The sequence below is a fragment of the Escherichia sp. E4736 genome, assembly GCF_005781225.1.
Lineage (GTDB): Bacteria > Pseudomonadota > Gammaproteobacteria > Enterobacterales > Enterobacteriaceae > Escherichia.
In genome coordinates this window covers 1-57671 of the sequence record NZ_VATT01000011.1, presented here as the reverse complement: position 1 = coordinate 57671, position 57671 = coordinate 1, and the positions used below count along the sequence as shown (strand labels likewise).

54 protein-coding genes and 1 tRNA gene (1 of these 55 running past the window's edge) are annotated in these 57671 nt (G+C 50.3%); 27 read left to right on the top strand and 28 right to left on the bottom strand.

Annotation, left to right across the window (positions count from 1 at the left end; all coding sequences use genetic code 11):
• Both FEK46_RS08200 and FEK46_RS08195 read left to right on the top strand, forming a co-directional pair.
• Positions 1 to 1935, top strand: the 3' portion of a protein-coding gene (locus FEK46_RS08200) for an EAL domain-containing protein (RefSeq protein WP_135559709.1). The gene continues 414 nt to the left of window position 1, outside the view; 1935 of the gene's 2349 nt are visible here — the last part of the coding sequence; its start codon lies off the left edge, out of view; the stop codon is at positions 1933 to 1935.
• Between the two features lie 7 nt (positions 1936 to 1942).
• The gene (locus tag FEK46_RS08195) at positions 1943 to 3271 is read left to right on the top strand and encodes a GGDEF domain-containing protein (RefSeq protein WP_130205173.1); all 1329 of its coding nucleotides are present in this window, start codon (positions 1943 to 1945) and stop codon (positions 3269 to 3271) included.
• Positions 3272 to 3318: 47 nt separating this feature from the next.
• Here FEK46_RS08195 and rimO read toward each other — a convergent pair whose 3' ends face one another.
• The 3 genes from rimO to FEK46_RS08180 all read right to left on the bottom strand — a co-directional run bounded on the left by rimO (position 3319) and on the right by FEK46_RS08180 (position 7343).
• Positions 3319 to 4644 carry a 30S ribosomal protein S12 methylthiotransferase RimO gene (gene rimO / locus FEK46_RS08190; protein WP_130205175.1) on the bottom strand — a complete coding sequence of 442 codons (1326 nt, stop codon included), beginning with the start codon at positions 4642 to 4644 and terminating at the stop codon, positions 3319 to 3321.
• Between the two features lie 127 nt (positions 4645 to 4771).
• Positions 4772 to 6007, bottom strand: a complete 1236-nt coding sequence (locus FEK46_RS08185; RefSeq protein ID WP_130259824.1) for an oligosaccharide MFS transporter — start codon at positions 6005 to 6007, stop codon at positions 4772 to 4774.
• Between the two features lie 253 nt (positions 6008 to 6260).
• Entirely contained in the window at positions 6261 to 7343 is a 1083-nt protein-coding gene (locus FEK46_RS08180; protein WP_135559708.1) for a LacI family DNA-binding transcriptional regulator, read from the bottom strand.
• 233 nt (positions 7344 to 7576) lie between these two features.
• On the opposite strand from FEK46_RS08180, the gene FEK46_RS08175 reads away from it, so the two are divergent.
• The 3 genes from FEK46_RS08175 to FEK46_RS08165 all read left to right on the top strand — a co-directional run bounded on the left by FEK46_RS08175 (position 7577) and on the right by FEK46_RS08165 (position 11348).
• Positions 7577 to 9631: a beta-galactosidase gene (locus FEK46_RS08175; protein ID WP_135559707.1), complete on the top strand. Its 2055-nt coding sequence runs from the start codon at positions 7577 to 7579 to the stop codon at positions 9629 to 9631.
• Between the two features lie 104 nt (positions 9632 to 9735).
• Complete coding sequence (gene bssR / locus FEK46_RS08170) at positions 9736 to 10119, top strand: biofilm formation regulator BssR (RefSeq protein WP_130259751.1); 384 nt, start codon at positions 9736 to 9738, stop codon at positions 10117 to 10119.
• Positions 10120 to 10229: 110 nt separating this feature from the next.
• A complete protein-coding gene (locus tag FEK46_RS08165; RefSeq protein WP_135559706.1) occupies positions 10230 to 11348 on the top strand; it encodes a PQQ-dependent sugar dehydrogenase in 1119 nt (372 codons plus the stop codon).
• On the opposite strand, the gene gstB is transcribed toward FEK46_RS08165, so the two are convergent.
• Entirely contained in the window at positions 11345 to 11971 is a 627-nt protein-coding gene (gene gstB, locus FEK46_RS08160) for a glutathione S-transferase GstB (RefSeq protein WP_130222154.1), read from the bottom strand. The genes FEK46_RS08165 and gstB overlap by 4 nt on opposite strands.
• Positions 11972 to 12217: 246 nt before the next feature.
• Between gstB and dacC the strand changes: the two genes are divergently transcribed.
• Positions 12218 to 13420, top strand: coding sequence for a serine-type D-Ala-D-Ala carboxypeptidase (dacC, locus tag FEK46_RS08155; RefSeq protein WP_135559705.1), 1203 nt, complete (start codon positions 12218 to 12220; stop codon positions 13418 to 13420).
• Between the two features lie 47 nt (positions 13421 to 13467).
• Here dacC and deoR read toward each other — a convergent pair whose 3' ends face one another.
• Positions 13468 to 14226, bottom strand: coding sequence for a DNA-binding transcriptional repressor DeoR (deoR, locus tag FEK46_RS08150; protein ID WP_130259747.1), 759 nt, complete (start codon positions 14224 to 14226; stop codon positions 13468 to 13470).
• Between the two features lie 57 nt (positions 14227 to 14283).
• Positions 14284 to 14880: an undecaprenyl-diphosphate phosphatase gene (gene ybjG / locus FEK46_RS08145; protein ID WP_135559893.1), complete on the bottom strand. Its 597-nt coding sequence runs from the start codon at positions 14878 to 14880 to the stop codon at positions 14284 to 14286.
• A gap of 274 nt (positions 14881 to 15154) precedes the next feature.
• On the opposite strand from ybjG, the gene mdfA reads away from it, so the two are divergent.
• Complete coding sequence (mdfA, locus tag FEK46_RS08140; protein WP_135406260.1) at positions 15155 to 16387, top strand: multidrug efflux MFS transporter MdfA; 1233 nt, start codon at positions 15155 to 15157, stop codon at positions 16385 to 16387.
• 41 nt (positions 16388 to 16428) lie between these two features.
• Here the strand turns inward: mdfA and ybjH are convergent, their stop codons facing one another.
• The 3 genes from ybjH to FEK46_RS08125 all read right to left on the bottom strand — a co-directional run bounded on the left by ybjH (position 16429) and on the right by FEK46_RS08125 (position 18815).
• Complete coding sequence (gene ybjH / locus FEK46_RS08135) at positions 16429 to 16707, bottom strand: protein YbjH (protein WP_130205193.1); 279 nt, start codon at positions 16705 to 16707, stop codon at positions 16429 to 16431.
• Between the two features lie 84 nt (positions 16708 to 16791).
• Positions 16792 to 17607 carry a 5-amino-6-(5-phospho-D-ribitylamino)uracil phosphatase gene (ybjI, locus tag FEK46_RS08130; protein ID WP_138194665.1) on the bottom strand — a complete coding sequence of 272 codons (816 nt, stop codon included), beginning with the start codon at positions 17605 to 17607 and terminating at the stop codon, positions 16792 to 16794.
• Entirely contained in the window at positions 17607 to 18815 is a 1209-nt protein-coding gene (locus FEK46_RS08125) for an MFS transporter (RefSeq protein WP_131162165.1), read from the bottom strand. The genes ybjI and FEK46_RS08125 overlap by 1 nt, the downstream gene beginning before the upstream one ends.
• Before the next feature lie 83 nt (positions 18816 to 18898).
• Here FEK46_RS08125 and rcdA point away from each other — a divergent pair, with 83 nt between their 5' ends.
• Positions 18899 to 19474 (top strand): DNA-binding transcriptional regulator RcdA, encoded by a 576-nt coding sequence (gene rcdA, locus FEK46_RS08120; RefSeq protein WP_135559704.1) that lies wholly within the window; start codon positions 18899 to 18901, stop codon positions 19472 to 19474.
• Positions 19475 to 19609: 135 nt separating this feature from the next.
• On the opposite strand, the gene FEK46_RS08115 is transcribed toward rcdA, so the two are convergent.
• Complete coding sequence (locus FEK46_RS08115; RefSeq protein WP_131162166.1) at positions 19610 to 21295, bottom strand: aspartate:alanine antiporter; 1686 nt, start codon at positions 21293 to 21295, stop codon at positions 19610 to 19612.
• Positions 21296 to 21562: 267 nt separating this feature from the next.
• Here FEK46_RS08115 and FEK46_RS08110 point away from each other — a divergent pair, with 267 nt between their 5' ends.
• Positions 21563 to 21940 (top strand): inner membrane protein YbjM, encoded by a 378-nt coding sequence (locus FEK46_RS08110; RefSeq protein WP_130205203.1) that lies wholly within the window; start codon positions 21563 to 21565, stop codon positions 21938 to 21940.
• Between the two features lie 31 nt (positions 21941 to 21971).
• Here FEK46_RS08110 and FEK46_RS08105 read toward each other — a convergent pair whose 3' ends face one another.
• Positions 21972 to 22229 (bottom strand): GrxA family glutaredoxin, encoded by a 258-nt coding sequence (locus tag FEK46_RS08105; RefSeq protein ID WP_130205205.1) that lies wholly within the window; start codon positions 22227 to 22229, stop codon positions 21972 to 21974.
• A 159-nt stretch (positions 22230 to 22388) separates the two neighbouring features.
• Between FEK46_RS08105 and FEK46_RS08100 the strand changes: the two genes are divergently transcribed.
• From FEK46_RS08100 to rlmC, 10 genes are all read left to right on the top strand, one after another.
• Positions 22389 to 22676, top strand: a complete 288-nt coding sequence (locus FEK46_RS08100) for a DUF1418 family protein (protein ID WP_130205207.1) — start codon at positions 22389 to 22391, stop codon at positions 22674 to 22676.
• The gene (nfsA, locus tag FEK46_RS08095; RefSeq protein WP_135559703.1) at positions 22660 to 23382 is read left to right on the top strand and encodes a nitroreductase NfsA; all 723 of its coding nucleotides are present in this window, start codon (positions 22660 to 22662) and stop codon (positions 23380 to 23382) included. The genes FEK46_RS08100 and nfsA overlap by 17 nt, the downstream gene beginning before the upstream one ends.
• 60 nt (positions 23383 to 23442) lie before the next feature.
• Positions 23443 to 24345 carry a 30S ribosomal protein S6--L-glutamate ligase gene (rimK, locus tag FEK46_RS08090; RefSeq protein WP_135559702.1) on the top strand — a complete coding sequence of 301 codons (903 nt, stop codon included), beginning with the start codon at positions 23443 to 23445 and terminating at the stop codon, positions 24343 to 24345.
• Between the two features lie 87 nt (positions 24346 to 24432).
• On the top strand, positions 24433 to 24909 hold the full coding sequence (locus FEK46_RS08085) for a YbjN domain-containing protein (protein WP_000203025.1): 477 nt from the start codon (positions 24433 to 24435) through the stop codon (positions 24907 to 24909).
• A 350-nt stretch (positions 24910 to 25259) separates the two neighbouring features.
• Positions 25260 to 26372: a spermidine/putrescine ABC transporter substrate-binding protein PotF gene (gene potF / locus FEK46_RS08080; RefSeq protein WP_130205213.1), complete on the top strand. Its 1113-nt coding sequence runs from the start codon at positions 25260 to 25262 to the stop codon at positions 26370 to 26372.
• Positions 26373 to 26466: 94 nt separating this feature from the next.
• A complete protein-coding gene (gene potG / locus FEK46_RS08075) occupies positions 26467 to 27600 on the top strand; it encodes a putrescine ABC transporter ATP-binding subunit PotG (protein WP_130214734.1) in 1134 nt (377 codons plus the stop codon).
• A 9-nt stretch (positions 27601 to 27609) separates the two neighbouring features.
• On the top strand, positions 27610 to 28554 hold the full coding sequence (gene potH / locus FEK46_RS08070; protein WP_135559701.1) for a putrescine ABC transporter permease PotH: 945 nt from the start codon (positions 27610 to 27612) through the stop codon (positions 28552 to 28554).
• The gene (gene potI, locus FEK46_RS08065) at positions 28551 to 29396 is read left to right on the top strand and encodes a putrescine ABC transporter permease PotI (protein ID WP_130258187.1); all 846 of its coding nucleotides are present in this window, start codon (positions 28551 to 28553) and stop codon (positions 29394 to 29396) included. The genes potH and potI overlap by 4 nt, the downstream gene beginning before the upstream one ends.
• Positions 29397 to 29455: 59 nt before the next feature.
• Positions 29456 to 29944 (top strand): YbjO family protein, encoded by a 489-nt coding sequence (locus FEK46_RS08060; RefSeq protein ID WP_130205221.1) that lies wholly within the window; start codon positions 29456 to 29458, stop codon positions 29942 to 29944.
• Positions 29945 to 29984: 40 nt separating this feature from the next.
• A complete protein-coding gene (gene rlmC / locus FEK46_RS08055) occupies positions 29985 to 31112 on the top strand; it encodes a 23S rRNA (uracil(747)-C(5))-methyltransferase RlmC (protein WP_130205223.1) in 1128 nt (375 codons plus the stop codon).
• A 174-nt stretch (positions 31113 to 31286) separates the two neighbouring features.
• Here the strand turns inward: rlmC and artJ are convergent, their stop codons facing one another.
• The 6 genes from artJ to FEK46_RS08025 all read right to left on the bottom strand — a co-directional run bounded on the left by artJ (position 31287) and on the right by FEK46_RS08025 (position 35914).
• Positions 31287 to 32018 carry an arginine ABC transporter substrate-binding protein ArtJ gene (artJ, locus tag FEK46_RS08050; RefSeq protein WP_130205225.1) on the bottom strand — a complete coding sequence of 244 codons (732 nt, stop codon included), beginning with the start codon at positions 32016 to 32018 and terminating at the stop codon, positions 31287 to 31289.
• Positions 32019 to 32312: 294 nt separating this feature from the next.
• Positions 32313 to 32981 carry an arginine ABC transporter permease ArtM gene (gene artM / locus FEK46_RS08045; protein WP_000464489.1) on the bottom strand — a complete coding sequence of 223 codons (669 nt, stop codon included), beginning with the start codon at positions 32979 to 32981 and terminating at the stop codon, positions 32313 to 32315.
• Positions 32981 to 33697, bottom strand: coding sequence for an arginine ABC transporter permease ArtQ (artQ, locus tag FEK46_RS08040; protein ID WP_135559700.1), 717 nt, complete (start codon positions 33695 to 33697; stop codon positions 32981 to 32983). Before artQ ends, artM begins: the two co-directional genes overlap by 1 nt.
• A 6-nt stretch (positions 33698 to 33703) precedes the next feature.
• Positions 33704 to 34435, bottom strand: coding sequence for an arginine ABC transporter substrate-binding protein ArtI (artI, locus tag FEK46_RS08035; RefSeq protein WP_135559699.1), 732 nt, complete (start codon positions 34433 to 34435; stop codon positions 33704 to 33706).
• A 17-nt stretch (positions 34436 to 34452) separates the two neighbouring features.
• Entirely contained in the window at positions 34453 to 35181 is a 729-nt protein-coding gene (gene artP / locus FEK46_RS08030) for an arginine ABC transporter ATP-binding protein ArtP (RefSeq protein ID WP_000027211.1), read from the bottom strand.
• Between the two features lie 217 nt (positions 35182 to 35398).
• Positions 35399 to 35914: a lipoprotein gene (locus FEK46_RS08025; RefSeq protein WP_130205231.1), complete on the bottom strand. Its 516-nt coding sequence runs from the start codon at positions 35912 to 35914 to the stop codon at positions 35399 to 35401.
• A gap of 125 nt (positions 35915 to 36039) precedes the next feature.
• On the opposite strand from FEK46_RS08025, the gene FEK46_RS08020 reads away from it, so the two are divergent.
• Positions 36040 to 36363: a heavy metal-binding domain-containing protein gene (locus tag FEK46_RS08020; protein WP_001160732.1), complete on the top strand. Its 324-nt coding sequence runs from the start codon at positions 36040 to 36042 to the stop codon at positions 36361 to 36363.
• Positions 36360 to 37190, top strand: coding sequence for an N-acetylmuramoyl-L-alanine amidase (locus tag FEK46_RS08015; RefSeq protein WP_135409773.1), 831 nt, complete (start codon positions 36360 to 36362; stop codon positions 37188 to 37190). The genes FEK46_RS08020 and FEK46_RS08015 overlap by 4 nt, the downstream gene beginning before the upstream one ends.
• On the opposite strand, the gene FEK46_RS08010 is transcribed toward FEK46_RS08015, so the two are convergent.
• From FEK46_RS08010 to aqpZ, 8 genes are all read right to left on the bottom strand, one after another.
• On the bottom strand, positions 37187 to 38200 hold the full coding sequence (locus FEK46_RS08010) for an NAD(P)-dependent oxidoreductase (protein WP_130260063.1): 1014 nt from the start codon (positions 38198 to 38200) through the stop codon (positions 37187 to 37189). The two genes, FEK46_RS08015 and FEK46_RS08010, sit on opposite strands and share 4 nt — an antisense overlap.
• A 99-nt stretch (positions 38201 to 38299) precedes the next feature.
• The gene (locus FEK46_RS08005; protein ID WP_135406290.1) at positions 38300 to 39730 is read right to left on the bottom strand and encodes an SDR family oxidoreductase; all 1431 of its coding nucleotides are present in this window, start codon (positions 39728 to 39730) and stop codon (positions 38300 to 38302) included.
• Positions 39731 to 39740: 10 nt separating this feature from the next.
• A complete protein-coding gene (ltaE, locus tag FEK46_RS08000) occupies positions 39741 to 40742 on the bottom strand; it encodes a low-specificity L-threonine aldolase (RefSeq protein ID WP_135559698.1) in 1002 nt (333 codons plus the stop codon).
• 36 nt (positions 40743 to 40778) lie between these two features.
• Positions 40779 to 42497, bottom strand: a complete 1719-nt coding sequence (gene poxB / locus FEK46_RS07995; RefSeq protein ID WP_135559697.1) for a ubiquinone-dependent pyruvate dehydrogenase — start codon at positions 42495 to 42497, stop codon at positions 40779 to 40781.
• Positions 42498 to 42629: 132 nt separating this feature from the next.
• Entirely contained in the window at positions 42630 to 43598 is a 969-nt protein-coding gene (gene hcr, locus FEK46_RS07990; RefSeq protein WP_130205241.1) for an NADH oxidoreductase, read from the bottom strand.
• Positions 43599 to 43609: 11 nt separating this feature from the next.
• Entirely contained in the window at positions 43610 to 45262 is a 1653-nt protein-coding gene (gene hcp, locus FEK46_RS07985) for a hydroxylamine reductase (protein ID WP_130205243.1), read from the bottom strand.
• A gap of 143 nt (positions 45263 to 45405) precedes the next feature.
• Positions 45406 to 46305, bottom strand: coding sequence for an L-lysine exporter LysO (lysO, locus tag FEK46_RS07980; RefSeq protein WP_135559696.1), 900 nt, complete (start codon positions 46303 to 46305; stop codon positions 45406 to 45408).
• Between the two features lie 457 nt (positions 46306 to 46762).
• The gene (gene aqpZ / locus FEK46_RS07970) at positions 46763 to 47458 is read right to left on the bottom strand and encodes an aquaporin Z (RefSeq protein ID WP_130205247.1); all 696 of its coding nucleotides are present in this window, start codon (positions 47456 to 47458) and stop codon (positions 46763 to 46765) included.
• Between the two features lie 425 nt (positions 47459 to 47883).
• On the opposite strand from aqpZ, the gene FEK46_RS07965 reads away from it, so the two are divergent.
• Entirely contained in the window at positions 47884 to 49542 is a 1659-nt protein-coding gene (locus FEK46_RS07965; RefSeq protein WP_130205249.1) for an ATP-dependent endonuclease, read from the top strand.
• On the opposite strand, the gene FEK46_RS07960 is transcribed toward FEK46_RS07965, so the two are convergent.
• The gene (locus FEK46_RS07960) at positions 49539 to 50495 is read right to left on the bottom strand and encodes a VirK/YbjX family protein (protein WP_130205721.1); all 957 of its coding nucleotides are present in this window, start codon (positions 50493 to 50495) and stop codon (positions 49539 to 49541) included. The genes FEK46_RS07965 and FEK46_RS07960 overlap by 4 nt on opposite strands.
• Before the next feature lie 151 nt (positions 50496 to 50646).
• Here FEK46_RS07960 and macA point away from each other — a divergent pair, with 151 nt between their 5' ends.
• Entirely contained in the window at positions 50647 to 51762 is a 1116-nt protein-coding gene (gene macA / locus FEK46_RS07955; protein WP_130205251.1) for a macrolide transporter subunit MacA, read from the top strand.
• Positions 51759 to 53705 (top strand): macrolide ABC transporter ATP-binding protein/permease MacB, encoded by a 1947-nt coding sequence (macB, locus tag FEK46_RS07950; RefSeq protein ID WP_135559695.1) that lies wholly within the window; start codon positions 51759 to 51761, stop codon positions 53703 to 53705. Before macA ends, macB begins: the two co-directional genes overlap by 4 nt.
• 72 nt (positions 53706 to 53777) lie before the next feature.
• On the opposite strand, the gene cspD is transcribed toward macB, so the two are convergent.
• A complete protein-coding gene (gene cspD, locus FEK46_RS07945) occupies positions 53778 to 54002 on the bottom strand; it encodes a cold shock-like protein CspD (RefSeq protein WP_064530179.1) in 225 nt (74 codons plus the stop codon).
• A gap of 149 nt (positions 54003 to 54151) precedes the next feature.
• Between cspD and FEK46_RS23650 the strand changes: the two genes are divergently transcribed.
• The 3 genes from FEK46_RS23650 (at position 54152) to clpA (ending at position 56952) form a co-directional block, all read left to right on the top strand.
• The gene (locus tag FEK46_RS23650; protein WP_214251107.1) at positions 54152 to 54226 is read left to right on the top strand and encodes a hypothetical protein; all 75 of its coding nucleotides are present in this window, start codon (positions 54152 to 54154) and stop codon (positions 54224 to 54226) included.
• A 98-nt stretch (positions 54227 to 54324) separates the two neighbouring features.
• Complete coding sequence (gene clpS, locus FEK46_RS07940; RefSeq protein WP_000520781.1) at positions 54325 to 54645, top strand: ATP-dependent Clp protease adapter ClpS; 321 nt, start codon at positions 54325 to 54327, stop codon at positions 54643 to 54645.
• Positions 54646 to 54675: 30 nt separating this feature from the next.
• The gene (gene clpA / locus FEK46_RS07935; RefSeq protein ID WP_130205255.1) at positions 54676 to 56952 is read left to right on the top strand and encodes an ATP-dependent Clp protease ATP-binding subunit ClpA; all 2277 of its coding nucleotides are present in this window, start codon (positions 54676 to 54678) and stop codon (positions 56950 to 56952) included.
• 403 nt (positions 56953 to 57355) lie between these two features.
• Here the strand turns inward: clpA and FEK46_RS07930 are convergent.
• Positions 57356 to 57443 (bottom strand) — tRNA-Ser (locus tag FEK46_RS07930).
• Positions 57444 to 57671 lie beyond the last annotated feature (228 nt).

Below are 57671 nucleotides of genomic sequence, written 5' to 3'. Positions count from 1 at the left end.
TTTGCCGACTTTAACCCGTCGCAGCGGCCCTGGTCGGTGGCATCAGACAACTCGGTCAGTAGTTGGAATCCGGCCTACAATTGCTTTGATCGACCAGGGAAAAAGTGTATCTCTTTTACCCTACGAATTAATGGAAAAGACCGTGACTTACTGGCGGTTGACAAAATTCATGTTGACTTAAACTGGCGCTATCTGAATGAATATCTTGATCAAATCAGTTCGACTGATGAAGTGCTGTTTTTGAAACAAGGCCATGAGATCATCGCCAAAAACCAACTCGCCCGTGAAAAACTGATTATTTATAATAGCGAAGGAAATTATAACATTATTGATTCTTTCGACACGGAATATATCGCAAGAACATCAGAAGTTCCAAATAACTCGTTGTTCGAAATATATTTTTATTATCCAACAGGTAATTTATTTAACGCATCAGATAAACTCTTTTATCTACCATTTGTATTTATTATTATCGTACTGCTGTTGGTTTACTTAATGACCACGCGTGTGTTTCGTCGACAATTTTCCGAAATGACAGAACTGGTCAATACGCTGGAGTTTTTGCCCGATTCTACTGAACAAATGCAGGCGCTGAAAATCCGTGAAGGCGATGCGAAAGAGATTATCAGCATCAAAAATTCCATAGCGGAAATGAAAGATGCCGAAATTGAACGTTCGAATAAACTGCTCTCGCTAATCTCCTACGATCAGGAGAGTGGTTTTATCAAAAACATGGCGATTATTGAATCTAATAATAGCCAATATCTGGCCGTCGGGATCATCAAACTGTGCGGACTGGAAGCCGTCGAAGCTGTGTTTGGCGTCGAGGAACGCAATAAAATCGTCAGGAAACTGTGTCAGCGAATTGCCGAGAAATATGCGCAATGCTGCGATATAGTGACATTCAATGCCGATCTCTATTTATTATTGTGCCGGGAAAATGTACAGACGTTTACCCGCAAGATAGCGATGGTAAATGATTTTGACAGCAGCTTTGGTTATCGTAATCTGCGTATACACAAATCTGCCATTTGTGAACCTTTGAAAGGTGAAAATGCCTGGAGTTATGTCGAAAAACTGAAACTGGCGATTTCCAGTATCCGTGACCATATGTTCTCTGAGTTTATTTTCTGTGATGACGCGAAACTCAACGAAATTGAAGAGAATATCTGGATTGCGCGTAATATTCGCCATGCAATGGAAATAGGCGAATTGTTTTTAGTCTATCAACCGATTGTTGATATGAAAACCAGAGACATTATCGGCGCAGAAGCATTATGCCGCTGGATCTCTGCGGAACGAGGAATAATCTCACCGCTGAAGTTTGTTACGATTGCTGAAGATATTGGGTTTATCAATGAGCTTGGCTATCAAATTATTAAAACCGCAATGCGTGAATTCAGGCATTTTAGCCAGTGTGCGACCCTGAAGGACGGTTTCTTACTGCATATTAATGTGTCACCCTGGCAGCTAAACGAACCACACTTTCATGAGCATTTTACAACTATCATGAAAGAACATGGTCTGCAGGCGAATAGTATCTGTATTGAGATCACTGAAACAGTGATCGAACGAATTAATGAACATTTTTATCTCAATATTGCACAACTGCGTAAACAAGGGGTAGGGATATCGATTGATGACTTTGGCACAGGGCTGTCAAACCTGAAACGTTTTTATGAAATTAACCCTGACAGCATAAAAGTAGATTCGCAATTTACCGGCGATATTTTCGGCACCGCGGGAAAAATTGTACGCATTATCTTCGACCTGGCACGCTATAACCAGATTCCGGTGATTGCAGAAGGTGTTGAGAGCGAAGATGTTGCGCGTGAATTAATCAAATTAGGCTGTGTTCAGGCCCAAGGGTATCTGTACCAGAAGCCTATGCCATTCTCTGCCTGGGATAAAAGTGGAAAGTTAGTAAAAGAGTAGTTTAGGTATGTCCAGAATCAATAAATTCGTACTTACAGTCAGTCTGCTGATTTTTATTATGATTTCGGCAGTTGCCTGCGGGATCTACACTCAAATGGTGAAAGAACGGGTGTATGGCCTGAAACAGTCCGTTATTGATACTGCTTTTGCGGTGGCGAATATTGCTGAATATCGGCGTAGTGTGGCAATTGATCTCATCAATACGCTAAACCCTACGGAAGAACAATTACTGGTTGGCTTACGCACAGCCTATGCCGATTCGGTTTCTCCTTCTTATTTGTATGATGTTGGACCTTATCTGATTTCCAGTGATGAGTGTATTCAGGTAAAGGAGTACGAGAATAACTATTGTACAAATATCATGCAGGTGGTTAAGTATTTGCATGTTAAGAATACGGGGTTTATCTCTTTTGACGGTAAAACCTTCGTCTATTATCTCTACCCGGTTAGCCATAATCGTAGTCTGATATTTTTGCTTGGGCTGGAGCGCTTTTCTTTACTGTCAAAATCACTGGCAATGGACAGCGATAACCTGATGTTCTCACTTTTTAAGAATGGCAAATCGGTTACTGGTGATGAATATAACGCCAAAAACGCCATCTTCACTGTTTCGGAAGCGATGGAGCACTTCTCCTATTTGCCGACAGGATTGTATGTGTTTGCCTATAAAAAAGACGTTTATTTTCAGGTATGTACGTTGATCATCTTCTTTGCCGCATTGGTGGCGGTTATATCAGGGGCCAGCTGCCTCTATCTGGTACGCAGAGTGATCAATCAGGGCATTGTTGAAAAAGAAGCCATTATTAATAACCATTTTGACCGTGTGCTGGACGGTGGGCTTTTCTTCTCGGCGGCGGATGTCAAAAAACTCTACAGTATGTATAACTCAGCGTTTCTTGACGACCTGACCAAAGCGATGGGCAGAAAATCCTTTGACGAAGACTTAAAAGCCTTGCCGGAAAAAGGCGGATATTTGTGCCTGTTTGACGTCGATAAATTCAAGAACATTAACGACACCTTCGGTCATTTGCTGGGCGATGAAGTGTTGATTAAGGTTGTGAAAATCCTTAAATCACAAATTCCGGTGGATAAAGGCAAAGTCTATCGTTTTGGCGGCGACGAATTTGCGGTGATTTATACAGGTGGAACGCTGGAAGAGTTGCTATCGATATTAAAAGAAATCGTTCATTTCCAGGTGGGAAGCATTAATTTAAGCACCAGTATCGGCGTAGCGCATTCAAATGAATGTACCACCGTTGAACGGCTGAAAATGCTGGCAGATGAGCGACTGTATAAGAGTAAGAAAAACGGCAGGGCGCAGATTAGCTGGCAATAATGTTTATTAGCCGGCCGGGAAAATAAATTTGCCCGGCCTGGCATTAATTAAACTCGGCTACCCCACAAATCGTACTCATCGGCATGCTCGACTTTCACACGCAGGATGTCGCCCGGCTTAACCTTGGTTTCACCGTTGAGATAGACCGCGCCGTCGATTTCCGGCGCATCAGCCATACTGCGGCCAATCGCGCCTTCTTCATCCACTTCGTCGATGATCACCAGAATTTCACGGCCAACTTTCTCCTGCAGGCGCTCGGCGGAAATCTGTTGTTGCAGTTGCATGAAGCGATTCCAGCGTTCTTCTTTCACTTCTTCCGGGACCTGGTCCGGCAGAGCATTGGCATCAGCGCCTTCAACCGGGCTGTATTTAAAGCAGCCAACGCGATCCAGACGTGCTTCTTTCAGGAAGTCGAGCAGCATCTGGAAATCTTCTTCCGTCTCGCCAGGGAAGCCGACAATAAAGGTTGAACGCAGGGTCAGTTCCGGGCAGATTTCACGCCATTTTTTGATACGTGCCAGTTGGCGATCCACCGAACCTGGGCGCTTCATCAGTTTGAGAATGCGCGGGCTGGCATGCTGCAGCGGAATATCCAGATATGGCAGGATTTTGCCTTCAGCCATCAGCGGGATGACGTCGTCCACGTGCGGATAAGGGTAAACGTAGTGCAGACGTGTCCAGATCCCCAGTTTCGATAACTGTTCGCACAGGCTGACCATGCTGGTTTTTACCGGCTCGCCGTTGTGGAAGCCAGTACGGTGTTTAACATCTACGCCATAGGCGGAAGTATCCTGTGAGATCACCAGAATCTCTTTAACGCCCGCATCCACCAGACGTTTCGCTTCGCTTAATACTTCGCCAATCGGGCGGCTCACCAGATCGCCGCGCATTGAAGGAATAATGCAGAAGGTGCAGCGGTGGTTACAACCTTCGGAAATCTTCAGATAGGCGTAATGACGCGGGGTCAACTTAACACCCTGTTCCGGCACCAGGCTCAGGAACGGATTGTGTTTCGGTTTTGGCACGTAGTGATGAACGTGCTCCAGAACTTGCTCGTAGCTATGAGGCCCGGTGATTTCCAGCACTTTCGGGTGAACTTCGCGGATCTGATCTTCTTTTGCTCCCAGACAACCAGTCACAATCACCTTGCCGTTTTCATTCAACGCTTCGCCAATGGCTTCCAGAGATTCTTGCACCGCGCTGTCAATAAAGCCGCAGGTGTTGACGATCACCATATCTGCGTCGTCATAGCTCGGTACTACGTCATAACCTTCAGTACGCAGTTCGGTAAGAATGCGCTCTGAATCGACGAGGTTTTTCGGACAGCCGAGGGAAACAAAGCCGATTTTCGGCTGGGGAGTTACTTTGCTCATAGCTTAAAAAATATTCAGTTACAGGAAAGGTCAGGGCAGGGATTCTACAGAGTTCTGGATAAAATTTGTATCGTAATCTGGTCAACAGGCGAGGAAAACGCCCCAAATATCGGGGCGCAAATGATTGTCATGCTACTGGGTTTTCAGTTAGCGCCTCCGCAGGCTGGCTACTGGATTTGTCCCGCAGCGTAAAGACCGAAATAAGTGTGAAGCAACCGGCAATCGCCCCCAGGATTAGATAGGTTTCAGCAAAGCCAATGGTGTCATACAGATAGCCGGCAATGGGTGAATAGATTGCCGTGGCGATGGATGCCACAAAAAGCACCAGCAGGTATACCGTCGAAGAGAGTTTATGATCAAAGTTAGCCGCGATAAATTTAAACACAGACACCAGGATCAGTGGTTTTTCGATGGCGTGCATCATTTTAACGGCCGCAATCCACACTGGCCCCAGTTGGATAGCAGAACCGGCAATGCGTAGCGACATAATGGTTCCGGCAATCACTAATGCCCATTTGGCGCCAGTGCGGTTAACAAACCACGGCATCAGACAGAGAAATAAGGTTTCTCCACAGACCTGGACAGAAGCCAGAATCCCGTACCAGCGATTGCCTTCTTCTGGCGTCGGGAATTGCAGCGAAAAATATTGTGCGAATTGTTGATCGTAGGTGTCATAAATTTGTGTTACGAACAGAGTGAACATCAATAAAAACCAGAACTGACTATTTTTCGCCAGTTCAAGCGCATGGATAGCTTTCAGCGAATTGGTTTTTTCAATTTCCGCCTCGGTCAGTTCAATTTTGGTAAACATAAAGCAGATTGCGGCGATCACAATGGCACAGCTTGCCAGCCAGAAAGAGAGATTAGGGCTGGTATCAATGTATTTACCCACAATCCACGCGGCAGCGGCCCATCCCAGAGAGCCCCACATTCTTACGCGACCATATTCAAAATGATAACGGCGCGAAACTTTATCTATCCAGGAATCCAGAACGCCACAGCCAGAATTAAAAATGATCCCCAGGTAAACGCCACCCAAAACAGCGCCCAGCCAGAAGTTATGAACCAGAAGCGGGGCATACACATAAATAAAGAATGGGCCTACGGGAAGTAATAATGCGACGAGGAGCCAGATGAGTTGTTTCTTAAGACCAAATTTATCGGAGATGAAACCGAAGAACGGCTGCATTAATAACGCAATGAAAGCATTAACGGAATAAAGCAATCCTGTGCGTGTGGCGGTAATTTCCAGATGCTGTGTCGTCCATATGACAAAAAATGCCATCGTTGCCGACCAGGCGAAGAGGTACAGAAAATCGAAAATACTGAGCAAAATATAATTACGTTTACCGGGCAATAACATAGCCATATCCTCAATCACTGGCGTTGGGTCATTTACCGTTGGCACAGGCATTAGCTGTGCTTACTGGTTATTGTTTTGGTATGCATCTCCGGAAATGTCATACGTTAACAATTTCATTTTTACTCTGACCCTGACCGCGATGATTAGGCAATGTGTTAAATGAATGTTTGAGATTTACATCACAATTATTGCTGATAATAAAAAAGATTTAGCGAAACAGATCACTAAATCTTTTTATGAGAACGTATTACTTTTATGCCTTTCGTGTTAGCTCATCTGCCAGTGTGCGAAGGTGTTCAGCAATATTCATCAGATCAGTCTGTGGTGAGTGCAGGGGACCAGCAGAGTTACGCACGACCAGGCGACTGGGAAGGATGGTTGAAGAGCGGAGCATCGGGTGTTCATCGTCCGGCTGTAAAATTTGTTGAACGGCAATTTTCCCTTGTAAATCAAAGTCGATTGCGACCGTCGTTAGCGAAGGTTCAAAAAATGCACTCTCATAGGTGTCGTCATAGCCTATGACAGAAATATCTTGCGGGATTTTACGTTTTTGTTGATGTAAGGCGCTTAATGCCCCCAATGCCATCTGATCATTGGCGATCAGAAGAGCGGTTACCTGTGGTGTTTCACGTAGCATTTGTAACGTCGCCAGATAGCCGCTTTGAGCGTCCCAACTACCATAATGAATGGCCAGCGGCGTCAGTTGGAGTGAAGCGAGGGTGTCGCGCCAGGTATTGAGTCGTAGCCGCGCTGGTACTGAATTTTCAGGGCCAGAGATCAAGCAAAATTGACGATGCCCCAAATCGTAAAGATGTTTCACGCTGGCGCGTGCACCTTCTGCGGGATTAAAAGTGACGTTAAATACCGGGCTATAAGGGTCTACGTCGAGAAACAAACACAATACATCGCTGTTTTCAGCAACCAGTGTTTCAGCCAATGCCGTTTCCAGCGGTGCGTTGATAATAATCTTTGTTACCCGTTGTGCTTTTAATTCATTAATTGCAGCCTGAATACCTTTAATATCAACATCGTCAATCATGGATATCAGCACCTGATATCCCTGTTCTCCGGCATATTTTTTCACTGCTGCCGCAATTTGCGAGGGGGCATGCAGGGCAAGTGAAGTTGTAACCAGCCCGACCGTTTTGCTCTCTTTCCCTACCAACTGTTGAGCTACGCGATTTGGAACGTACTTAAGTTCGGCAATGGCTTGTTCAATTTTTTGACGTGTTTTAGCAGACACGTTCGCTGAATTGTTAAGCACCCGCGACACTGTCTGATAAGAAACATTGGCATGACGAGCAACATCGGCAAGGGTTGCAGCTTTGGTTTTCATATTCGCCCCGGCTAAAAGATTTGTCACAGTATACCGCAGTGAATGTCATACGTATCACGCTCACCTGTCTCAGTGCCGGTAAGCTGAACCGACGAACCTGTTTGAAGGGAAAAACGCGTACTTGATCACATTCCTGCCGGACATTCCTTGCATAACGAAGCAATAAATTACTAGATGACATTATTGTGAACGAATAACATTTTTTGTCTGTTTAAAACAATTCAGGAGTCAGCATGGACAAGTACCCACCGATCATCCCCAGAGCCCCATGGTTACTTCATGGCGCTGATTACAATCCGGAGCAATGGTTACATGTCCCTGGGATTCTGGAAAAAGATATCGCTATGATGCAACAGGCTGGTTGTAACACCATGTCGGTGGGCATTTTTAGCTGGTCAATGCTGGAACCCACAGAGGGTGAGTATCGCTTTGACTGGCTGGATGAGGTGCTGGATAAACTTCATGCTGGTGGGATCTCTGTCTTCCTCGCAACACCAAGCGGAGCCAAACCCGCCTGGCTTGCTGCTCGTTATCCAGAGGTTCTGAGAGTTAGCGCCTCACGCGAGAAAATGCTTCACGGTGGTCGCCATAATCACTGCCTTTCTTCGCCAGTGTATAAAGATAAAGTGACGCAAATTAACCGTAAGCTGGCGCAGCGATACGCCAATCATCCGGCGGTTCTGGGATGGCATATCAGTAATGAGTATGGCGGAGAGTGTCATTGTAATGGATGCCAACAGGCGTTTCGCCGTTGGTTGCAGACGCGTTACACCACTCTTGAGGCGCTTAATCAGGCATGGTGGACTGGCTTCTGGAGTCATACATACAGTGACTGGTCACAAATTGAATCTCCTTCCCCAATAGGTGAAATGTCCAACCACGGTTTGAATCTTGATTGGCGGCGCTTTGTCACATCGCAGGTAAAAGAGTTCTATCAAATGGAAATCGCGCCGTTAAAAGCAGAACGCCCCGATTTACCTGCGACGACCAATTTTATGTGGTATTTCAATGACTACAACTACTGGGCATTAGCCGAAGTGGTTGATTTTGTGAGTTGGGATAGCTACCCCATGTGGCACAAACAGGAAGATGAACGCGCCGTAGCCTGTAAAACCGCGATGTATCACGACCTGATGCGTACCTTGAAAAATAAACCGTTTATTCTGATGGAATCCACGCCCAGTCAGACAAGCTGGCAGCCAACCAGCAAATTGAAAAAGCCGGGAATGAATATTCTTTCTTCCTTACAGGCCGTCGCTCACGGCGCAGACGGCGTGCACTATTTTCAGTGGCGTAAGAGTCGTGGTGCCGTGGAGAAGTTTCATGGTGCGGTGGTTGATCACGTCGGTCATCTGGAGACGCGTACCGGGCGCGAAGTCATACAACTGGGGCAACGGCTGGCTCATCTTAAACAACTGGTTGGGACGAAAACGCAGGCCAAAGTTGCCATTATTTTCGACTGGGAAAACCGCTGGGCGGTCAATGATGCTGCCGGGCCGCGCAATTGCGGGATCCACTACGAACAAACGGTAGTGGAGCATTACCGACCTTTCTGGGAGCAGGGCGTGGCGGTCGATATTATCAATGCTGATTGTGATCTTACGGGTTATCAGTTAGTTATCGCTCCAATGCTCTATATGGTTCGCGATGGATTTGCTGCGCGTGCTCGTGCTTATGTCGAAGCTGGTGGCAATTTTGTTACCACTTACTGGTCCGGGATTGTCAATGAAACCGATTTATGTCACCTGGGTGGGTTCCCTGGCCCGTTGCGTGACCTGATGGGCGTATGGGCTGAAGAAATTGATAGTCTTAATGATTATCAGCATAACGAAGTTATCTGCGAGCCGAATGCGTATGGACTGCAGGGGCAATGGCAGGCACGGGAATTATGTGCGGTTATTCACGCCGAAGGTGCTCAGGTTCTGGCGCGCTATGGTGAGGATTTTTATGCGGGTACACCTGCGTTAACGGTAAATCACGTCGGACAAGGTCGTGCTTTCTATGTGGCTTCGCGTAATGATGCGTCATTTCATCAAGCGTTTGCCGCGATGTTGATCAACACACTTCATCTCCCAAAAGCACTTGCTACTGAACTTCCTGCTGGCGTTATTGCAACGCGTCGGACAGACGGCGAGCAGGAATGGGTTTTTGTACAAAATTACACTGCTCATGTACAAAATGTTGTGCTTCCTGGAGCGTGGCGAGTGGCGGAAACGGGCAAGGCTTGTTCACAACAATTAGAACTGGCACCGTGGGGATGTGAGGTACTGGAAAGAGAAATAATGTAAATTAATATTAATAAGATGTGAAGTATTGATCCTTGACAGCATTTTGCTCAAAAAATAGCCATACTATTTAATTGCAACAAGGTTGGAAAGAGGAGGATCGAAGTATGTTCGTTGACAGACAGCGAATCGACCTGCTGAACCGGTTGAAAGACGCTCAAGTTGACCTCGCTGCATACGTGCATTTGAGGAAGGCCAAAGGATACATGTCCGTCAGCGAAAGCAATCATCTACGAGATAACTTTTTTAAACTGCATCGCGAATTGCACGATAAATCGCTGCGGTTGAATCTTCATCTGGATAAGGAAGAGTGGGATGCTCTTCATCATGCTGAAGAAGCATTAGCGACAGCCGCAGTATGTTTGATGAGTGGGTATCATGATTGCCCAAATTTTATTACCGTCAACGCCGATAAGCTTGAAAATTGTCTGATGAGCTTAACGCTGAGTATCCAGAGCCTGCAGAAGCACGCCATGCTTGAGAAGGCCTGAAAACTAAGGGGGAGAATGCATCTCCCCCTTCATGTTTAAGTTTATGTAAAAATGCATTTGTTGCGCTTTTGACTGACTACGCTTTAAGCCAGAGTCAATCCGGAGGCGTTATGCATCGACAATCCCTTTTCCTTGTGACCCTTTTCTGTGTTTCTTCCGCTCTCTGGGCGGCGCCTGCAACGGTAAATGTCGAAGTATTGCAAGACAAACTCGACCATCCCTGGGCGCTGGCCTTTTTACCCGATAATCACGGTATGTTAATCACGCTGCGTGGTGGCGAGTTACGCCACTGGCAAGAAGGAAAAGGATTATCTGCGCCGCTGGCTGGTGTGCCGGAAGTCTGGGTGCACGGGCAGGGAGGCTTGTTGGATGTAGCTTTAGCGCCTGATTTTGCCCAGTCTCGCCGCATCTGGTTAAGTTATTCGGAACAGGGAGATGATGACAAAGCCGGTACTGCCGTAGGTTATGGCCGTTTGAGCGATGATCTGACAAAAATAACGGATTTCCGCACCGTTTTTCGTCAGATGCCTAAGCTTTCTACCGGTAACCATTTTGGTGGACGGTTGGTGTTTGACGGCAAAGGTTATTTGTTTATTGGTCTGGGGGAAAACAATCAGCGCCCGACGGCGCAGGATCTGGATAAATTACAGGGCAAACTGGTGCGTCTGACCGACCAGGGCGAGATCCCGGATGATAATCCTTTTGCAAAGGAATCCGGCATGCGCGCTGAGATCTGGTCTTACGGCATTCGTAATCCGCAAGGGATGGCGATGAATCCGTGGAGCAATGCGCTGTGGCTGAATGAGCATGGTCCGCGCGGTGGTGATGAAATTAATATCCCGGAAAAAGGCAAAAATTACGGCTGGCCGCTGGCATCCTGGGGCATCAATTACTCGGGACTTAAAATACCGGAAGCGAAAGGGGGGATCGTTGCCGGTACCGAACAACCGATTTTCTACTGGAAAGATTCGCCCGCCGTGAGCGGTATGGCCTTCTATAACAGCGACAAATTCCCCCAGTGGCAGCAAAAATTATTTATTGGCGCGTTAAAAGACAAAGATGTCATCGTGATGAGCGTCAAAGGCAATCAGGTAACGGAAGATGGCCGTATATTAACGGACAGAGGGCAGCGAATTCGTGATGTTCGCACTGGGCCCGACGGTTATTTGTACGTATTGACCGACGAGTCCAATGGCGAATTACTGAAAGTAAGTCCACGTAATAATTAGCTAACGGGGATCATCACCACTTTACGCACTGCGGGGCGTTCAGTGAGCTGTTGATACCAGCGTTCCAGATTTGGGCGCGGTGTCCAGGTCAGACCGACGTTAAACAAATTGTAGATAAACGGTGCAATAGCGATATCACCCACGCCAAATTTATCACCAGAGAACCATTTCACTTTTGCCAGTTCCGCATCAAGAAGGGCAAACAGAGCGTCGCATTCCTTGCAACTGGCATCAATGGCGGCCTGGTCGCGCTCTTCAGGCGGTGTTCTGACCAATCCCATCAGGATCCCGCGATGGGCATTACTGAGCGTCTGGTTTGCCCAGTCCATCCATTTTTCCGCTTCTGCACGACGTGCTGGCGAGTCGATCCACAAGCGGTTTTGCCCGTACTGTGCTGCCAGGTAGCGGACAATGGCGTTCGATTCCCAGAGAATTAAATCACTTTCGTCGTCGCGCAACAGCGGCACCAGCCCGTTGGGATTCATCGCCAGAAAGTCGGCGTCATGGTTTACTCCAAACTCACGGCCCGCGAGAATTTGCTCATAAGGTAGATCCAGTTCTTCGAGCGTCAGCAACACTTTTTTTACGTTGGTTGAATTATTCCGACCCCACAGCGTAATCATACTCACCCCTTTTTACACAGGCAGCCACAGGCTGAACAGGACTCTGATGGTGGAGTAAAGTTAACTTTTAAGCAACAGTTGGTAAAAAAATGACGCCAGAAGCAGCGAAGCGGCAGGATATTGCATAAACTTTAAAAACTTTACCAACTTACGGTTTCTTTAAGTTTGTGTGTGCGTTATTAATCACCGAACTTATCATACGGCGATATAACGTATTTTTTTTGAATGGATACTCGGGTGGCATTTATGACGCAATACTCCTCTTTCCTTCGTGGTCTTGCAGCGGGTTCTGCATTTTTATTTCTTTTTGCCCCAACGGCATTCGCGGCGGAACAGACCGTTGACGCGCCGAGCGTGGATGCGCGTGCATGGATTTTAATGGATTACGCCAGCGGAAAAGTGCTGGCTGAAGGTAATGCGGATGAGAAACTGGATCCAGCCAGTCTGACCAAAATCATGACCAGCTATGTGGTTGGGCAGGCGCTCAAGGCCGATAAGATTAAACTCACCGATATGGTGACGGTCGGTAAAGATGCCTGGGCGACGGGGAATCCGGCGCTGCGCGGTTCGTCGGTGATGTTCCTCAAACCGGGCGATCAGGTTTCGGTGGCCGATTTAAACAAAGGCGTGATTATTCAGTCCGGTAATGACGCCTGTATTGCGCTGGCAGATTACGTCGCGGGCAGTCAGGAGTCATTTATTGGCTTGATGAATGGTTATGCTAAAAAATTGGGCCTGACCAACACCACCTTCCAGACGGTCCACGGCCTTGACGCTCCGGGGCAGTTCAGTACCGCACGCGATATGGCCTTGCTGGGCAAAGCGTTAATCCACGATGTACCGGAAGAGTACGCCATTCATAAAGAGAAGGAATTTACCTTCAACAAGATTCGCCAGCCAAACCGTAACCGTCTGCTGTGGAGTAGTAATGTCAATGTCGATGGCATGAAGACCGGTACTACGGCAGGAGCCGGTTACAACCTGGTGGCCTCCGCGACCCAGGGCGACATGCGTTTGATCTCTGTGGTACTGGGAGCGAAAACCGATCGTATCCGTTTTAATGAGTCCGAAAAGTTGCTCACCTGGGGCTTCCGTTTCTTTGAAACCGTGACACCAATTAAACCTGATGCCACCTTTGTGACCCAGCGAGTCTGGTTTGGCGATAAGAGTGAAGTGAATCTCGGTGCTGGCGAAGGCGGAGCGGTGACTATTCCGCGTGGACAACTGAAAAACCTGAAAGCCAGTTATACATTAACCGAACCGCAGCTCACCGCACCGCTGAAAAAAGGCCAGGTCGTCGGAACCATTGATTTCCAGCTTAACGGTAAATCTATTGAACAGCGTCCGCTGATCGTAATGGAGAATGTGGAAGAGGGGGGATTCTTTGGTCGGATGTGGGATTTCGTGATGATGAAATTCCATCAGTGGTTTGGTAGCTGGTTCTCTTAATCTTTAGATGACCGGATGGCGCGTTGACGTCATCCGGCGATGCTTAATTAATACATTAACTTAATACGCTGCGTTTGCGCGTACTTCACATACTCATCTTCCGGACAACGATCGCTTACTACGATATCAAAGCGTTTCAGGTCGCCCATGCGTGCCGGACGTACCTTACCAAACTTACTGTGGTCGACAACCAGCACATGCTTTTGCGCCATCGACATAGCCCAGTGTTTTACCGGCAACTCTTCAAGATTAAAACAGGTTGCGCCTTTTTTGATATGTACACCCGCAGCGGAATAAAAAGCGATATCCGGACAAAAATTATTCAGCGTTTGTTGAAAATCGATAGGTTTGAAGATGGCGTTGCTGGCGTGAAATTCTCCACCACTAAGAAACGCCCGGCAATGTGGTTTCTCTTGCAGCGCCAGAAAGGTATTTAGTGAATAACAAACGGCGGTGAAAGGGATTTCATTATCAATCGCTTCAATAATCCAGGGCGTAGTGGTGCCGCAGTCAAAAAAGAGGGTCTGACCGGGTTCTACCAACGTCGCGGCCAGTTTCGCAGCGCGGCGTTTTTCTTCCACCAGACGGGATTTTTGGTCGCTTAGCAGGTAATGGCTGGCGCTGCGTGGTTCGAGAACGATATAGCCGCCGAGTAATACGACGGGGGCGCTGTTGTTATTCAGGTCGCGACGAATCGTCATCTCTGAAACCCCAAGTAGGGCGGCGGCGTCCTTCAGATGTAACTTATCGCTGCGTTTTAATTCCTGGAGTAATTGCCCGATGCGCTCTTCGCGACGTGTTTCCATATTCCCTCTGAATAGTTATTGAAGCGAGCCGCCTGATATTACACGTTTTATCCGAAATCAGCCACGTACCCAGCCTTTACGGATCGGTAAGGCGAAACAGAAGCGATACCACGATTGCAGCCGCTGGTAGAGCATCGCCCCCGCAGCTTGCCAGATAATCTGCGCGCTAAGGCAACCAATCATTCCCGCCAACAACCCACCAAGCATATCCAGTGGCCAGTGGACGCCAAGGTAGACCCGCGACCAGGCAATAATTACGGCCAGCACCATGAGAAGCGATCCGGACCACAAACGATGCCAGATTAAAAATGCCAGAGCGAAGGTGAAGATCACCGTGCCGTGATCGCTCGGGAAAGAGTCATCCGCCGCATGGTGCAGGAAGTTATAGCCGATATTCTCGACAAACGGGCGGTCATGTGGAAATAAATGACCCATCCACCAGGAAACAAACAGACTTACAGCCAGTGCGATCGCTATTTTTATCACTATCTGCCGTTGCGCCGTACGTCCCCACAGCCAAAGTACCCCGGCCAGTAGCGGCACCACAGTAATCAAATCTTTGGCAATAAAAATCGCCAACGAGATCATCCACGGAGAAGAATCTGGCGTGGCATTAATTAGAGAGAATAATGAGTAATTGAGATTTTCCAGCATAACTTCCAGACTCATAAGGTGTTTAATGGGGAGCCGTCAGGCAAGGCGGTGAGAATAAGGTGCATGTTAAACAGGGTAAAGCGGCATCGTCTTATTTCTCATAAGCGGCCCGTATTACGTGAAGTAATGGTAACGCGCGGTAGTTAAATAAAGCTTAAAAAAAGAGAGTCTAATCGCCGATTAATGTAAGAATGTGCTTAAGGAGCAAAAATTGCTTTCTCGTTAGCCGCGCTTTTATTAAACTTTGCGCGATTATTATTGGCGAAGAAATTGCATGCAAAATAGATTAGCTAATGGTGCCAGACTTGGACGTCAGGCATTACTTTTCCCTCTCTGTCTGGTGCTCTACGAATTTTCAACCTATATCGGTAACGATATGATTCAGCCCGGTATGTTGGCCGTGGTGGAACAGTACCAGGCGGGCATTGATTGGGTTCCTACCTCGATGACCGCGTACCTTGCGGGTGGGATGTTTTTACAGTGGCTGCTGGGGCCATTGTCGGATCGTATTGGTCGCCGTCCGGTGATGCTGGCGGGCGTAGTGTGGTTTATCATCACTTGTCTGGCGATATTACTGGCGCAAAACATTGAACAATTCACGCTGTTGCGCTTCTTGCAGGGCATAAGCCTCTGTTTCATTGGCGCTGTGGGTTACGCCGCAATTCAGGAATCCTTCGAAGAGGCGGTTTGTATCAAGATCACCGCGCTGATGGCGAACGTGGCGCTGATTGCTCCGCTACTCGGCCCGTTGGTGGGTGCGGCGTGGATCCATGTGCTGCCCTGGGAAGGGATGTTTGTATTATTTGCCGCATTGGCAACGATCTCCTTCTTCGGTCTGCAACGTGCCATGCCAGAAACCGCCACGCGTATAGGTGAGAAACTGTCGCTGAAAGAGCTCGGGCGTGACTACAAGCTGGTGCTGAAGAATGGTCGCTTTGTTGCGGGGGCGCTGGCACTGGGGTTTGTTAGTCTGCCGTTGCTGGCGTGGATTGCCCAGTCGCCGATTATTATCATAACCGGCGAGCAGTTGAGCAGCTATGAATATGGTTTGCTGCAAGTTCCCATTTTCGGCGCATTAATTGCGGGGAACCTACTGCTGGCGCGACTGACCTCGCGTCGCACCGTACGTTCGCTGATCATTATGGGCGGTTGGCCGATTATGATTGGTCTGTTGGTCGCCGCTGCGGCAACGGTCATCTCATCGCACGCGTATTTGTGGATGACCGCTGGGTTAAGTATTTATGCTTTTGGTATTGGTCTGGCGAATGCGGGACTGGTGCGTCTGACGTTGTTTGCCAGCGATATGAGTAAAGGTACGGTTTCTGCGGCGATGGGGATGTTGCAAATGCTGATTTTCACTGTCGGTATTGAGATCAGTAAACACGCGTATCTGAACGGCGGCAATGGTCTGTTTAATCTCTTCAACCTTGCCAACGGAATTTTGTGGCTGCTGCTGATGTTTATCTTTTTAAAAAATAAACAGGTAGGAAATTCGCACGAAGGGTAAAAAAAATGCCTGATTGCACAATGCAATCAGGCATTTTCGTATTAATGGTGATGGTCATCGATCTGATGTTCGATAACCATTCCTTCGCCAACGCTGGCAAGGTGACGAACATACGGATGTGGACGGTAAGCCGGAGCAGGAGCCACATAGACGGTTTGCGGCACAGTAGCGACACTGACGGCTTGTGGAACGCTGACAGAATCAGGGACCACTACCACTTTGTATCCACTTGGCACATCGACGGTAACGCTTTGCGCCATCGTTGCACCGGCAAAACTCATGAGAAACGCGCCCAGCAAAACATAATTCTTCATAATCATTTCGCCTGAAATAATCCAGTGAGTTAATTTCTGCGAATTATGCAGCCTTCATTCAGGCGTTGTGTTGCCGGGCGTGCTGCCGTTTTATTGATTAAATGGCGCTTCGTGTTTAAGAACTTTATCAATCACGTCCAGTACGCCTTCACGGTTATTGGAACCTGCACGATATTTCGCCGCTGCAACAACCACGCTGCCGGCATTTTCCATTGCGAAGCTGTACCCTGCCTGACGCAGCATCTCAATATCATTACCGCCATCGCCAAAGACCACGACTTCGCTGTCGTCTATTCCCCATAATTTCTGGAGTTGACGCAGGCCATTGGCTTTATGCACGCCGGGGATGATTAAATCGATGCTGCCGTTGCCGGTATGCACTGGCACCATAATATCGCCGATGGCTTCATGTAATGCTTTCTGCACTTGTGGAATCAGTTCATCGGAAAGATTCAGGCCAAACTTGAAGAAGATATCTTCTAGGTTGTCAAAGTTATCGACGTATTCCAGACGGTGATAATACATTTCCGCCACGGTTTTCATGGCATCGTCATATTTTTTGAGGGTATAGGCGCTATTTTTGCCGCAGGCAATAATCTCCACTTCCGGGCGCGTCAGCAAATGCGCCACGACAGTGGCAAAAGCATCTTTCGATAGCTCACCATTAAAAACATCTTTGCCTTCGCTCACTACCCAGCCACCATTTTCCGCCACAAAAGCAATTTCATCGGCAATTTCGGGGAAGAATGAGATCAACTGATAATATTGATTCCCGCTGGCAACCACAAAGCGAATACCTTGTGCTTTCATCTGCTGATATTGGGCCATAAACCGCTCGCGGTTATAGGTTTTTTGATCGCTTAAGAAAGTACCGTCCATGTCTACCGCAATTAATTTAATGCCCATCAACTATTCTCCATCGCAGTCTGCGTTTTTGTATTGGGTTTGGCGACGGCTTTTGCGACGATAGCCGCGAGAATAACCAGCGCCAGTACAACCAGCATTGCACTACGTAATCCATAATGTTCGCCGAGATAGCCCAGCAGTGGCGGCCCGACGAGGAAAGCCAGATAACCGGTCGTGGCCACTACGCTGACACGGGTTGGTGCATCGGGGCCGGTATCACTGGCGGCTGAAATGGTCAGCGGGAAGCCCAGCGAGGCACCCAGTCCCCAAAGAACGACAGATACCCCGGCGACCCAGGCGCTATCAACAAAAATAATTAGCCCGATACCCAACGCACCCATTAGTGCACTGGCACGTACCACAGCAACGCGGCTGTAACGATCAATAAACCAGCCGCCGGTAAAACGTCCAACGGTCATCCCCAATGTGAAACCTGCGTATATCAATGAGCCGGATGTTGGGCTAAATCCGTGGCCATCAACCATTAATAAGGGTAACCAGTCGTTGGCAGAACCTTCTGCAAAAGCCATTGCCAGCACCACGACACCAATTAATAGCAACTGAATATCACGATAAAAAGGAACCCCTTTTTCACTATGCTGCGTGCCATCGGCAGCATTTTTTCCCGTACCGTCAGGGATTGCCTGAATAGCGATATAAATAGGCGCGATGCCCACCAGCGCCGCCAGCAAAATGTGAACAGTTGCCGGAACTCCAAAGGCCGTCAGCGCCATCCCTACACCAGCCCCCGCCAGCGTACCGAGACTGTAGAAGCCATGCATCATCGGCAAAACCGTTTTATTCATTTCTCGCTCAACGGCAGCACCTTCAACGTTTATCGCCACTTCTGCGGAACCAAAACTGGCGCCAAAAACGCCAAGACCAACGGCAAAGAGCACAGGAGATGTCAGCCAGAGCGCCAGACTTAATATCATCATCCCGATCAATGCGCAGGACATCGTGACCAGGATGACATTACGCGTCCCAAAGCGTTTTACTAACCACGCCGAGCAGAGAATGCCGCTCATCGAACCGATTGACAGACCAAAGAGCACTCCGCCCATTTCGGCGATAGAGACAGAAAGAATGTCGCGGATAGCGGGCGTTCTGGTTGCCCAGGAAGCCATTAGAAGGCCCGGCAAAAAGAAGAACATGAACAGCGCCCAGGTACGGCGTTTCAAGGCATTACGTGAAGAATTTACTGTCATAGATCACGTCAAAAAAAGAAGAGAGAAGACAACCTTAGCAAGGTTGTGTACATTTGTACACAATTGCAGAGAGAGGAAATGACATGCGTCGCGCTAACGATCCACAACGGCGAGAAAAAATCATCCAGGCCACTCTCGAGGCGGTGAAACTTTACGGAATACATGCCGTGACGCACCGTAAAATAGCTACCCTTGCCGGGGTACCGTTAGGGTCGATGACCTACTATTTTTCAGGAATTGATGAGCTATTGCTGGAGGCATTCAGTAGCTTTACGCAGACTATGTCACTGCAATATCAGGCATTTTTTCTCGATGTCAGCGATGCCCCCAGTGCCTGCCTGGCCATCACAGAAATGATCTACAGCTCGCAGGTTGCAACGCAGGACAACATGGAACTGATGTATCAACTCTACGCGCTTGCCAGCCGAAAACCGTTATTAAAAACAGTGATGCAAAACTGGATGCAGCGCAGTCAGCAAACACTCGAACAATGGTTTGAACCTGGAACGGCCCGGGCTCTGGATGCTTTTATTGAAGGGATGACGCTGCATTTTGTCACTGACCGTAAGCCGCTATCGCGCGAGGAGATTTTACGGATGGTGGCACGAGTGGCGGGGCAGGAGATAAATTTCAGGCAACAAAAAACCCATCAACCTTGAACCAAAATGGCGGGGTTGATGGGCTCCACAAAATGGGGACATCAAAGAAAAGCAGTGGCACTAATTAAGACTGATGCCCCAAAGAAAAGTTCGCCGATTGTACAAAAAAATTTCATTTTCAGGGCAACTTCAGTTTTATCCGAGTCCTGGCCATACCATGACAATGATTGTCCCGGCCAGCGTTAGCAGTACGTTAGCTATTGCATAAGTGCCCGCATAACCTAAGGCTGGGATGTTACTGCGTGCGGTGTCGCTGATGATCTCCATTGCCGGCGCACAAGTACGCGCGCCCATCATCGCGCCGAACAGGAGTGCGCGGTTCATACGCAGTACATAAGCGCCGAACAGGAAGCAGATAACCACCGGCACCAGACTGACAATCAATCCGGCAATTAACATCTGACCACCGATCGCGCCCAGGCCGTTATTAATGCCGCTACCGGCGCTTAAACCAACGCCTGCCATAAACACCATCAAGCCGAACTCTTTCACCATGCTTAACGCCCCCTGCGGAATGTAACCGAAGGTCGGGTGGTTAGCGCGCATAAAGCCCAACATAATGCCGGCGAATAACAAGCCAGCAGCGTTACCCATGCCAAAGCTAAATGTACTGAACTGGAAGGTGATCATCCCGATCATCAGGCCAATAACAAAGAACGCGCAGAATGCCAGCAGGTCTGTGACCTGGCTGTGAATCGAGATAAAGCCGATGCGGTCAGCAATGGTTTTCACGCGACGGGCATCGCCGCTCACCTGTAAAACATCACCTTTATTAAGCACAACGTTGTCATCAATTGGCATCTCAATCTGGCTGCGGATGACGCGGTTAAGGAAGCAACCGTGATCGGTCAACTTTAGTTGTGCCAGACGTTTACCTACCGCGTTATGGTTTTTGACGACGACCTCTTCAGTGACGATACGCATGTCGAGAAGGTCACGATCAAAAACTTCTTTACCGTTACGGAAGCTGGGATCGAGGCGGGCATGGGCGTCTGGATATCCCACTAACGCTATCTCATCGCCCATTTGCAGTACGGCGTCGCCATCTGGATTTGCCAGAATCCCGTTACGACGAATACGTTCAATGTAGCAACCGGTTTGACGATAAATACCCAATTCACGCAGATTTTTGCCGTCGGTCCAGGCCACCAGCTCCGGGCCGACACGGTAGGCGCGGATCACCGGCAAATAAACTTTGCGGCTGGCATCGGTGTCCAGGCCACGTTCGCGAGCGATTTGTTGGGCGCTGGTCTGTAAATCCTGATGTTGCAACTTCGGTAAATAACGTGCACCGACAATTAAACTCACCAGGCCAATTAAATAGGTTAACGCATACCCAAGGCTTAGATTATCCAGTGCCGTGGTGAGCTGTCCGCTTTCCATACCGGAATGGCGTAATGTGTCGCCAGCACCGACCAGAACCGGTGTCGATGTCATGGAGCCAGCCAACATACCGGCCGTCAGACCGATATCCCAGCCAAACAGCTTACCCAACCCTAAGGCGATCGCCAGCGCACTGCTAACCATCACCAGAGCTAACATTAGGTAATTTTTCCCATCGCGGAAAAAAATGGAAAAAAAGTTGGGTCCGGCTTCGACCCCGACGCAGAAAATAAACAACATAAAGCCAAGATTAAGCGCGTCGGTGTTAATGCTGAAATGTTGTTGCCCTAATAGTAACGATACGACTAAAACGCCAATGGAATTACCCAGTTGGATTGAACCAAGTCGTAATTTTCCTAGACATAGTCCAAGCGCAAGGACTACAAATAATAACAGAATGTAATTCCCATTTAACAATTCGGCGACGTTTATATTCACGGAGACTAACTTCTTGTTTACGAGTAAGCTGTTGAAAGAAATGGTAATTTAAGATAATGTTTTTACCTGAAATCAGGGCGCGGATTCATTCAGCGCACATAAGCAATAGTAAAGAAACAATATATTTTACTAGTGTAATCACATTAAGTACCAACGGCTATAAAAATTGCGTTGGCCTATATTAGCATGGAATGCGAAGCGGCTTTATCTTACTGAACGCCATAGTGGCGAAAATGTGTTCGATAGAGGCAGTGTCAGGAGGAGCGAGTGAAACATAAACAACGTTGGGCGGGGGCAATCTGCTGTTTTGTCCTCTTCATTGTAGTGTGCCTGTTCCTGGCGACGCAAATGAAAGGCGCTTTTCGGGCTGCCGGGCATCCTGAAATCGGCTTGCTGTTTTTCATTCTTCCTGGGGCGGTTGCCAGCTTTTTTTCGCAGCGTAGAGAAGTCCTTAAACCGCTGTTTGGCGCAATGCTGGCGGCACCGTGTTCTATGTTAATTATGCGTCTGTTTTTTTCACCAACACGCTCATTCTGGCAAGAGCTGGCATGGTTATTGAGCGCCGTCTTCTGGTGTGCGTTGGGGGCGTTGTGTTTCTTGTTTATTAGTAGTTTGTTCAAGTCACAGCACAGAAAAAATCAATAAAGCCCTCAAACAGAGAGGGCTTATCCGGCAATCAGGCTTCAAGATTCTCTTTCACCCAGGCAGCAAAATCGGTATAGCCGCCGATGTGTTGCTGATCGACAAAAATCTGCGGTACGGTTTCTACTGGTTTACCCGCTTTCTGTTGTAAATCTTCTTTGCTAATCCCTTCTGCACGAATATCAACATACTGATATTCAAAGTCATCGCGTTCATTACTCAGTTTGTCTGCCAACTCTTTAGCACGCACGCAGTAAGGGCAACCCGGACGACCAAAAATAACGGTTTGCATTGTTTCTCTCCTCATCTGTTTATGTCCGCCATGATTACGCCAAAATTTACTCGCTGAAAGTAGGTTTAACCTGTTGCATTGATTGCTTAAAGCTATAACTGTTAAGCACAACGCAACGAAAGGTTTTAAAATAGCAATTCACTTTGCAGAGGGAAGCTTATGCGCGCGATCGGTAAATTACCTAAAAGCGTGTTGATACTGGAATTCATCGGCATGATGTTACTGGTGACGGCGCTGCTGTCGTTAAGCCATTACCTTTCGCTTCCGGTGCCGTTTTCGACGCCAGAGATACAAATTCTGATGATTTTTCTCGGTGTTTTGCTCATGCTTCCCGCTGCGGTGGTGGTTATTCTTCAGGTGGCAAAACGGCTTGCCCCACAACTGATGAACCGTCCACTGGAATCTTCACGTTCAGAAAGAGAAAAAGATAATGACGCCAACCATTGAACTTATTTGTGGCCATCGCTCCATTCGCCATTTCACTGATGACCCCATTTCTGAGGCGCAGCGTGAGGCGATTATCAACAGCGCCCGAGCGACTTCCAGTTCTAGTTTTTTGCAATGCAGTAGCATTATTCGCATTACCGATAGAACGCTGCGTGAAGAACTGGTAACGCTGACCGGGGGGCAAAAACATGTGGCGCAAGCGGCGGAGTTCTGGGTGTTCTGTGCCGACTTTAACCGTCATTTACAGATCTGTCCGGATGCACAACTTGGCCTGGCGGAACAACTGTTGCTCGGTGTCGTTGATACGGCGATGATGGCGCAAAATGCGTTAACTGCAGCGGAATCTCTGGGATTGGGCGGAGTATATATTGGTGGCCTACGCAATAATATCGAAGCGGTGACGGAACTGCTGAAGTTACCGAAGCATGTTTTGCCGCTATTTGGTCTGTGTCTTGGCTGGCCCGCGGATAAACCGGATCTCAAACCGCGTTTACCTGCCTCCATTTTAGTGCATGAAAACAGCTACAAACCGCTGGATAAAGACGCTCTGGCGCAGTATGACGAGCAACTGGCGGAATATTATCTCACCCGTGGCAGCAATAATCGTCGGGATACCTGGAGCGACCACATTCGTCGGACGATTATCAAAGAAAGCCGTCCTTTTATTCTCGATTATTTGCATAAACAAGGTTGGGCGATGCGCTAAAACCGTAACGCCGATGTATGATACGCGGGCTTTTGACCAGGTCTGACAGAGAGGTGCAGGGTGAAAATTGCCATATTGTCCCGGGATGGAACGCTCTATTCGTGTAAGCGGCTGCGTGAAGCCGCTATACAGCGCGGTCACCTGGTTGAAATTCTCGATCCGCTTTCTTGCTATATGAACATTAATCCTGCGGCGTCTTCTATTCATTATAAAGGCCGCAAGCTACCCCATTTTGACGCGGTGATCCCGCGCATTGGCACCGCCATTACCTTTCATGGGATTGCGGCGTTACGCCAGTTCGAAATGCTGGGGAGCTATCCGTTGAACGAATCGGTTGCGATTGCCCGTGCGCGTGACAAATTGCGTTCCATGCAACTGTTAGCGCGACAGGGCATTGACCTGCCTGTAACAGGCATGGCGCATTCGCCGGATGATACCAGCGACTTAATCGAGATGGTCGGTGGTGCACCGCTGGTGGTCAAGTTGGTCGAAGGCACGCAGGGGATTGGAGTGGTGCTGGCGGAGACGCGTCAGGCAGCAGAAAGCGTAATTGACGCTTTTCGCGGTCTTAATGCGCATATTCTGGTGCAGGAATATATAAAAGAAGCAAAAGGCCGTGATATTCGTTGTCTGGTCGTTGGCGATGAAGTGGTCGCGGCAATTGAACGGCAGGCGAAGGAGGGCGATTTTCGTTCCAATTTGCATCGTGGCGGCGCGGCGAGCATTGCCAGTATTACGCCGCAGGAGCGTGAAATCGCCATAAAAGCCGCACGAACGATGGCACTGGATGTTGCTGGCGTGGATATTCTGCGAGCAAATCGCGGACCGTTGGTGATGGAGGTGAATGCGTCGCCTGGTCTGGAAGGGATAGAGAAAACCACCGGTATCGACATCGCGGGTAAAATGATCCGCTGGATTGAGCGCCACGCCACGGCAGAATATTGCTTAAAAACCGGTGGTTAGTCGCAATAACGTGACTGATCATGGTTTTGCCTGCGCTTTTTGCGTAAGCTGTGCCAGTCTTTTTATCGGAAGAGGTTGTACAAAATTATGACATCGCTGGTCGTTCCTGGTCTGGATACGTTGCGTCAATGGCTCGATGACCTGGGGATGAGTTTTTTTGAATGTGATAACTGTCAGGCGCTACATCTGCCGCATATGCAGAATTTTGACGGTGTCTTTGATGCCAAAATCGACCTGATTGATAACACGATCCTGTTTTCTGCCATGGCGGAAGTCAGACCTTCAGCCGTGTTGCCGCTGGCGGCGGATTTGTCGGCCATCAATGCCAGTTCGCTGACTGTGAAAGCATTTCTTGATATGCAGGATGATAATCTGCCAAAGCTGGTGGTTTGCCAGTCTTTATCCGTTATGCAGGGCGTAACCTATGAACAATTTGCATGGTTCGTACGCCAGAGTGAAGAGCAGATTTCGATGGTCATCCTTGAAGCCAATGCCCATCAACTGCTGTTGCCGACTGACGATGAAGGGCAAAATAACGTTACCGAAAACTATTTCCTTCACTGATAATTCTTTTTGAGCACGCAGTCGCTGCCGCAGTGACTGCGCATTATAATATTTTCTGCTAAATTTAACCTTTCATTAAAGATTTTTTCACTTGCCTTATGCCGAATTTGCTTTATCACATAGAGCAAATGCGCATAAAAATTTGTTAAATACTGTTTTTTAATTACAGCTATAGTTTCAAACCCTGGCTAAAGTTATTCTTGCAAGGCTTTTATATAGCGAGCAATGCTGGCCGGGAGAGAGTTCTCTTTTCTTGCGCCGCGCCGATAAAAAATATGCACGTTTATTGCATATCTTTCAGTGTGACAACTTTTGTTCGTTTGTTAACGAACTTTCAGAAGGAAAGAGATATGACCGCCTTAAATAAAAAATGGCTATCGGGTCTGGTTGCAGGTGCTCTGATGGCCGTCTCTGTCGGCACGCTCGCGGCTGAACAAAAAACACTCCACATCTATAACTGGTCTGATTATATCGCCCCAGATACAGTGGCAAATTTTGAAAAAGAGACGGGTATAAAAGTCGTCTACGATGTTTTCGATTCCAACGAAGTATTGGAAGGCAAGTTAATGGCGGGGAGCACCGGCTTTGATCTTGTCGTTCCATCAGCCAGTTTTCTTGAACGCCAGCTGACTGCTGGTGTATTCCAGCCGTTGGATAAAAGCAAATTGCCAGAATGGAAGAATCTCGATCCAGAACTGCTGAAGCTGGTGGCAAAACACGATCCCGACAATAAATTTGCCATGCCGTATATGTGGGCGACCACCGGAATTGGCTATAACGTCGATAAAGTCAAAGCAGTATTGGGAGAAAACGCGCCCGTCGATAGCTGGGACTTGATCCTCAAACCGGAAAATCTGGAAAAACTGAAAAGCTGCGGTGTCTCTTTCCTTGACGCGCCGGAAGAAGTTTTTGCTACCGTGCTGAATTATCTCGGCAAAGATCCCAACAGCACCAAAGCGGATGATTACACTGGCCCGGCAACCGATCTGCTGTTAAAGCTGCGTCCAAATATTCGTTATTTCCATTCATCTCAATACATTAACGATCTGGCAAACGGCGATATTTGCGTCGCTATTGGCTGGGCGGGCGATGTGTGGCAGGCGTCTAACCGCGCGAAAGAAGCGAAAAACGGTGTGAATGTCTCTTTCTCGATTCCGAAAGAAGGGGCGATGGCATTCTTTGATGTATTCGCCATGCCTGCGGATGCCAAAAATAAAGACGAAGCTTATCAGTTCCTGAATTACCTGCTGCGTCCGGATGTAGTAGCGCATATCTCCGACCATGTGTTCTATGCTAACGCCAATAAAGCAGCCACGCCGCTGGTGAGTGCGGAAGTCCGTGATAACCCAGGAATTTACCCGCCTGCGGACGTTCGCGCCAAAATGTTCACACTACAAGTGCAGGATCCAAAAATCGATCGAGTGCGCACACGCGCCTGGACCAAAGTGAAGAGCGGAAAATAATCTGCTGTTGTAGATGCCGGACGGGTGCACCACACCCACCGGCAATTCGCACCATCATGGTGCGCTTGCACACATTCAATGCCGGAGAGCAGCCGTGAATGACGCTATCCCTCGCCCGCAGGCGAAAAGTCGTAAGTCGCTGACACCACTATTAGAAATCCGTAATTTGACCAAATCCTACGATGGTCAACATGCGGTCGATGATGTCAGTCTGACCATTTATAAAGGCGAAATCTTTGCACTGCTGGGCGCATCCGGCTGTGGCAAGTCCACACTGCTACGTATGCTGGCAGGTTTTGAACAACCTTCTGCCGGGCAGATTATGCTTGATGGCGTCGACCTGTCACGGGTTCCTCCTTATCTACGCCCCATCAATATGATGTTTCAGTCTTACGCGTTGTTTCCCCATATGACCGTGGAACAGAACATCGCCTTTGGCCTGAAGCAGGACAAATTGCCAAAAGCGGAAATTGCCAGCCGGGTCAACGAGATGCTCGGACTGGTACATATGCAGGAGTTCGCCAAACGCAAACCGCATCAGCTTTCCGGTGGCCAACGCCAGCGTGTGGCCCTGGCCCGAAGCCTTGCCAAGCGCCCAAAACTATTACTGCTCGACGAACCGATGGGCGCGCTGGATAAAAAATTGCGTGACCGGATGCAGCTTGAAGTGGTGGATATTTTGGAGCGTGTCGGCGTGACCTGCGTAATGGTGACTCACGATCAGGAAGAGGCGATGACCATGGCGGGGCGTATCGCCATTATGAATCGCGGGAAATTTGTTCAGATTGGCGAGCCGGAAGAGATTTACGAGCATCCGACTACCCGCTACAGCGCCGAGTTTATTGGTTCAGTCAACGTCTTTGAAGGGCTACTAAAAGAGCGTCAGGAAGACGGCCTGTTGCTCGATTCACCGGGGCTGGTCCATCCGCTGAAAGTCGATCCGCTGGCGTCAGTGGTCGATAACGTGCCGGTACATGTGGCGCTGCGACCGGAAAAAATCATGCTTTGCGAGGAGCCGCCCGCCAATGGTTGTAACTTCGCGGTGGGGGAGGTGATACACATTGCCTATCTCGGCGATCTTTCGGTGTATCACGTTCGACTGAAAAGCGGGCAGATGATTAGCGCCCAGCTACAAAACGCGCATCGTCACCGCAAAGGGCTACCGACCTGGGGTGATGAAGTTCGTTTATGTTGGGAAGTGGACAGTTGTGTGGTGCTGACGGTTTAAGGAGCAAAGATGAGTACACTTGAACCTCCTGTCCAGCCGGGCGGGTTAAAACAGTGGCTTACGCAGTGGCAGATGAAGCACGGGCGCAAACTGGTGATTGCCCTGCCGTATATCTGGTTAATTTTGCTATTCCTACTGCCATTTCTGATTGTCTTTAAAATAAGTCTTGCAGAGATGGCGCGAGCCATTCCGCCTTATACCGAACTGATGGAGTGGGCCGACGGGCAACTGTCAATCACTATCAATCTTGGTAATTTCCTGCAACTTACCGACGATCCGCTCTATTTCGATGCTTATCTCCAGTCGTTACAGGTGGCAGCGATTTCGACCATCTGCTGCTTATTGCTTGGCTACCCGCTGGCGTGGGCGGTGGCGCACAGTAAACCCTCGACCCGCAATATCTTATTGCTGCTGGTGATCCTGCCGTCGTGGACCTCGTTTCTGATCCGCGTTTATGCCTGGATGGGAATATTAAAAAACAATGGCGTGCTGAATAACTTCCTGCTGTGGCTGGGCGTTATCGATCAACCGCTGACCATTCTGCATACCAACCTGGCGGTCTATATTGGCATTGTTTACGCCTATGTGCCGTTTATGGTGCTGCCAATCTACACCGCGTTGATGCGTATTGATTATTCGCTGGTGGAAGCGGCACTGGATCTCGGTGCACGACCGCTGAAAACGTTCTTTACCGTGATCGTGCCACTCACCAAAGGCGGAATTATTGCCGGATCGATGTTGGTCTTTATTCCTGCGGTTGGCGAGTTTGTGATCCCGGAACTGCTCGGCGGTCCGGATAGCATCATGATTGGCCGCGTGCTGTGGCAGGAGTTCTTCAATAACCGTGACTGGCCTGTCGCCTCGGCAGTGGCGATTATCATGTTGTTGCTGCTAATCGTGCCTATTATGTGGTTCCACAAGTATCAGCAAAAAAGTGTGGGAGAACACGGATGAATAATTTACCGGTCGTTCGTTCGCCCTGGCGGATTGTGATTTTGCTGCTGGGCTTCACCTTTCTTTATGCGCCAATGCTGATGCTGGTTATCTATTCATTTAACAGCTCGAAGCTGGTGACGGTGTGGGCGGGCTGGTCAACGCGTTGGTACGGTGAGTTATTGCGCGATGACGCAATGATGAGTGCGGTTGGTTTAAGCCTGACAATTGCGGCCTGTGCGGCGACGGCGGCGGCGATCCTCGGGACAATTGCGGCGGTGGTGCTGGTGCGCTTTGGCAGGTTTCGCGGATCAAATGGTTTTGCCTTTATGATCACCGCGCCGCTGGTGATGCCAGATGTCATCACGGGCTTGTCGCTGTTGTTGTTATTCGTCGCGCTTGCTCATGCCATTGGCTGGCCTGCGGACCGCGGTATGCTCACTATCTGGCTGGCGCATGTCACTTTCTGTACGGCTTATGTGGCAGTCGTTATTTCGTCGCGTCTGCGGGAACTGGATCGATCGATAGAAGAAGCGGCGATGGATCTCGGTGCGATGCCGCTGAAAGTGTTTTTCGTCATTACGCTACCGATGATCATGCCCGCGATCATTTCTGGCTGGTTACTGGCTTTTACTTTGTCGCTTGATGATCTGGTGATTGCCAGCTTTGTTTCCGGGCCGGGAGCCACCACGTTACCGATGCTGGTCTTCTCCAGCGTGCGGATGGGGGTGAATCCAGAAATTAACGCACTTGCAACGTTAATTCTCGGTGCGGTCGGAATTGTCGGATTTATCGCCTGGTATCTGATGGCTCGCGCAGAAAAGCAGCGGATACGCGATATCCAGCGTGCAAGACGTGGCTGAAGACACTAAAATTTGCCAACTTGGCTACATAATGCCGCGCATGTCGCGGCATTGTTTTCATGGAAGACGAACCGTTGGGATTTTTTAAGAAAACATCTTCATCACATGCTCGCCTGAATGTGCCTGCGCTGGTGCAGGTGGCGGCGCTCGCCATTATTATGATCCGTGGCCTCGACGTGTTGATGATTTTCAATACATTAGGCGTGCGCGGTATTGGCGAGTTCATTCATCGCAGCGTACAAACCTGGAGTTTAACACTGGTCTTTTTAAGCAGTCTGGCGCTGGTTTTTATTGAGATCTGGTGTGCGTTTTCGCTGGTGAAAGGGCGTCGCTGGGCGCGCTGGCTGTATCTGCTGACACAAATCACGGCCGCCAGTTATTTGTGGGCTGCTTCGCTGGGTTATGGTTATCCGGAGTTGTTCAGCATTCCCGGTGAATCAAAACGTGAAATCTTCCATAGCCTGATGCTGCAGAAGCTGCCGGATATGCTCATCCTGATGCTGCTGTTCGTTCCCTCGACCAGTCGGCGGTTCTTCCAGTTGCAATAATGTGTATAATCGTCGCCCCTGATGATGTGAAGGTCAATGTATGCAGTGCGCACTTTACGACGCGGGTCGCTGTCGTTCCTGTCAGTGGATAACGCAGCCGATACCACAGCAACTCTCCGCTAAAACCGCCGATCTTAAGAATCTGCTGGCCGATTTTCCGGTTGAGGAATGGTGCGCGCCGGTGTCTGGCCCGGAACAAGGGTTTCGTAATAAAGCCAAAATGGTGGTGAGTGGCAGTGTTGAAAAACCACGGCTCGGAATGCTGCATCGCGACGGTACGCCGGAAGATCTTTGCGATTGCCCGCTTTATCCTGCCTCATTTGCGCCCGTTTTTGCGGTGCTAAAACCGTTTATCGCCCGTGCGGGGTTAACGCCCTACAACGTGGCGCGTAAGCGTGGCGAACTGAAATACATTCTGCTGACTGAAAGCCAGAGTGATGGCGGCATGATGCTGCGCTTTGTACTGCGTTCTGAAACCAAACTGGCACAACTGCGTAAGGCATTGCCGTGGTTACAGGCACAATTGCCGCAGCTGAAAGTCATTACCGTCAATATTCAGCCGGTACATATGGCGATTATGGAAGGGGAGACGGAGATCTACCTGACGGAACAACAGTCGCTGGCAGAGCGTTTTAACGATGTGCCGCTGTGGATCCGCCCGCAAAGTTTCTTCCAGACTAATCCGGCGGTCGCCAGCCAGCTGTATGCCACCGCGCGCGACTGGGTACGGCAGCTGCCGGTCAAACATATGTGGGATCTGTTCTGCGGCGTGGGGGGCTTTGGTTTACACTGCGCGACGGCTGACATGCAGTTAACCGGGATCGAAATTGCGCCAGAAGCCATTGCCTGTGCGAAGCAGTCAGCCTCTGAACTGGGCTTAACGCGTCTGCAATTTCAGGCGCTGGACTCCACTCAATTTGCCACCGCTCAGGGGGCGGTGCCGGAGCTGGTGCTGGTTAACCCGCCGCGCCGGGGCATTGGTAAACCGCTGTGTGATTATCTCTCAACGATGGCACCACGTTTTATCATTTACTCCAGCTGTAACGCTCAAACGATGGCGAAAGATATTCGCGAACTGCCTGGTTATCGCATTGAACGGGTACAGCTTTTTGATATGTTCCCGCACACCGCGCACTATGAAGTGCTGACGCTGCTGGTGAAGCAATAAAAAAGCCGCAGGTGCGGCTTCAGATTACTGATCAGGTGCGATTTGTTCATGCCGGATGCGGCGTGAACGCCTTATCCGGCCTACAAAATCATGCTAAATCAATACATTGTAGAGTTGATGCGGGCCTGATAAGCGTAGTGCATCAGGCAATCTTACTTTTATCATCAGTCTCAATTACTGCGGGAACCACTGATCGCTGATTTTCTTATACGTGCCATCCGCTTTAATTGCTGCCAGCGCGTTATTCAGTTTTTCCAGCAGAGCTTTGTTATCCGGACGTACAGCGATACCCAGGCCGGTGCCGAAGTATTGCGGATCGGTCACTTTCTCAGTCGCAACGCCCAGTTGCGGATTGGTTTTCAGCCATTCGTTCACCACCGCGGTGTCACCAAATACCCCATCAATACGGCCATTTTTCAGATCGATAAAGGCATTCTGATAACTGTCATAGGAGACAGTTTTCACTTCCGGGTGCTGATCCTGAATATATTTCTGGTGCGTGGTGCCGTTTTCCATCCCAATACGTTTACCTTTCAGATCGGCAAACGTTTTGTAGGTATCTTTTTTGGCAATTACGACGGCTGAGTTTTCATAGTAGGGCGTGGTAAACGATACCTGCTTGCTACGCTCTGGCGTGATATCCATACCGGAGATAACGGCGTCATATTTTCTGAATTTCAGCGACGGGATCAGGCTGTCGAACGCGTGATTAGTAAAAGTACATTCTGCCTGCATTTGTTTGCACAAGGCTTTTGCCAGGTCGATATCAAAGCCGACAATCTGGTTATTGGCATCCATCGACTCGAACGGAGGATAGGTCGCTGATACGCCAAAATTGATTTTCTCCGCGGCAGAAGCGCCGAACGCACAGGATGCAAGTAAAGCGGCAAGAACTAACTTTTTCATGATGGAACTCCCGTCTGTCAATCTTATGATTTTTGGCCGTGTCTGCGGCATGGATTAACAATGCCATTAAGTGAATTTATATGCAATAAATATGATTAAATAATTTAATTGGTATAAAAAAAGACGGACAACTTAGTGGGTTGTCCGTCTTTATTATAATAATTTATGCAGTATGTGGGTTCTGTGCTGGTGTCTGATGCGACGCTGGCGCGTCTTATCAGACCTACAAATCATCCAGCTAATGTAGGCCGGATAAGGCGTTTACGCCGCATCCGGCATCAGCACGCAGCCATATCAATTCCGTCGCTCAAACGCCAGCGCTTTACGCTCGATCAGGCGCATCATCAGCGTCAGCAGGCCGTTAACGATCAGGTAAATAATCCCCGCCGCGCCAAATACCATCACATCGTAGGTGCGCCCGTACAACAACTGGCTGTAACCCATCACTTCCATCAGCGTAATGGTGTAAGCCAGAGAGGTACTTTTGAACACCAGCACCACTTCGTTGGAATACGAAGAGAGTGAGCGTTTAAAGGCATACGGCAGCAGGATCGCCAGCGTGTCTTTTTTGCTCATTCCCAGAGCGCTACAGGATTGCCATTGACCTTCCGGGATCGCGCGAATGGCACCGTAAAACAGTTGCGTGGTATACGCCGCACTGTTCAGCGATAACGCAATCAGCGCACATAACCACGGTTCTGACAGTAAATGCCACAGTGCCGGATACTCCTGCAACGTCGGGAACTGGCCCGGCCCGTAATAAATCAGGAAGATCTGCACCAACAGCGGCGTACCGGTAAACAGCGTGATATAACCCCGCACCAGCCATACCAGCACTGGCGTTTTCAGCGTCAGAATGATGGTAAAAATTAACGCCAGAATCAGCGCTACAATCAGCGAGGCAACGGTTAGCGTCAGGCTGGTGTGCAGCCCTTTCATCAGTTCGGGTAAATACTCAAACATTAGCTGGGACTCCGCTCAAAACGTATCGCGCGCAGGTCAATGCGTTTGAGAATGTACTGACTCAATAGAGTAATCACCAGGTAAATCGCCGCCGCCACAATGTACCAGGTAAATGGTTCCTGGGTACGGGTAGCGATGCTTTTGGTTTGTAGCATTAAATCATTCACACTAATCAAACTGACCAGCGCGGTATCTTTCAGCAGCACCAGCCACTGGTTACCGAGGCCAGGCAACGCATGACGCCACATCTGCGGCATCACCAGGCGGAAAAAAATAGCCGATTTCGACAGCCCCAGCGCCTGACCGGATTCCCACTGGCCAACTGGCACCGCTTTTAATGCACCGCGCAGCGTTTGCGAGGCATAGGCGGCATACAATAGCGACAGAGCGATGACACCACAAAGGAACGGGCTAACGTCGAAGTTCTCGATGTCCATCTGCACCGGGATCTGTACGATCCCAAGATTGATGGTGAAGCCATCCGAAAGCGTCAGCAGCAGCTGTGAGGAGCCAAAATAGATAAACAGCACCACCAGAATTTCTGGCAGGCCGCGCAGAACCGTCACCAGCGCCGAACCTGCCCACGCGACAGGACGCCATTTTGCCGACTCCCATACCGCAAAGAACATCGCCAGCGCCAGTCCGACAATCAATGCACAAACGGCAAGGCCGACGGTCATCCCGGCGGCGCTTGCTAAAGGGAAAAATTCATTCATCAGGAATTACTTCTGGAACCATTTGTTGTAGATGGTTTCGTAAGTGCCATCTTTCTTCACTTTTTCCAGCGCAGTGTTGAATTTCTGCTGCAGCTCAGTATTGCCCTGACGTACCGCGATGCCAAGACCAGTGCCGAAGTAGTCTTTATCGGTCACTTTGTCGCCCACCGCCGCCAGTTTCGGGTTATCTTTCAGCCACTCGGTGACCACCGCGGTGTCTCCGAAGACGCCGTCGATACGACCGTTTTGCAGATCCAGTTTTGCGTTCTGGTAGCTGTCATACGGCACGGTGGTGATTTCCGGATGCTTATCCATAATGAACTTCTGGTGCGTCGTCCCGTTCTGCACGCCGACTTTTTTGCCTTTCAGCTGATCAACGCTGGTGTATTTACCCTGCTGATCCACAAACAGCGCGGAGTTGTCATAGTACGGGGTGGTAAACAGTACCTGCTTTTCACGTTCCGGGGTGATATCCATCCCGGCCATCACCGCTTCTACACGACGGAATTTCAGGCTTGGGATCAGGCTGTCAAACGCCTGGTTAGAGAAAGTGCAGGTCGCATCAATTTCTTTACACAGCGCCTGCGCCAGGTCGACGTCAAAACCGACGATCTGGTTATTCGCATCCATCGATTCAAACGGAGGATAAGAGGCTTCGGTAGCAAAACGAATGGTTTCGGCAGCTGTGGCGGAAAGACTAAAACCTGCAATTAGCGCGGCAATCAGAACTTTTTTCATTGTTGTTATCCCGAATCTTAGTGAGAGAGATAGTTTTTAAATGCTTCGGTTTGCGGCTCGGTAAAGCAGCTCGCGTCGCCTTGTTCTACGATGTGACCGTTTTCCATATACACCACACGGCTGGCGGTTTTACGCGCCACTTCAACTTCGTGGGTGACGATCACCTGGGTAATATTCGTTTCCGCCAGCTCACGAATAATGCTGACGATTTGTGCGGTAATTTCCGGATCCAGCGCGGCGGTCGGTTCATCAAACAGCAGTACCTGCGGTTCCATCATCAGCGCGCGGGCGATAGCGACACGTTGTTGCTGACCACCAGACAGGTGCAGCGGGTAACGATCGCTATAAGGTTTGAGACGCAGACGTTCCAGCAGTTTTTCTGCACGGGCCAGTGCCTGATCTTTACTCAACCCCAGCACGCGGCAGGGCGCTTCAATCAGGTTTTGCTGTACCGTCAGATGCGGCCATAGGTTGTATTGCTGAAACACCATCCCGACGTTACGACGCAGCTCGCGGATCGCTTTGTCAGATGGCGTTTTAGTGAAATCGAAATGGTTGCCTGCGATGTTGAGCGTACCGGAGCGCGGCATCTCTAGCAGATTGAGTACACGCAGCAGCGAGCTTTTCCCCGCGCCGCTGGGGCCAAGTAACACCAGCGTTTCGCCTTGCGGGCAATCCAGCGTGATATCGAACAGCGCCTGATGCGCGCCGTAGAAGCAATTAATGCCGTTTAATTGAATACTCATTGACACTCGTATACTGGCAGTCGGATAGCTATTGAAGTCGAAGATAGTACCTTTGACAGAATAATTATGCAATATTTCTGCTTTAAAAGTTAAAAGCAAAGCGCATTATTCAATAAACATAGCACAAAATAACGGCGGTGAAGGGCGGCGAGCATAAATGTCGGCATTCTTCACAGAATGCCAGACAATTTATGGGGGTTATCGTTTAATCAAGGTTTTAGCGGTTCTCAACGGACTGGCGCAGAGTGCCGGCAGGTGCGTGTACGCTGCCACCTAAATAGCGCACATCGTCGATCACCCAACACTGTCCTTCCTGAATCATCAGCACTTCATCCTGCCAGCTCTGGTCGCCTTGTTTCAGATTCACCCGCAGCGGAATATTGCGCGCATCGCGATTTGGGATGGTCGAGGCGCTGGCAACTTGTGCGCTGTCAGGCAAAGTGGTGCGACTGGAGAACGGATCGCTGCTTAATAATTCACGATGGCTGTTATCGCGGCTGGCATTACTCAGCAAAGTTGCCAGTTTGTCACTTAAATATGGACGCAGAGCGGTAATGTCGTTACTGCGGTGCGAAATGCGGTAGTCATAAAACTGCTGGGCCACGCTGTCAGGTCCGCCCTGAACGCAAGATCCCGTACGGGGGCCATTATCTTTATAGGCAGGCGTGACGGTGGTACAAGCACTGAGTAACAGTGCGCAAGGGATAAGCATAGTCAATTTGCTGTAGCGCATAATGATTTCCTTATAAGCGAACACCTTGAAAGCGTTCTACGATAATAATGATATCCTTTCAATAATAGCGTATCAGTCCGATAATGCTTTGAAGATCGAAGGCTTAGCAAACAAGGAGATCGATCATGCAATTTTCCACAACCCCAACACTTGAAGGCCAGACCATCGTTGAATATTGCGGTGTGGTGACCGGCGAAGCGATTTTAGGCGCTAACATTTTTCGCGATTTCTTTGCGGGGATCCGCGATATCGTTGGCGGACGTTCCGGTGCGTATGAAAAAGAACTGCGTAAAGCGCGGGAGATAGCCTTTGAGGAACTTGGTGAGCAGGCGCGAGCGCTGGGGGCTGACGCCGTGGTCGGCATTGATATCGACTACGAAACGGTCGGGCAAAACGGCAGTATGCTGATGGTTAGCGTCAGCGGAACGGCGGTGAAAACGCGTCGATGAGCAGAGTCTTCTGGCTGGTTGCCGCAGCTTTGTTCCTGGCTGGGTGTGCAGGCGAAAAAGGCATTGTCGAGAAAGAGGGATACCAGCTTGATACCCGACACCAGGCGCAGGCGGCGTATCCGCGCATTAAAGTGCTGGTGATCCACTACACCGCAGAGGACTTTGATACGTCACTGGCGACACTGACCGATAAGCACGTAAGTTCGCATTACCTGGTTCCTGCCGAGCCACCACTTTACAACGGCAAGCCGCGAATCTGGCAACTGGTACCGGAACAGGAACTGGCCTGGCATGCGGGGATTAGCGCCTGGCGCGGGGCAACGCGCCTTAACGACACCTCTATAGGTATTGAGCTGGAAAATCGCGGCTGGAAAACATCAGCGGGGGTGAAATATTTTGCGCCATTTGAACCGACACAAATTCAGGCGCTCATTCCACTGGCGAAGGATATTATCGCCCGCTATCACATCAAACCGGAAAACGTAGTGGCTCATGCAGATATTGCGCCGCAGCGCAAAGATGATCCCGGGCCATTATTTCCCTGGCAGCAACTGGCACAAGAGGGGATTGGTGCCTGGCCTGATGCGCAGCGGGTGAACTTTTATCTTGCCGGGCGCGCGCCGCACACACCGGTAGATACCGCCTCATTGCTGGAACTGTTGGCCCGTTACGGCTATGACGTGAAACCAGAAATGACTCCTGGCGAACAGCAACGAGTGATTATGGCGTTCCAGATGCACTTCCGCCCGACGTTATATAACGGCGAAGCGGATGCAGAAACTCTGGCAATTGCACAAGCGTTGCTGGAGAAATACGGTCAGGATTAGCGCGGCAGTTTTCCGTGGTCGCGTAACCAGGCGGCAGTTTTCTCGATCCCTTCATCCAGCGTGATAACAGGCTGATAACCTAACTCTTCCTGTGCACGCGTAATATCCAGCGTAAAGTCAAAATTCAACTTGGAGACGCCGTAGTGGGTTAGCGGCGGCTCTTTCGCTGACTTGCGGCCTAAACGCTCCATGCTGCGGGCGATCATATCCAGCATCGGGTAGGGAATTGAACGAATACGACAATCAATATTCAGTTCGTCGATGAGCTTCTGCACGATGCTGCGCAGTGTACGATGCTCACCATTGGTAATGTTGTATGCCCTGCCGGAAGGCAGTTTGTCGCAGTTTTCCTGGCTCGCCAGCCACATGGCATGCACGGCATTTTCGTAGTAGGTCATATCGACCAGCGCACTGCCGCCGTGCGGTAACAGAATGCTGCCGTAGTGGTGCATCATATGCGCCAGGCGGGGGATGAACACTTTATCGTGCGGTCCGAACAGACTTTGTGGACGCAGAATAGTAAAGCGTGTTTGTGGATTCGCCTGCGAAAGCATATTAATCACTTCTTCGCTGGCAGCTTTGCTGCGGGCAAACTCGTTAGCGAAGCGGTGAGGGCGAAAATCTTCTTTGATATCCCGGTGGTGATGATAGTCGAAGTACAGTGAAGGCGAAGAAATATGAATAAAGTTACGCACTCCCCAGGCAACAGCCCATTCGCCCAGGCGACGCGTAGCGCGAACGTTGGCCAGGTCGAAAGCCTGCTGCGTTCCCCACGGCGAGGTAAAGCTGGAGCAGTGCCACAGCGTATCAATGCCTGCGAGCATCACTTTAGCCTGCGATGAGACAAGTTCGGTCAGATCCGCCCGGACAAACTCGGCACCCATTTTTTCCAGTAATTTGCCCATCGCTTCGTTGCGACCGGTCGCTCTCACGCTGATGCCTTTCTGGCATAAAAATTCAACCGCGTTTCGACCTAAGCCGCTGGTAGCGCCGGTAACCAGTACCTTCATATCATTCCACTGTTGTTGATAAGTCGACGTGCGCATTCTTTCGTGATTTCCCCCTTGATGCAATGGGAAACATGAAAGAATCACGCAGGTTTTTTTCGATTAATCTGTGATTTGTTCTGCAAGTCTGGCGATTCGTTTTGCCATACCGCGAAAAATAAACAGATGCGCAGGGATCATGAAAAGCCAGTAAAACAGGCCTGGCATGCCGTGCGGATGCCAGAAAGCGCGAACGTCTATGGTGCGGTAGTTGCCTTTATCCTCCAGCGTAAAACAAAGCCGCCCCAGTCCCGGTGCTTTCATACCAAATAACAACGTAAGTTGTTTTTCCGCTTCAACGACAATCACTTTCCAGCTATCTACCGCATCTCCCGTCTGCAAATATTCCCGCTCAGGGCGACCTTTCGCCAGTTTATGACCGATCGCGCGGTCCATTAGCGCCCGGGTCTGCCACAAAATATTGCCAAAGAAATAACGTTCTTTACCGCCGATTTGATTGACTACCCGCCATAGCGCGTGAAGGCTGGCGGACGTTTTAACCGTAAAACCGGCTTGTTTGGCGAAGTAACCGTATTCTGGTCGCCAGCGAGCAAAAGCCTGCGCGTCATATCCCCAGTCGCTGGAGTTGACCAGTTTTTCTTCCTCTTTCAATGTGCGACGTACCGCATCATCGAAAGCGATCAGCGGTTGTGGAATGAGTGCACGTAATGCGGTGTCATCTGCCAGCAGATCGTGTTTCAGCCCCTGAATCAACGCTTTGGCGGTGGTGGGCGGTACGGAAGTAATCACATTGAGAAACCACACCGAAATCCAGCGGGTCGGAAAGGGGATGGGGATCAACCAGCGGCGCTTACCGCTCACGGTCATAAAATGTTCAAATTGTTGTTGATAACTGAGCACCTCTGGCCCGGCGGCTTCGAAGACCCGATGTTCGCAGGCCGGATGATCTAACAGTGCCACCAGATAGTGCAGCAGGTTTTCCAGCGCGATGGGCGTGGTGCGTGAACGTACCCAGCGTGGCGGCGTTAATACCGGCAGGTTGTAGACCATATCGCGCATCACTTCAAACGCCGCTGAACCTGCACCAACGATAATTCCGGCGCGCAATTCAGTAATCGGCACACCGGCTTCTCGCAAAATATCCGCCGTGGCCTGACGGGCGCGCAGATGATCCGACTGCTCATGTGGCGGAGCCTGCAACGAGCTGAGAAAGATTAATTGCTTAACTGGCACTTCGCGCAGCGCATCACGGACGTTGAGAGCCACCTGACGCTCCTGAGCGATAAAATCGCCGCCTTCGCCCATGCTGTGCACCAGAAAATAGACGGTATCGATATCCTGCAACAGGGCCGGAAGGTTATCCGGCCAGCTGAGATCGACTTTATGACAACTGACGTTTGCCAGTTGCAGCTTTGCAAGCCTGTCGACATGACGTGCCGCCGCCAGGATCTGATACCCTTGCTGGCTGAGTGTACGCACCAGATGCTGACCAATGTAGCCACTGGCACCGAGAACTAAAATGCGTTGCGGCACGTCTCTCTCCTTAACGCGCCAGGAATGCGCGCCAATGGGCGGCGACTTCTGCCAGTTGTTCACGCGAGACGTCGAGATGCGTCACCAGGCGGACAATCGGCGAGGCGTTAATCAGCACGTTTCTCGCTTTCATGTATTCGCCTAACGCGGCAGCATTTTCTTCCCCGACGCGAACAAACAGCATATTGGTGTCCTGACGCATCACATCCGCGCCTGCTTCACGCAGCTGCTCCGCCATCCAGGCGGCGTTATCGTGGTCTTCCTGCAAGCGTGCGACGTTATTTTTCAGCGCATACATCCCGGCGGCTGCCAGAATCCCGGACTGGCGCATCCCGCCGCCGGTCATTTTCCGCCAGCGGATGGCACGTTTAATGTAGTCACGGTTACCGACCAGTAACGAACCGACTGGCGTACCAAGACCTTTCGACAGACAAATGGTGAACGAATCACAATATTGCGTGATCTCTTTTAGTTCGCAGTCATAAGCCACGATGGCGTTAAAGATGCGCGCACCGTCAACATGCAGCGCCAGATTGCGCTCACGGGTAAATTCCCATGCTTCTTTCAGGTATTCACGCGGCAGCACTTTGCCGTTGTGGGTGTTTTCGAGACTGAGCAATTTGGTGCGGGCGAAGTGAATATCGTCGGGTTTGATTTTCATCGCCACTTTATCCAGCGGTAACGTGCCGTTGGCGTCAGCATCGATGGGTTGCGGTTGAATACTGCCCAGCACTGCTGCGCCACCGGCTTCAAACAGATAGTTATGCGCCGCCTGACCGACAATATACTCTTCGCCGCGTTCGCAGTGACTGAGCAGAGCGACCAAGTTGGCCTGAGTGCCGGTAGGCAGAAAAATGGCGGCTTCTTTACCGGAAAGCTCTGCCGCATAGTCCTGCAGAGCATTAACGGTAGGGTCGTCTCCGTAAACGTCGTCCCCAACCGGGGCGGCCATCATCGCGTCGAGCATGGCGCGGCTCGGTCGGGTAACGGTATCACTGCGTAAATCAATCATGGCATGTCCTTATTATGACGGGAAATGCCACCCTTTTTACCTTAGCCAGTTTGTTTTCGCCAGTTCGATTACTTCATCGCCGCGTCCACTGATGATTGCGCGCAGCATATACAGACTAAAACCTTTTGCCTGTTCGAGTTTGATCTGCGGTGGAATGGCTAATTCTTCTTTGGCAACCACCACATCCACCAGCACCGGACCGTCGATGGAGAAAGCGCGTTGCAGGGCTTCATCGACTTCAGAGGCTTTTTCCACGCGAATACCCGTAATGCCGCACGTTTCGGCAATGCGGGCAAAGTTGGTGTCGTGTAGTTCGGTGCCGTCAGTCAAATAACCACCAGCTTTCATCTCCATCGCCACAAAGCCCAGTACGCTGTTGTTAAAGACGATAATTTTCACTGGCAGCTTCATCTGCACTACCGAGAGGAAATCGCCCATCAACATGCTAAAACCGCCATCGCCGCACATGGCGACCACCTGGCGTTCTGGCTCGCTTGCCTGCGCACCCAGCGCCTGCGGCATGGCGTTAGCCATCGAACCGTGGTTAAACGAACCTAACAAGCGACGCTTGCCGTTCATTTTCAGATAACGTGCCGCCCATACCGTAGGTGTGCCAACGTCACAGGTAAAGATGGCGTCATCGGCGGCAAAATGACTAATTTGCTGCGCCAGATATTGCGGGTGAATGGCTTTCTCGCTCGGTTTAGCTAAATCGTCCAGCCCTTTACGGGCATCGCGGTAATCTTCCAGCGCTTTATCCAGAAACTTGCGATCGGTTTTTTCTTCCACCAGTGGCAGCAATGCGCGCAGGGTTGATTTGATATCGCCGACCAGCGCCATATCTACCTTGCTATGCGCGCCGATGCTGGCTGGGTTGATATCAATCTGAATAATTTTGGCATCGGTCGGGTAGAAGGCGCGGTAGGGAAATTGTGTGCCGAGCAGCACTAAGGTGTCGGCATTCATCATAGTGTGAAAACCTGACGAGAAGCCGATTAATCCCGTCATTCCGACATCATACGGATTATCGTATTCGACATGTTCTTTACCGCGCAGAGCATGAATAATAGGCGCTTTAATTTTCCCGGCAAACTCAACTAACTCTTTATGCGCCCCCGCGCAGCCGCTGCCACACATCAGGGCGATATTGCTGGAATAACGCAGCAGTTGCGCCAGTTTGCGTAACTCTTCTTCTTCCGGTGTTATGACTGGCTGTGGCGCATGATACCAGTGCGTGGTCGCCCCTTCTGGTGCAGGTTTTAGCGCCACGTCGCCCGGTAACACGACAACGGAAACGCCACGGTTAAGCACCGCTTTGCGCATGGCAATCGCCAGCACTTGTGGGATCTGCTCCGGGCTGGAAACCAGCTCGCAATAGTGACTACATTCGCGGAATAACTCTTGCGGGTGGGTTTCCTGGAAATAGCCGCTGCCAATTTCGCTGGAAGGGATATGGGCGGCAATCGCCAGTACCGGAACGTGATTACGGTGGCAATCGAACAGGCCGTTGATTAAGTGCAGGTTGCCGGGGCCGCACGATCCGGCACAGACCGCCAGTTCTCCTGAAAGTTGTGCTTCAGCGCCAGCGGCAAAGGCAGCCACTTCTTCATGGCGGGTAGGCATCCACTCGATGGTGCCCATGCGATTAAGACTGTCACTAAGACCGTTCAGTGAGTCACCCGTGACTCCCCAGATGCGTTTTACGCCTGCTGATTCGAGTGTTTTGGCGATATAAGCTGCAACCGTTTGTTTCATGGTTTTCCGTCTCCTGAATGTGATAACGGTAACAAGTTTAGTTCATCTGACGGAGGGGGAAGGGATGGGAGAAAAAGGAGGCACTAACGGTTAAACAGCCCGATGACAGGAATATCATCGGGCATAAGGCGATTACGCGAGCACCATATCTCCCTGCGGATGGCAGGAGCAGGCCAGTACGTAACCTTCAGCGATTTCGGCGTCGGTCAGCGTCATTGTGCTGCTCACCGTATATTCACCGGAAACCACTTTCGTCTTACAGCAGCCGCAAACACCCGCACGACAGGCGGCGACAACCGGAACTTTATTGCTTTCCAGTGCTTCCAGCAGCGTAGTGCCAACCGGAGCGTAAAATTCTTGCGCCGGTTGCAGTTTGGTGAATTTCAGACCGCTGGTCGCCGCTTCCGCCACTGGCGTAAAGAATTTCTCTTTAAAGAAACGCGTCACGCCGAGCGCCTTCACTTCCTGTTCCACCCAATCCATATACGGTGCCGGACCACAAGTCATCACGGTACGTGAGGCTAAATCAGGAACGCTTGCCAGCAGTTCACGAGTCAGGCGTCCGGCAACGAACCCCTCGGTAACGTTATTTTCCGCCACCAGTGTTACCGGATAATGACGCCACTCATCGGCGAAAATTACATCCTGCGGCGTACGCACGTTGTAGATCACCTGCACATCGGCCTGCGGACGGTTCTTCGCCAGCCAGCGACGCATCGACATAATCGGTGTGACGCCGCAGCCTGCCGCCAGTAACAGGAATTTATCTTCTGCTTTATCGTCGCAGGTAAATTCCCCCATCGCGTCCGAAAGCCAGAGATAGTCACCGCGTTTTACATCGCGGGTCAGCCACTGGGAGCCAACACCGTCATCAATCCGCCGCACGGTCAGTGTGATGTATTCACTCACGCCTGGCGTGGAGGAAATGGTGTAAGCACGCAGCGTTTCTGCTGAGTTACGCACGCTGACCAGCGCATATTGCCCGGCGCGATATGGGTAGTAATCGTGGCAAATCAGGGAAATCGTCCACACATCCGGCGTTTCTTGCGTAATGTGATGAACCTGCATCCGCCACGGGCATTGATTCGTTGGCATCGTCATCGACAAACTCCTTACGCGCTCAACAGTTGCTTCATGTCTTCTTCAACAGTGGTGATAGAACGCAGGCCGAATTTCTCGTTCAGCACCGCCAGCAGATCTGGTGTCAGGAAACCAGGTGCAGTCGGGCCGGTGACGATATTTTTCACGCCCAGAGAAAGCAGTGTCAGCAGAATGACAATCGCTTTCTGTTCAAACCAGGAGAGCACCAGCGACAGCGGCAGATCGTTCACCCCACAGCCCAGTTTTTCTGCCAGAGTGACAGCCAGAATAATCGCTGAGTAAGCATCGTTACACTGACCAGCATCCACCAGACGCGGCAGACCTTCGATATCGCCAAACTCGAGTTTGTTAAAGCGATATTTACCGCAGGCGAGGGTCAGGATCAGGCAGTCATCCGGCACGCTGGTGGCGAAATCGGTGAAGTAGTGACGTTCGCCGCGTGCGCCGTCACAGCCACCAAGCAGGAAGATATGACGCAGTTTTTCACGGCTTACCAGATCAATCAGCGTATCCGCAGCGCCAAGCAGCGTTTGACGACCAAAGCCCACGGTGATCAGGTGCGGAATTTCGCTGTACGGGAAGCCCGCCATTTGTTGCGCCTGGGCAATGACCGCAGAGAAATCTTCGCCATCCAGATGACGCACGCCCGGCCAGCCAACGATGCTGCGGGTCCAGATACGATCGTCATAAGCCCCTACGGTTGGATCGATGATGCAGTTCGAAGTCATCACGATAGGGCCAGGGAAGCGAGCGAACTCCACTTGCTGATTCTGCCAGCCGCTGCCGTAGTTACCGACCAGATGCTTGAATTTACGCAGCTCTGGGTAGCCGTGCGCAGGCAGCATTTCGCCGTGGGTGTAGACATTAACGCCCGTACCTTCGGTCTGTTCCAGCAGGTTGTAGAGATCTTTGAGATCGTGACCGGAAATCAGGATACATTTGCCCGCCGTCGCTTTGACGTTGACCTGGGTTGGCGTCGGGTGACCGTATTTACCGGTTTCGCCTGCATCCAGAATGCTCATCACTTTGAAGTTCATCTGGCCGATTTCCATTGAACACTCAAGAAGCGCGTTCATATCGGCAGGCCAGGTCCCCAGCCACGCCATGATTTTATGGTACTGGGCATAAATATCGTTGTCGTATTGACCGAGAACGTGGGCGTGTTCCATATAGGCCGCCGCACCTTTCAGGCCATACAGACACAGCAGACGCAGGCCGAGAATGTTTTCGCCAATCGCGGCTTTATCTTTATTTGGCGTAAATTCAGCTGCCTGACGTTGCAGTTCGCCGAGATCATCGCTCACCAGTTGCAGGTCAGCCATCGGGTTATCGACGCAGGCGTTGGCATCTACAGCCAGGCATTGTGCTTTCAGCGCCTCGCGCAGGGCAATCGCTTCACGAGCGTAGCCGACAATACGCGGAGAATCGAAGTTAACGTTGGTCAGGGTTGAGAAAAATGCGCGCGGCGCGAAGCTGTCTACATCGTGGTTGATAATGCCGTATTCACGCGCTTTTAAAGCCCAGGCAGAAAGCCCCTGCAGCGCCGCGATGAGTAAATCCTGAAGGTCAGAGGTTTCCGCCGTTTTACCACACATCCCCTGCGCGTATGAGCAGCCGTTTCCTGCCGGAGTACGGATAGTTTGTTCACATTGCACACAAAACATGATCACACCTTTTAAAGTTATATTTAATATACATGTTTAAGGTTAAGTCGCTTAACGCGGGGATAAAAGGGATTTTTCATGCAACTTTAAGGGAGATTGATTTAGCGCAATTTTGGCGGCAGGGATCTACCGCCAGAGAGGTATTATGCGGAGAAAAAGGCGATGAGGATCGGCACTAACAGGCTGAGAATAAAACCGTGAACAATCGCTGCCGGGACCATATCCAGCCCACCTGTACGCTGAAGAACGGGCAGGGTGAAATCCATTGATGTGGCACCGCATAAGCCCAGTGCAGTAGAGCGGCTACGGCGAATCAGGCCAGGGATCAACATAATGGCGATCAACTCACGCACTAAATCATTGAAGAACGCCGCGCTCCCGATTACCGGACCAAAAGATTCGGTCAACAAAATACCGGAAAGAGAATACCAGCCGAAACCGGAGGCCATTGCCAGCGCGGTATTGATGGGGAGATCAAGAATAAAGGCGTTAATTAAACCGCCAATTAAAGAACTGGCAACCACCACCACGGCGACAATCATTCCCCGGCGATTAAGGACAATCTGCTTTAAGGTCATGCCATTGTTACGCAGCTGAATACCGACGAGGAAAAGTAACAGAATTAACGTGTATTCGCTGGCTTCGGTAGCGTGCTGTAAAAAACCTAATCCGCTAAGGCCAATAGCAAAACCAATCACCACGACGCCACACAGTTTCAGCGATTCCAGTGCCATCGCAATACGCGACGGCAATTTCTCTTGCTGGTGGCTATTGCGCCACGGCAAACCGCGTTCCAGCCACAGCAAGGCGACAATATTGCACAGTAAAATAATGGTAATACTGACAGCGGAATAATGCAGAATCGCCAACAGGTTACTGGCGAGATTATCGAGAAACGCCAGACTGATACCCATAAAAAAGAGAATGAGATAAACCATCCAGCTTAATAGCTGATTAATGCGTTTTAACGCAGCTTTTTGGCGAAGCGGAATGAGGTAACCCACAATCAGGGGAACCAGAATGATTAACAGCCCAGAAAACATGAAAACCCAGTCCTTGCAAAGAAGAAGTCGAAATGCGCGATGACACACTACTGAAAGCGGAAGGACGAGTAAAGTTGCAATTAAAAGGAAATGTTATGCATCAGAGGGGGATTTTTAATTCTCTATGAGTGTTTAGCATTGTTGCGCTCCTTTCATGTGCAATGCCATATAAAGCCACTGGCGCAGGGAGCACGCAGGGGGCGGCCAATCGCCGCCGCCCCCTGCACCCCCGGGCTCTGGCGAACAAAATCGCCGCTGCGCGGTACCTTCAGCTTATCCCCTTCGGCTACCGGGTCGGGCGCGAGGTAACGTCCCTGTAAGACGCGCCCTCAGCCCACATCCATGTGGGCTGCCCCGGCCTTCGGGGAACGCTTCAGCGATTTTGACGCCACCAACACCCGTGCGGTTTGTAACGTCGATGATAAAACAATCAGGGCAGATAAAATGCCAATGCTAATTAATCGCGTTTTTCCAGCAGGGTCCGGTAAATCAGACCACCAATAATACCGCCGACAATTGGCACTACCCAGAAGAACCACAGCTGTTCTAACGCCCAGCCGCCCTGGAAGATGGCAACTGCGGTGCTGCGCGCCGGGTTAACGGAAGTGTTAGTCACCGGAATACTGATTAAGTGAATCAAGGTTAACGCCAGACCAATCGCGATCGGCGCAAAGCCTGCCGGCGCGTATTTGTCGGTTGCACCGTGGATCACCAGCAAGAAACCGGCACTCAATACCAGTTCAACCACCAGTGCAGAAAGCATGGAATAGCCGCCCGGTGAATGCTCACCATAACCGTTAGAAGCAAAGCCGCTGGCCGCTGCGTCAAACCCAGCTTTACCGCTGGCGATTAAATACAGCAGTGCCGCCGCAACAATACCGCCGATAACCTGGGCTACCACGTAACCAACGACTTCTTTTGCCGGGAAACGGCCACCAGCCCATAAACCAATAGTGACCGCCGGGTTAAAATGACCACCAGAAATATGACCGACAGCGAAGGCCATGGTCAGCACGGTCAGACCAAACGCCAGTGCAACACCGGCAAAGCCAATACCTAATTCCGGGAATGCTGCTGCAAGCACTGCGCTACCGCAGCCACCAAATACAAGCCAGAAAGTGCCAAAACATTCTGCTGCTAATTTTCTGAACATATCCACCTCAATTAAAAATTGACCCTGTGAAAAATATGGTCGTTTTATCGGGTCGTCGTAAAAAAGTGACGACAGAAATAATGCGTGGGTATTTTAAAAACGAAGACGAGCTATTCGCCAGATAAATAAATCCAGTAATTTTGATTTAGGGCAATAGTCAGTTCCCTCATATAGTCATTTGCCTGATTGACAGTGTAGTGCAAACCACGAAATTAAACCTTTGGAGGTAATAAAAATAATCCACAAGGTTAATTATTTGATTTCATTGTTTTTTCGGGAGAAATCAGCGAGAAGGTATCTGACACAATTATTCGCTCATTTTTCAGACATTTGCCATGCTTAATTGTGATGTCATCACGTATTGCTACAGCCTTTCTCGTTATACTGCTGGGGTAAAGGATAAGTTACATATTTCTGGAGGGGATATGATTCTTGAGCGCGTTGAAATTGTGGGCTTTCGCGGCATTAATCGATTGTCATTGATGCTGGAACAAAACAACGTCCTGATTGGGGAGAACGCGTGGGGTAAATCCAGTTTACTGGACGCCTTAACCCTGCTGTTATCGCCAGAGTCAGATCTCTACCATTTTGAGCGCGATGATTTCTGGTTTCCGCCGGGGGATATCAACGGGCGAGAACATCATTTGCATATCATTCTGACCTTTCGTGAGTTGCAGCCAGGACGGCATCGGGTGCGCCGTTATCGTCCGCTGGAAGCGTGCTGGACGCCATGCACCGATGGTTATCACCGCATTTTTTATCGCCTGGAAGGGGAAAGTGCGGAAGACGGTAGCGTGATGACGTTACGCAGCTTTCTTGATAAAGACGGTCATCCGATTGATGTCGAAGATATTAACGATCAGGCGCGTCATGTGGTGCGTTTAATGCCGGTTCTGCGTTTGCGCGACGCCCGTTTTATGCGCCGCATTCGCAATGGAACTGTACCAAATGTACCCAATGTGGAAGTCACCGCGCGCCAGTTGGATTTTCTCGCCCGCGAGTTATCCTCACACCCGCAAAATCTTTCCGATGGGCAGATTCGCCAGGGGCTTTCGGCAATGGTGCAACTGCTTGAGCATTATTTCTCGGAGCAAGGGGCCGGGCAGGCGAGATATCGCTTAATGCGTCGGCGAGCCAGCAATGAGCAACGGAGCTGGCGTTACCTTGATATCATCAACCGGATGATTGACAGACCAGGGGGGCGTTCGTATCGGGTCATTTTACTCGGTCTGTTTGCCACTTTATTGCAGGCAAAAGGGTCATTGCGACTGGATAAAGACGCGCGTCCGTTATTGCTAATTGAAGATCCAGAAACCCGCCTGCATCCGATTATGCTTTCCGTTGCCTGGCATCTGTTGAATCTTTTGCCTTTACAACGTATTGCTACCACCAACTCTGGCGAGCTGCTTTCGTTAACTCCAGTTGAACATGTTTGCCGCCTGGTGCGTGAATCTTCTCGTGTTGCCGCCTGGCGTCTGGGGCCAAGTGGCTTGAGCACCGAAGACAGCCGCCGCATCTCTTTTCACATTCGTTTTAATCGTCCGTCATCGCTGTTTGCTCGCTGCTGGTTGCTGGTGGAAGGGGAAACAGAAACCTGGGTTATCAACGAACTGGCGCGCCAGTGTGGACACCATTTCGATGCCGAAGGGATTAAGGTCATTGAGTTTGCTCAGTCTGGGCTAAAACCACTGGTGAAATTTGCCCGGCGGATGGGGATTGAGTGGCATGTGCTGGTCGATGGCGATGAAGCCGGGAAGAAATATGCCGCAACGGTGCGCAGCCTGCTGAATAACGATCGCGAAGCTGAACGTGAACATTTGACAACGTTACCGGCGCTGGATATGGAACATTTTATGTATCGCCAGGGGTTTTCCGACGTGTTCCATCGCGTGGCGCAGATCCCGGAAAACGTGCCGATGAATTTGCGCAAAATTATTTCAAAAGCGATCCATCGCTCTTCCAAGCCCGACCTTGCCATTGAAGTGGCAATGGAGGCCGGACGTCGTGGTGTGGACTCCGTACCGACGCTGCTGAAAAAAATGTTCTCACGCGTGCTGTGGCTGGCGCGCGGTCGGGCTGATTAACCGCAAAACATCCTTGCCATCTGCGGCTGAATAGCGTCAAGCATCTCGTAGCGTCGACGGTATTCAGCCCGTTTTTTACTGGCGATATCCGCAATCTCTTTTCGTGCTATCTGACCTGGAAGGCGGTAATGGCGTTCAGCGTCGCATTCGCCACCAACCGATTCCCAGAACGCGTTATAGTCAGCATGGATTTTTCCTTCCTTATCGCGATAACGCAGGCTGCGGTAAATATGTGTTTCATTGCTGACAGCAATAATTTGTTCGACCTGTAAGCGTTGGGCGAAGAGGCAGACCGCTTCCATCACGAGTCGTTTGGGAAATAGCCCGTGGCAGGCTTTCGTCGCATTCTGGATCTGTTGGTGTGGAATTTCCCATTTCGCACCTTGCAGCCCGCCTATAAATAACGTCCTTTTCCCCTGATACTCACACAGTGTAAATGTGATCTCCGCCAGAGGAATACCTTCGCTGTTGCGGAACAGAATTGTGCTGTCACCTTCCTTATCCATTGAGATCATCATGGTCAGTTCAAGCGTGAACTGCTCGCCGTTTTTTCCTTCCAGCTTCGCAAGTTGCAGTCCCGGGGTGTTCAAATATAAGCTGAACTCTTCCGCCGACATGCACGCGCGCAGCAACGCATAATGGTAACGTAACGCCTCCAGCAATTGCTTACGGGTCATATTCACGGCAAGGTAAGGGCGATGCAGGCGAACCGGCAGGCGCGGCTGACGCGTTAACAGCGTTCTGAGATTAGGCCAGTGGGAGAGTTCGTTCATCCACTCAACGCTTAAACGCGGCATAATCAAAGAGCGCAGCAAAAATTTCTGGCGAAACCGACGGCGATGCCAGAATTTACCCGGCCGCCACTGACCCCCTGCCAGATTAAGGAAAAGAGACATGCTGCTAAGAGATTCAGATGGTGTAAATGCTCGTTCAGTGATCTGAGACATATTCATAAAATCAATGATTATACGTAACACCGATTTCACCATCGGGCATCTTAACCAAACATCAATCGTATAATTACTAACGTAAATTTTAGATTTTTGTTGATGTTTCGTTGAAGTTGGCAGCCCCGTGCGCGCATATGGAGCATTCAGAGTATTTATGAAAAAGCGAAAAAACCTTAAGAAGCGTTACGCTATTGCGCTGGTGATAGTCATCGCTGCGCTGATTGCGTTGTGGAGAACACTCAACGCGCCCGTGCCGACTTATCAGACATTGATTGTCCGCCCCGGTGATTTGCAGCAAAGCGTGCTGGCGACCGGAAAGCTGGACGCGCTGCGTAAGGTTGACGTGGGCGCGCAGGTCAGCGGTCAGTTGAAAACGCTGTCGGTGGCGATTGGCGATAAAGTAAAAAAAGACCAGCTTTTAGGGGTTATTGATCCTGAACAGGCTGAAAACCAGATCAAGGAAGTGGAAGCGACACTGATGGAGCTGCGTGCGCAAAGGCAACAGGCAGAAGCAGAACTGAAACTGGCACGGGTGACATACTCACGCCAGCAACGACTGGCGCAAACGCAGGCGGTTTCGCAACAGGATCTCGACACCGCAGCGACGGAGATGGCAGTTAAACAGGCGCAAATAGGCACTATCGACGCGCAAATCAAACGGAATCAGGCGTCACTCGACACGGCGAAAACGAATCTCGATTACACCCGCATCGTTGCCCCGATGGCAGGTGAAGTTACGCAAATCACCACTCTGCAAGGGCAGACGGTAATTGCCGCACAACAAGCGCCAAACATTCTGACGCTGGCAGATATGAGTACCATGCTGGTGAAAGCGCAGGTGTCGGAAGCAGATGTCATTCACCTGAAACCCGGTCAAAAAGCCTGGTTCACCGTGCTTGGCGATCCGCTGACGCGCTACGAGGGGCAGATTAAAGATGTGCTGCCGACGCCAGAAAAGGTCAACGACGCCATTTTCTACTACGCCCGTTTTGAAGTGCCAAACCCCAATGGTTTACTGCGCCTGGATATGACTGCGCAAGTCCACATTCAACTCACTGATGTGAAAAACGTACTCACCATTCCGTTGTCGGCACTGGGGGATTCGGTTGGTGATAACCGTTATAAAATCAAACTGCTGCGTAATGGCGAAATACGCGAGCGCGAAGTGACGATTGGCGCGCGCAATGACACCGATGTTGAGATTGTCAAAGGGCTGGAAGCGGGCGATGAAGTGGTGATTGGTGAGGCCAAACCAGGAGCTGAACAATGACGCCCTTGCTCGAACTAAAGGATATTCGCCGTAGCTATCCTGCTGGAGACGAGCAGGTTGAGGTGCTAAAGGGCATCAGCCTGGATATTTATGCAGGTGAGATGGTGGCAATTGTCGGTGCTTCGGGCTCCGGTAAATCGACCCTGATGAATATTCTCGGCTGCCTGGATAAAGCGACCAGTGGAACCTATCGCGTTGCCGGCCAGGATGTTGCCACGCTGGACGCCGATGCGCTGGCGCAGCTTCGTCGCGAGCATTTCGGCTTTATTTTCCAGCGTTACCATTTGCTTTCGCACTTAACCGCCGAGCAGAACGTTGAAGTACCCGCCGTCTATGCTGGTCTTGAGCGGAAACAGCGATTGCTGCGCGCTCAGGAGTTGCTGCAACGACTGGGGCTGGAAGACCGTGCAGAGTATTATCCGGCCCAGCTTTCCGGTGGCCAGCAGCAGCGTGTCAGTATTGCTCGTGCGTTAATGAACGGTGGGCAGGTGATCCTCGCCGATGAACCTACCGGCGCACTGGACAGCCATTCTGGCGAAGAGGTGATGGCGATATTGCATCAGTTGCGCGATCGCGGGCACACGGTGATTATCGTTACCCACGATCCACAGGTTGCGGCTCAGGCGGAGCGGGTAATCGAAATTCGTGACGGCGAAATTGTGCGTAATCCTCCCGCCATTGAAAAGGTGAATGCCGCCACGGGGACGGAATCGATAGTCAAAACGGCGTCTGGCTGGCGGCAATTCGTCAGTGGTTTTAATGAGGCGCTGACGATGGCGTGGCGGGCGCTGGCAGCGAATAAAATGCGCACCTTACTGACCATGCTGGGGATTATTATTGGTATTGCGTCGGTGGTTTCTATCGTCGTGGTGGGCGACGCCGCCAAACAAATGGTGCTGGCGGATATTCGTTCTATTGGTACGAATACTATTGATGTCTATCCCGGGAAAGATTTTGGCGATGACGATCCGCAATATCAGCAGGCGCTAAAGTACGACGACTTAATCGCCATCCAAAAACAACCGTGGGTCGCCTCTGCCACGCCCGCTGTCTCGCAAAACCTGCGCCTGCGTTATAACAATGTTGATGTTGCCGCCAGCGCCAACGGTGTGAGCGGCGATTATTTCAATGTCTACGGCATGACCTTCAGCGAAGGGAATACCTTTAACCAGGAGCAACTGAACGGCCGCGCACAGGTGGTGGTTCTCGACAGTAACACCCGTCGCCAGCTTTTCCCGCATAAGGCCGATGTGATTGGTGAGGTCATTCTGGTTGGTAATATGCCTGCGAGAGTCATCGGCGTGGCGGAAGAAAAACAGTCGATGTTTGGTAGCAGTAAAGTGCTGCGCGTCTGGTTACCTTACAGCACAATGTCCGGGCGGGTTATGGGCCAGTCGTGGCTGAACTCCATCACTGTAAGAGTAAAAGAAGGCTATGACAGCACCGAAGCGGAACAACAACTCACCCGTTTGTTGTCGCTGCGCCATGGCAAAAAAGACTTCTTTACCTGGAACATGGACGGCGTCTTGAAAACAGTCGAAAAAACCACACGTACTTTACAACTGTTTCTGACTCTGGTGGCGGTGATTTCGCTGGTGGTAGGCGGCATTGGCGTTATGAATATTATGCTGGTGTCAGTAACGGAGCGGACGCGGGAAATTGGTATTCGCATGGCTGTTGGCGCGCGTGCCAGCGATGTTCTGCAACAATTTCTGATTGAAGCCGTGCTGGTTTGCCTGGTGGGCGGCGCGATGGGGATAATGCTGTCGCTGTTAATTGCCTTCACCCTACAGCTTTTTTTACCCGGCTGGGAGATAGGTTTTTCTCCACTGGCGTTGCTGCTGGCGTTTTTATGCTCAACCGTTACGGGCATTTTATTTGGCTGGCTACCTGCACGAAATGCGGCACGGCTGGATCCAGTGGATGCTTTGGCGCGAGAGTGATTTTTGAGATAAAAATGCCAGCCGATCGGGCTGGCATTTTGCCTTTAGGATGTACACAATGAGACAGAAGAGCTATGCGACTGCTACTTCTACTTCGACGGGCACAATAACACTGGCGTGATTGCCTTTTGGCCCTTGGTGGACATCAAACTGAACGGGTTGTCCAGCTTTTAGCGTTCTGTAACCATCCATCTGGATGGTGGAATAATGAGCGAAAATATCTTCGCCACCGCCTTCAGGGCAGATGAAACCGAACCCTTTGGCGTTGTTGAACCACTTAACAGTACCCTTTTCCATGCTTCGACATCCTTCGCAAATCTTATATAAGTAAGATGGAATAAACCGGGGTCAGAGAGGGGGCAGTTCAAAACCTCGCCAACTCTTGAAATACAATTTAGAGAAATGGGGCGAGTCGTCAAGCGTTTGACAGGGGCCAGGGGGTAGGTATGCATCAAAAATTTGAAGCAGTTAACGCTATTGACAGTAATGTCACTGATGTCGCTTATACCAACGATAGATGATAATTATCTATCATGTGGAGTAGATTGGTCAGGCAAATACGCTCTTGTCAGCGGCAGAGCGTTCTGCCGGTAACCGTAACCGAAGATGATAACTGACAATGGGTAAAACGAACGACTGGCTGGACTTTGATCAACTGGCGGAAGAAAAAGTTCGCGACGCGCTAAAACCGCCATCTATGTATAAAGTGATATTAGTCAATGATGATTACACTCCAATGGAGTTTGTTATTGACGTGTTACAAAAATTCTTTTCTTATGATGTAGAACGTGCAACGCAATTGATGCTTGCTGTTCACTACCAGGGGAAGGCCATTTGCGGAGTCTTTACCGCTGAGGTTGCAGAAACCAAAGTGGCGATGGTGAACAAGTACGCAAGGGAGAACGAGCATCCATTGCTGTGTACGCTGGAAAAAGCCTGAATGCAGGTATAAAAATTGGGGGAGGTGCCTATGCTCAATCAAGAACTGGAACTCAGTTTAAATATGGCTTTCGCCAGAGCGCGCGAGCACCGTCATGAGTTTATGACCGTCGAGCACTTGTTACTGGCATTGCTCAGTAACCCATCGGCCCGGGAGGCGCTGGAAGCGTGTTCCGTGGACCTGGTTGCGCTCCGTCAGGAACTGGAAGCCTTTATTGAACAAACCACACCTGTTCTGCCCGCCAGTGAAGAGGAGCGCGACACGCAGCCGACCTTGAGTTTTCAGCGTGTATTGCAGCGTGCGGTCTTCCATGTTCAGTCCTCCGGTCGCAGTGAGGTTACCGGTGCGAATGTTCTGGTCGCTATCTTTAGTGAACAGGAGTCGCAGGCGGCGTATCTGTTGCGCAAACATGAAGTCAGCCGTCTTGATGTGGTGAACTTTATTTCTCATGGCACGCGTAAAGACGAGCCATCTCAGTCTTCTGAACCAGGAAACCAGCCGAGCAGTGAAGAACAAGCTGGTGGGGAGGACCGTATGGAGAATTTCACGACTAATCTGAACCAGCTTGCACGCGTGGGCGGAATTGACCCGCTGATTGGTCGTGAGAAGGAACTGGAGCGCGCCATTCAGGTTCTCTGCCGCCGCCGTAAAAACAACCCGCTGCTGGTTGGGGAGTCTGGCGTCGGTAAAACTGCGATTGCTGAAGGTCTTGCCTGGCGAATTGTTCAGGGCGATGTGCCGGAAATCATGGCTGACTGTACGATTTACTCTCTCGATATCGGCTCCCTGTTAGCAGGCACCAAATATCGCGGCGATTTTGAAAAACGTTTTAAAGCGTTGCTCAAGCAGCTGGAACAGGATACTAACAGCATCCTGTTTATCGATGAGATCCATACCATCATTGGAGCGGGCGCAGCGTCTGGCGGGCAGGTAGATGCAGCCAACCTGATCAAACCGTTGCTCTCCAGCGGTAAAATTCGCGTGATTGGATCGACGACCTATCAGGAGTTCAGCAACATTTTCGAGAAAGACCGTGCTCTGGCGCGTCGCTTCCAGAAAATCGATATTACTGAACCGTCGATCGAAGAAACTGTGCAAATCATCAATGGCCTGAAACCGAAGTACGAAGCGCACCACGATGTGCGTTATACCGCGAAAGCGGTGCGTGCGGCGGTGGAGCTGGCGGTGAAATACATTAACGATCGTCATCTGCCGGACAAAGCGATTGACGTTATCGACGAAGCGGGCGCTCGCGCACGTTTGATGCCGGTAAGCAAGCGCAAGAAAACGGTGAATGTGGCGGATATCGAGTCCGTGGTAGCCCGTATTGCACGTATCCCTGAGAAGAGCGTTTCTCAGAGTGACCGCGATACGCTGAAAAATCTTGGCGATCGCCTGAAAATGCTGGTCTTCGGTCAGGATAAAGCCATTGAAGCGCTTACCGAGGCCATCAAGATGGCGCGTGCGGGTTTAGGTCACGAACATAAACCTGTTGGTTCATTCCTGTTTGCTGGTCCAACCGGGGTCGGGAAAACCGAGGTGACGGTACAGCTTTCCAAAGCACTGGGTATTGAGCTTCTGCGCTTTGATATGTCCGAATATATGGAACGTCATACTGTCAGCCGCCTGATTGGTGCGCCTCCAGGATACGTTGGTTTTGATCAGGGCGGTCTGTTGACCGATGCGGTCATCAAGCATCCGCACGCGGTGCTGCTGCTGGACGAAATCGAGAAAGCGCATCCGGACGTATTCAACATTCTGTTGCAGGTGATGGACAACGGCACGCTGACCGATAACAACGGGCGCAAGGCCGATTTCCGTAACGTGGTACTGGTGATGACCACCAACGCCGGGGTGCGTGAAACCGAGCGCAAATCCATTGGTCTTATCCAGCAGGATAACAGCACCGATGCGATGGAAGAGATCAAGAAGATCTTTACGCCGGAGTTCCGTAACCGTCTTGACAACATTATTTGGTTCGATCATCTCTCTACAGACGTGATCCACCAGGTGGTTGATAAGTTTATCGTCGAGTTGCAGGTTCAGTTGGATCAGAAAGGTGTTTCTCTGGAAGTGAGCCAGGAAGCGCGTAACTGGCTGGCTGAGAAAGGTTACGACCGGGCGATGGGCGCACGTCCGATGGCTCGTGTGATTCAGGATAACCTGAAAAAACCGCTCGCTAACGAACTGCTGTTTGGCTCGCTGGTGGATGGTGGCCAGGTGACAGTCGCGCTGGATAAAGAGAAAAATGAGCTGACCTACGGGTTCCAGAGTGCACAAAAGCATAAACCGGAAGCCGCGCATTAATCAGACTGTTAAGTAGGTTGGTGAAGTCCGTAATCTCGTCAGGGGTTACGGACTTTTTGTTTATGGGGTGGGGGAAGTTCGGACCCTTTTTTTGATGATGATGGTAAGTTGTTGATAATTAATGCTGCTGAAAGGTAAGAATAAAAAAGGGTTGCAGCAGGAAAATGAGATGGTTTTGCTTTATTAACAACGGGCTAAACGTGTAGTATTTGAGTTCACTGCCGTACAGGCAGCTTAGAAAGCTGTATTCGGCAAATGAAGTGGATGTTGATGGTTCACTGCCGTACAGGCAGCTTAGAAATTCACAGGTAACATACTCCACCCGCCCACCATGTTCACTGCCGTACAGACAGATAAAATGCGAAAAAAAGCTCGCACTTTCGTACGAACTCTTCTTTAAATATGGCGGTGAGGGGGGGATTCGAACCCCCGATACGTTGCCGTATACACACTTTCCAGGCGTGCTCCTTCAGCCACTCGGACACCTCACCAAATTGTTTTGTTGCCTGACCTCATGGGGGGCAACGGGGCGCTACTATAGGGAGTTGGAGTAAAACGGTCAAGAAGAATTTTAATGATAATTATTGTTTGCTCATACTGTAAACAAGTTGTGCAGTATATCTACATCGAGACAAGTTACGGACTTATACTTCCAAAGTACTTCATACATATCACAAAATAAAAAGGCCGGTTAAACCCAATGCCGTTCACTTAAGCGG

Excerpts from the sequence above, each read along its gene's own strand:
- ybjH (WP_130205193.1), bottom strand. The coding sequence starts at position 16,707 with ATGATTATGAAGAATTATGTTTTGCTGGGCGCGTTTCTCATGAGTTTT.
- artP (WP_000027211.1), bottom strand. The coding sequence starts at position 35,181 with ATGAGTATTCAATTAAACGGCATTAATTGCTTCTACGGCGCGCATCAG.
- artI (WP_135559699.1), bottom strand. The coding sequence starts at position 34,435 with ATGAAAAAAGTTCTGATTGCCGCGCTAATTGCAGGTTTTAGTCTTTCC.
- hcr (WP_130205241.1), bottom strand. The coding sequence starts at position 43,598 with ATGACGATGCCAACGAATCAATGCCCGTGGCGGATGCAGGTTCATCAC.
- FEK46_RS08025 (WP_130205231.1), bottom strand. The coding sequence starts at position 35,914 with ATGCGCTACAGCAAATTGACTATGCTTATCCCTTGCGCACTGTTACTC.
- aqpZ (WP_130205247.1), bottom strand. The coding sequence starts at position 47,458 with ATGTTCAGAAAATTAGCAGCAGAATGTTTTGGCACTTTCTGGCTTGTA.
- FEK46_RS08015 (WP_135409773.1), top strand. The coding sequence starts at position 36,360 with ATGAGCAGAGTCTTCTGGCTGGTTGCCGCAGCTTTGTTCCTGGCTGGG.
- bssR (WP_130259751.1), top strand. The coding sequence starts at position 9,736 with ATGTTCGTTGACAGACAGCGAATCGACCTGCTGAACCGGTTGAAAGAC.
- nfsA (WP_135559703.1), top strand. The coding sequence starts at position 22,660 with ATGACGCCAACCATTGAACTTATTTGTGGCCATCGCTCCATTCGCCAT.
- FEK46_RS08085 (WP_000203025.1), top strand. The coding sequence starts at position 24,433 with ATGACATCGCTGGTCGTTCCTGGTCTGGATACGTTGCGTCAATGGCTC.
- ybjI (WP_138194665.1), bottom strand. The coding sequence starts at position 17,607 with ATGGGCATTAAATTAATTGCGGTAGACATGGACGGTACTTTCTTAAGC.
- FEK46_RS08010 (WP_130260063.1), bottom strand. The coding sequence starts at position 38,200 with ATGAAGGTACTGGTTACCGGCGCTACCAGCGGCTTAGGTCGAAACGCG.
- macA (WP_130205251.1), top strand. The coding sequence starts at position 50,647 with ATGAAAAAGCGAAAAAACCTTAAGAAGCGTTACGCTATTGCGCTGGTG.
- clpA (WP_130205255.1), top strand. The coding sequence starts at position 54,676 with ATGCTCAATCAAGAACTGGAACTCAGTTTAAATATGGCTTTCGCCAGA.
- potI (WP_130258187.1), top strand. The coding sequence starts at position 28,551 with ATGAATAATTTACCGGTCGTTCGTTCGCCCTGGCGGATTGTGATTTTG.
- FEK46_RS08175 (WP_135559707.1), top strand. The coding sequence starts at position 7,577 with ATGGACAAGTACCCACCGATCATCCCCAGAGCCCCATGGTTACTTCAT.
- potH (WP_135559701.1), top strand. The coding sequence starts at position 27,610 with ATGAGTACACTTGAACCTCCTGTCCAGCCGGGCGGGTTAAAACAGTGG.
- lysO (WP_135559696.1), bottom strand. The coding sequence starts at position 46,305 with ATGTTTTCTGGGCTGTTAATCATTCTGGTTCCCCTGATTGTGGGTTAC.
- artM (WP_000464489.1), bottom strand. The coding sequence starts at position 32,981 with ATGTTTGAGTATTTACCCGAACTGATGAAAGGGCTGCACACCAGCCTG.
- deoR (WP_130259747.1), bottom strand. The coding sequence starts at position 14,226 with ATGGAAACACGTCGCGAAGAGCGCATCGGGCAATTACTCCAGGAATTA.
- dacC (WP_135559705.1), top strand. The coding sequence starts at position 12,218 with ATGACGCAATACTCCTCTTTCCTTCGTGGTCTTGCAGCGGGTTCTGCA.
- ltaE (WP_135559698.1), bottom strand. The coding sequence starts at position 40,742 with ATGATTGATTTACGCAGTGATACCGTTACCCGACCGAGCCGCGCCATG.
- rimO (WP_130205175.1), bottom strand. The coding sequence starts at position 4,644 with ATGAGCAAAGTAACTCCCCAGCCGAAAATCGGCTTTGTTTCCCTCGGC.
- artJ (WP_130205225.1), bottom strand. The coding sequence starts at position 32,018 with ATGAAAAAGTTAGTTCTTGCCGCTTTACTTGCATCCTGTGCGTTCGGC.
- clpS (WP_000520781.1), top strand. The coding sequence starts at position 54,325 with ATGGGTAAAACGAACGACTGGCTGGACTTTGATCAACTGGCGGAAGAA.
- FEK46_RS08105 (WP_130205205.1), bottom strand. The coding sequence starts at position 22,229 with ATGCAAACCGTTATTTTTGGTCGTCCGGGTTGCCCTTACTGCGTGCGT.
- rcdA (WP_135559704.1), top strand. The coding sequence starts at position 18,899 with ATGCGTCGCGCTAACGATCCACAACGGCGAGAAAAAATCATCCAGGCC.
- FEK46_RS08125 (WP_131162165.1), bottom strand. The coding sequence starts at position 18,815 with ATGACAGTAAATTCTTCACGTAATGCCTTGAAACGCCGTACCTGGGCG.
- potF (WP_130205213.1), top strand. The coding sequence starts at position 25,260 with ATGACCGCCTTAAATAAAAAATGGCTATCGGGTCTGGTTGCAGGTGCT.
- FEK46_RS08180 (WP_135559708.1), bottom strand. The coding sequence starts at position 7,343 with ATGAAAACCAAAGCTGCAACCCTTGCCGATGTTGCTCGTCATGCCAAT.
- FEK46_RS07960 (WP_130205721.1), bottom strand. The coding sequence starts at position 50,495 with ATGAATATGTCTCAGATCACTGAACGAGCATTTACACCATCTGAATCT.
- FEK46_RS08060 (WP_130205221.1), top strand. The coding sequence starts at position 29,456 with ATGGAAGACGAACCGTTGGGATTTTTTAAGAAAACATCTTCATCACAT.
- FEK46_RS08165 (WP_135559706.1), top strand. The coding sequence starts at position 10,230 with ATGCATCGACAATCCCTTTTCCTTGTGACCCTTTTCTGTGTTTCTTCC.
- mdfA (WP_135406260.1), top strand. The coding sequence starts at position 15,155 with ATGCAAAATAGATTAGCTAATGGTGCCAGACTTGGACGTCAGGCATTA.
- macB (WP_135559695.1), top strand. The coding sequence starts at position 51,759 with ATGACGCCCTTGCTCGAACTAAAGGATATTCGCCGTAGCTATCCTGCT.
- artQ (WP_135559700.1), bottom strand. The coding sequence starts at position 33,697 with ATGAATGAATTTTTCCCTTTAGCAAGCGCCGCCGGGATGACCGTCGGC.
- cspD (WP_064530179.1), bottom strand. The coding sequence starts at position 54,002 with ATGGAAAAGGGTACTGTTAAGTGGTTCAACAACGCCAAAGGGTTCGGT.
- FEK46_RS08020 (WP_001160732.1), top strand. The coding sequence starts at position 36,040 with ATGCAATTTTCCACAACCCCAACACTTGAAGGCCAGACCATCGTTGAA.
- rlmC (WP_130205223.1), top strand. The coding sequence starts at position 29,985 with ATGCAGTGCGCACTTTACGACGCGGGTCGCTGTCGTTCCTGTCAGTGG.
- gstB (WP_130222154.1), bottom strand. The coding sequence starts at position 11,971 with ATGATTACGCTGTGGGGTCGGAATAATTCAACCAACGTAAAAAAAGTG.
- ybjG (WP_135559893.1), bottom strand. The coding sequence starts at position 14,880 with ATGCTGGAAAATCTCAATTACTCATTATTCTCTCTAATTAATGCCACG.
- hcp (WP_130205243.1), bottom strand. The coding sequence starts at position 45,262 with ATGTTTTGTGTGCAATGTGAACAAACTATCCGTACTCCGGCAGGAAAC.
- FEK46_RS07965 (WP_130205249.1), top strand. The coding sequence starts at position 47,884 with ATGATTCTTGAGCGCGTTGAAATTGTGGGCTTTCGCGGCATTAATCGA.
- FEK46_RS08100 (WP_130205207.1), top strand. The coding sequence starts at position 22,389 with ATGCGCGCGATCGGTAAATTACCTAAAAGCGTGTTGATACTGGAATTC.
- FEK46_RS08185 (WP_130259824.1), bottom strand. The coding sequence starts at position 6,007 with ATGTTATTGCCCGGTAAACGTAATTATATTTTGCTCAGTATTTTCGAT.
- poxB (WP_135559697.1), bottom strand. The coding sequence starts at position 42,497 with ATGAAACAAACGGTTGCAGCTTATATCGCCAAAACACTCGAATCAGCA.
- FEK46_RS08195 (WP_130205173.1), top strand. The coding sequence starts at position 1,943 with ATGTCCAGAATCAATAAATTCGTACTTACAGTCAGTCTGCTGATTTTT.